Below are 56775 nucleotides of genomic sequence, written 5' to 3' on the forward strand. Positions count from 1 at the left end.
GATAAAGATGGCCATCGCCGACATGAAGGGCATGGCCGCCGGCAAGAAGATCGAGCTGCTCTACGCCGACCACCAGAACAAGGCCGATGTGGCCAGCGCCAAGGCGCGCGAATGGCTGGACACGCAAGGCCTGGACCTGCTGATAGGCGGCACCAACTCCGGCGCCAACCTGGCCATGGCCAAGGTCGCGGCCGAGAAGAAGCGGCCCTTCATCTCGATCGGCGCCGCCAGCGCCCGCCTGACCAACGAGGACTGCACGCCCTACACCGTGCACTACGCCTACGACACCGTGGCCCTGGCCAACGGCACCGGCAATGCGGTGGTCAAGAGCGGCGGCAAGAACTGGTACTTCCTGACCGCCGACTACGCCTTCGGCGCCTCGCTGCAGAGCGACACCACGGCGGTGGTGCAGAAGGCCGGCGGCAAGGTGGTGGGCAGCGTCAAGCATCCGCTGTCGGCCAGCGACTTCAGCTCCTTCCTGCTGCAGGCGCAGAGCTCGGGCGCCCAGATCCTGGGCCTGGCCAACGCCGGCGGCGACACGATCAACTCGATCAAGGCAGCCAACGAGTTCGGCATCACCAAGACCATGAAGCTGGCCGGCCTGCTGATGTTCATCAACGACGTGCATTCGCTGGGCCTCAAGGCCACTGAGGGCATGTACCTGACCGACGGCTGGTACTGGAACCAGAGCCCCGAGTCGCGCGCCTGGAGCCGCCGATTCTTCGAGAAGATGAAGCGCATGCCCTCGATGCTGCAGGCCGCCGACTACTCGGCCGTCACGCATTACCTCAAGGCCGTGGACGCGACCAAGACCGACGACGCCGACAAGGTGCTGGCCAAGATGAAGGCCACCAAGGTCAACGACTTCTTCGCCAAGAACGGCGAGATCGGCCCCGACGGCCGCCACCGCTACGACATGTATCTGATGCAGGTGAAGTCGTCCAAGGACTCGATCGAGCCCTGGGACTACTACAAGGTGGTCGAGAAGATCCCGGCCGCCGACGCGTACACCAAGCTGGCCGACAGCAAGTGCCCGATGGTCAAGAAGTGACTGAGCCCTCCCGAGCAGCGACATGAGTGAACTCTTCGGTATTCCGCTACCTGCCCTGCTCGGGCAGCTGCTGCTCGGCCTTGTGAACGGCTCGTTCTACGCGATGCTGTCACTGGGCCTGGCGGTGATCTTCGGCATGCTCAACATCATCAACTTCGCCCATGGGGCGCTGTACATGATGGGGGCCTTCCTGGCCTGGATGGGCATGGAGTACCTGGGCCTGTCCTACTGGGCCATGCTGGTGCTGGCGCCGCTGGTGGTCGGGGTGCTGGGCATCCTGATCGAGCGCCTGCTCTTGCAGTGGCTCTACAAGCTGGACCATATCTACGGCCTCTTGCTGACCTTCGGCATCACCCTGGTGATCGAGGGCGTGTTCCGCAGCTTCTACGGCGTCTCGGGCCAGCCCTATTCAGTGCCCGAGCAGCTGATGGGTGCCACCAACCTCGGCTTCATGATCCTGCCCAACTACCGGGCCTGGGTGGTGGTGGCTTCGCTGGTCGTCTGCTTCGCGGTCTGGGCGCTGATCGAGAAGACCTCGCTGGGTGCCAAGCTGCGCGCCGGCACCGAGAACCCGAAGCTGGTGCAGGCCTTCGGCATCAATGTGCCGCGCATGGTCACCCTGACCTATGCCGGCGGCGTGGCCCTGGCGGCCTTCGCCGGCGTGCTGGCCGCACCCATCCTGCAGGTCAGCGCGCTGATGGGCAGCAATCTGATCATCGTGGTGTTCGCCGTGGTCGTGATCGGCGGCATGGGCTCCATCCTGGGCTCCATCCTGACCGGCCTGGGCCTGGGCCTGATCGAGGGCCTGACCAAGGTCTTCTACCCCGAGGCCTCCAACACCGTGGTCTTCGTGGTCATGGCCCTGGTGCTGCTGCTGCGCCCCGCCGGCCTGTTCGGGAAAGAGAAATGAGCACCCAGAAGAGCAAGAACCCGCTGTCCGGCTATCTGCTGCTGTTCGCCGGCATCGCCCTGCTGCCGGTGCTGGGCGCCTATCCGATCTTCGTGATGAAGGTGCTGTGCTACGCCCTGTTCGCCTGCGCCTTCAACCTGCTGATCGGCTTCACCGGCCTGCTGAGCTTCGGCCACGCGGCCTTCCTGGGCACGGCCGGCTATGCGGCCGGCCACGCGCTCAAGGTCTGGGGCCTGCCGCCGCTGGCGGGACTGGGCTTCGGCGCACTCTGCGCCGCCGCCATGGGCGGATTGTTCGGCCTGCTGGCGATCAAGCGTTCGGGCATCTATTTTTCGATGATCACGCTGGCCCTGGCGCAGATGCTGTACTTCTTCTTCCTGCAGGCCTCGTTCACCGGCGGCGAGGACGGCCTGCAGTCGGTGCCGCGCGGCGCCATCCTGGGCCTGGACCTGGCGCAGGACCTGAACCTGTACTACGTGGTGGTGGCGGTCTTCATCGCCGCCTTCTGGCTGATCTACCGCACGGTCCACTCGCCCTTCGGCCAGGTGCTGACCTCGATCCGCGAGAATGAGGCCCGCGCGATCTCGCTGGGCTATGACGTGGACCGCTTCAAGCTGCTGGCCTTCGTGCTGTCGGCGGGTCTGGCCGGCCTGGCGGGTGCCACCAAGACCCTGGTGCTGGGCTTTGCCACGCTGACCGACGCGCTCTGGACCACCTCGGGTCTGGTCATCCTGATGACCCTGGTCGGCGGCATGGGCACCCTGGTCGGCCCCATGGTCGGCGCCCTGGTCATCATCGCGCTGGAGAACAAGATCGGCGACTTCGGCCAGGCCATCGCCAACCTGACCGGCATCGCCTGGTTCAACAGCCTGGGCGAATCGGTCAGCCTGGTCACCGGCCTGATCTTCATCGTCTGCGTGCTGGCCTTCAGGCGCGGCATCGTCGGCGAGGCCCTGGCGCTTTACGACAGGTTCGCCATCAAGAGGAGCTGACCATCATGGCTGACGCGCAGACTTCCGGTTCCAACGCCCCGAGCACCGGCTGGAAGGAGCGCATCGGCCCCGACGAGGCGGCGCGCTATGCCGGCTATGTCGAGCTGTTCAAGGCCATCCAGGCCCGCAAGAACAAGCGCTACGGCCCGGGCCGGGCCCTGCACCGCAAGCAGCTGGCCGCGGCCCGTGGCGAGCTGCAGGTGATGGACGGCCTGCCGGACTTCGCCCGCCACGGCCTGTTCGCCCAGCCCGGCCGCTACGAGGCGGTCGTGCGCTTGTCCAACGGCGGCATGGACACGCAGCCTGACAAGCAGCCCGACATCCGCGGCCTGGCCCTCAAGGTGAAAGGCCTGCAAGGGCCCTCGGCGCTGGGCGAAGGCCTGCAGGCCGACAGCCAGAGCTTTCTGCTGATCAACCAGACCGCCTTCTCGTTCAAGAACAGCCAGGAGTTCGTCGGCCTGGTCGAGGCAGCATCAAAAGGCGGCGGCGCGGTGCTGGGCTTTCTCGTCAAGCAATACGGCTGGCTGGCCCTGCCGGGCAAGTTCAAGCTGCTGATACAGACGGCCACGCGGCCCTTCGGCGGCTTTGCCACCGAGCCCCTGAACACCGTGCTGCCGCTGGCCTGCGGGCCCTACGCGGTGCGGGTGCGCCTGGTGCCGGCGCCGGTCAACGGCAGTGCCAAGCCCGGCGCCAAGGCCGACTGGGGCGCCGACTTCATGGAACGCCTGGCCGAGCGCGAACTGAGCTGGGAGCTGCAGCTGCAGCCCTTCGTCAACGAGCAGCGCACGCCCATCGAGGACCCGGCCGTGGACTGGGACTCGCCCTACACCACCGTGGCCCTGCTGCGCCTGCCGCGCCAGGCACTCGATGCCCAGCTGGTCGAGCAGACCGAGAAGGGCGTGTTCGATCTCTGGAACGGCCTGGCCGCACACCGGCCGCTGGGCGAGATCCAGCGCGCCCGCAAGGCGGTGTACTACGCCAGCCAGCAGGAGCGTGGCGCCGGCTGAGTTTGTTCAGCCGGCCAGACCGACGTAGACCTCCTGCACGTCATCGTGCGCATCGATGGCGGCCAGGAAGGCTTCCACTTCCTCCAGCTCGGCGGCGCCCAGGGTCACCGGGTTCTTGGGCCGGTAGCCCAGCTTGGCCGAATCGACATTGAAGCCCTGGGCTGGCAGCGCGCGGCAGACCAGGTCCAGGTCGGCCGGGTCGGTGATGAAGAGTGCGCCTTCCTCGGTGGCCTCGAAGTCCTGCGCGCCAGCCTCGATGGCGGCCAGCTCGGCGTCGCTACCTGCCGCGGCCGGCGTGCCCTCGATCAGGCCCACATGGTCGAAGTCCCAGGACACCGAGCCGCTGGCGCCCAGCTGGCCCTTGCGGAACAGCACACGCATCTCGGAGACGGTGCGGTTCACGTTGTCGGTCAGGCATTCCACGATCACCGCCACGCGGTGCGGCGTGAAGCCTTCATAGGTCACGCGCTCGAAGTGCACCGCCTCGCCCAGCAGGCCGGCGCCCTTCTTGATGGCGCGCTCCAGCGTGTCGCGCGGCATCGAGGCCTTCTTGGCCTGTTCCACCACCATGCGCAGCCGGGCGTTCATGTCCGGGTCAGCGCCGTTGCGCGCCGCCTGCATGATTTCCTTGGACAGCTTGGTGAAGATGCGGCCCTTGGCATTGGCCGCGATGTCTTTGTGCTTGGCCTTCCACTGTGCGCCCATGAGTAACGACTCCATTGCTTCTTGATCGCGGCGGGTTATACACCCTGCCCGCCTCGGCGGGTCCGCCACGCCTCAGGCCGGGGCAATAATGCCCCGCAATGATGCTCTCGCTCCCACGCCTGTTCCGCGCGCTGCCCGCCCTGGCGTTGACCGCTGCGCTGCATGCCCCGGCGTGGGCCCAGCCGCCCGGCTGCACGGCGCCGCTGCGGGTCGGCATCTCGCCCTTGGGCGTGGCCTATTCGCGCCAGGGCGGCGAGGTCAAGGGCTACGACTTCGACCTGATCCGCGAGCTGTCGCGCCGCCTGGGCTGCACCTACGACCTGATCGAGATGAACCGGGTGCGCATCTTCCAGTCGCTGGAGCGCGGCGAGCTGATCGACCTGGCCACCTCGGCCTCGCGCACGCCCGAGCGCGACCAGCATGCGCTGTTCGTGCCCATGGCCCAGACCCGCGACTACCTGCTGGTGCACAAGCGCCTGGCCAAGCCCGACTTCGACCTGAACAGCTTCGTCGCCATGCCCGAGCTGAAGCTGGGCGTGCTGGCCGGCAGCAACTACAGCAGCTTCATCGTGGCGCGGATCGCGGTGCTGAACCGCCAGGGCCGCATAGAGACCACGACCCAGGCCGACAGCCTGATACCGCGCCTGGTCGCCGGCCGCTATGACGGCCTGGTCACGACGCCGGCCTATTTCGTCGCCGCGCTTCGCGAGCTGCCCGGTGCGGCCGACATCCGCGCCTTGCCGATCCCGGAGAGCGAGCCCTATCTGTCGGGCCTCTACCTGTCGCGCAAGACGCTGGACGAGCCCCGCCGCCAGCAGATCCGCGAGGCCCTGCAGTCCATCCACCAGGACGGCACGCTGCTGCGCATCCTGCGCAACTACTTCCCGGAGGCGATGGCGCGCGAGCGGGCGGGATTCAAGCCGGGCGGTTGACAGCGCGGGCGTCCGGAACATACTGGCCCGAGCCCCCTGAACCGCCGCGACCATGCCCTCGCCCTGGCTTCCCTGCCGCGCCACGTTCGCCGCGCTGTTGGCGGCCTGCGCCGGCCTGCTGCTGCCGGCTACCCTGTGGGCCGAGGTACGGGTGGTCAGCTCGGTCTACCCGCCCTTCCGCAACACGCCCACCACCGGTCTGACCAATGAGCTCTTCCTGGCCGCCTGCCAGGCCGCCGGGCTGACCGAAGTGAAGATAGAGATGCTGCCCTCCGAGCGCGCCCGGCGCAGCTTCGAGCAAGACAGGGACACGGTCTACATCGAGTCCGACTCCAACCTGCCCAGCCTGGAAGCGCTGGCGCCCGGCCAGATCCGCATGCTGAGGCAATGGCCCTTCCAGTCCTACGTCTACTACCGCAAGGCCGCGTTCGCGCCGGGCGGCCCCCAGGTCATCAAGGACCTGAACGACAAGCTGATGGGCTACTACCGGGCTGACCGGGCTGCACGCGACTACTTCGAGCGCCACGGCGCACGCTCGATCGCCATCGATCCGCATGACCGGGTCTATGCGATGCTGCTGCGTGGCCGGGTCGACTTCCTGTTGTCCGTGGAGGCCACTGCCGAGTTTGAGTTTGGACGCAGGAACCCGCGATGGCGCGAGCAGGTCGGCCTGTTCGGCCCGATCTACAAGGGCTACTCTGGCGCCATCTACCGCCAGGACAGCGCCGCCGCCAGCGCCTTCGTCGAGCGCTACCTGGACGGTTACAAGCGCATCATCGAAGACGGCACGCTGCGGCGCATCGCGGAGCGCTATTTCGGCAAGGGCGCCGTGCTGCCGCCGGGCCTGGCGCCCTGAGCCGCGGCGGCGACAATGCCGCCATGAGTTCCGCCGACGCCGCCGCGCCCCGCTCCCGCCTCGCCCTCTACCTCGACCTGATCCGCTGGGACCGCCCGGCCGGCTGGCTGCTGCTGCTGTGGCCCACGCTGGCGGCGCTGTGGATTGCGGCCGACGGCTGGCCGGGCAAGAAGCTGCTGGCGGTGTTCACGCTCGGCACCATCCTGATGCGCTCGGCCGGCTGCTGCGTCAACGACGTGGCCGACCGCGAGTTCGACAAGCATGTGAAGCGCACCGCCAACCGGCCGGTGACCAGCGGCGCGGTCTCGGTCAAGGAGGCGCTGCTGCTGGGCGCTGCCCTGGCGCTCGTTGCCTTCGGCCTGGTGCTGACGACGAACGCCACGACCATCCTGCTGTCGTTCGCGGCCCTGGCCGTCGCCATCGTCTATCCGTTCGCCAAGCGCGTGCTGGCCATGCCGCAGGCCGTCCTGGGCGTGGCCTTCTCCTTCGGCATTCCCATGGCCTTCTCGGCCGCCCAGGGCGGCACCAGCTTCAGCTGGGAGGCCCTGAGCGATGCCGTGCCGCTGGCTGCCTGGCTGCTGCTGCTGTCCAACCTGTTCTGGGTGCTGGCCTACGACACCGAGTACGCCATGGTGGACCGCGACGACGACATCCGCATAGGCATCAAGACCTCGGCCCTGACCCTGGGCCGCTTCGACGTGGCCGGCGTGATGGCCTTCTACGCCATCTTCCTGGTCAGCTGGACTTGGCTGGGCCTGCGCCTGGGCCTGGGCTGGCTGTTCCTGCTGGGCATGGCCGTGGCCGGCCTGCAGGTGCTATGGCACTTCCTGCTGATACGCGAGCGCAGCCGCGAGGGCTGCTTCAAGGCCTTCCGCCAGAACCACTGGCTGGGCTTCGCGGTGTTCGCCGGCACGGTGGCCGACCTGGCCTTTCGCTGAGGCTCAGGCCGCGCCGAGCGCCACCTCAGGGCTGGCGAGGCTCGACTCGCGGAGCTCGATGGCACCGGACTCCAGGCCCTGTTGCAAGGTCTCGGCGGTCACGCCGGCCAGCGGCTGGTTCACGGACCAGAGGCCCGACCAGCCATTGCGGCCCCGCTGCTTGACGCGGTACAGGGCCTGATCCGCCAGTTCGAGCACGGCCTGCCAGGGCGGCGCGCCGAACGAACCCGGACGCAGCGGATAGGCGGCCAGGCCGATCGAGCAGCTGACGGACAAGGGACCGGAGGCCAGTTCGAACGGCGTCTCGGCCATGGCCGCGCGGACCCGCTCGGCGAGCACATAGGCATGTTCCCGGTTGCTGCCGCGCGTCAGCAGCAGGAATTCCTCGCCGCCCCAACGGACCAGCTCGTCCTCCGACCGGACCAGGGCGCTCAGCCGCACCGCCGCCTGCTTGAGCACCTCGTCGCCGCTGGCATGGCCCAGGCTGTCGTTGATGCGCTTGAAGTGGTCGAGGTCGATCAGGAAGAAGTTCAGCTCGGTCGACGTCCGCTCCACCGCCGCCACATGCTTGGCAATGCGCTCCATGAAGTAGCGGCGGTTGTGCAGGCCGGTCAGGCTGTCGGTCAGGGCCAGCGATTCCAGCTGCCGGTTGACGTGGCCGAGCTGCGAGGCATGGCGCTTGAGCAGGCGTTGACGGAGCAGCAGGGCGGCGACGATCACGCTCACCAGCAAGGCGCCGCCCAGCGCGATGGACAGGACCAGGCGCTGGTTGGCCTTGGCGAGGCGGTTCTCGGCTTCCAGGCGGGCGATCTGGTCGGCGGCCTGGCGCTGGGAGACCTGAGCCACCTGATCGCCAGGATTGACTCCTGCCTCCATGGCCTTCATGGCCCGCTGCAAATGCTCGTAGGCCTGCTTGTACTTGCCGACGAAGGCGTACTCGTGCGCCACCTCATCGCTGCCGATCGGATCTTCGTTCGATGCCGCTTCGAGCAAGGCAAAGCCTTCCGCCTGACGGCCCAGCTTCACCAGGGCAAGACCCTTGTTGTGCATGGCCATGATTCGTGTGAGCTTGGGTGCTCCCGTCAGCTCGGCAAGTTCCAAGGCCTCTTGCGCACTCCTCAGTCCGGCGGCCGGCTGCCCGAGCCGAGTCTCCATGTCGCTGAGGTTGGCCAACGACAGCGCCAACCCGTTGCGATCTTCCATGCGGCGGGTGAGGTCCACCACCTTGCGAAAGGCCTTCAAGGATTCGGCCGAACGGACGGGAGGAAGAATGACGACCAGCTGACTCTCGGCGTCCACCTCGCTGCGCAGGTCCCCCACCGACTGGGCGGCGGTGGCAATTTCGCGCAGCGGTTGGACAACTCCTTCGCCTTGTCCGAACCTGAAAAGCGTAGAAACCAGGTTCAGGCGAGCCCGCAGCATTGCAAAGTCGGTCGGGGCCAGGCCGCCCACTTCGACGGCACCTCGGGCGTACCGGATTGCCAAGGTTTCGATACCCGCCTCTGCCGCGACTCCGGATGCAGCGATGAAAGCCCACACTTGATCGGCGCCGTCGCCGCTGGACTCAGCCATCGCCACGGCCTTCAATGCCTCGTCCATTGCTTCCGGAAGCTTGCGTTGCCCACGCAGGGCATTGGCCTTGCCGACATGCAGCAAGGCCTGGGCATGGAGCCCCGAACTCGCCGAGAGCAGTTGCTCTGCCTGCTGAACGTGCTGCCGCACTCCTTCGTAGTACTCAGGCCAAAACGCGTCGCGCACCAGGTTGAGCCTGAGATGCACAAGGCCTTCCAAGTTCTTGTCCCGCGCCGCCTGCGCACGCTGTATCACCTCCAGCCCATATCGCGCCGCGCTCTCGCTCTTGCCCGCCCGGACCAGCTGGATGAACCGCGCCTCGAAATCCGCGACGGATTCGAGCGCCGGGCCGGCGGCCCGAATCGAGGAAGCACAAAGGGACAGCGCGACGAAGGCGAGGCCTGCTTGACGGACACAAGGCATACGACTGGGCTCCCTGCAACGGTCCGGTACGGCCGGACTCATGGGAGCGCAGTATCAGCGAGCCACCCGACCCCGAAAGGCGTCAGGGGCGGAGGGCGCCCGCAAGCACCCTCCGCCCCGTCATCCGCCCCGCCTGTGAAGGCCCGGTCCGCATGGAGTGGAGAGATCGTGAAGGACATGCGGTCCGGGCCTGCCCGGGCCCGGCGTTCGTCGCTGCCGGGTCAGGCGGTTTCCCTGAGCAAACTTCAGTGCTGGGTCCAGCAGCCTTCCTCCTGTTCGCCATGGGCGAACGGGTCGTGCAGGCCCTGTTGCATCGCCTGCGGACGGCCGCCCTGGGCGCGGGCCGCGCTCAGCGGGTCCAGTGCCTTGGCGGTCTGGTCGGCCAGCTCGTCCCAGTGGGCCTTGGTCACGGCATCGCCGGCGGCGCGGGCCTTGTCGGCGAACTGCTTGTTCAGCGACTTGACCTCGGCGCGGATGGCGGCGCGGCCATCGTCGTAGCTGGAGCCGTCGGACAGCTTGGCCGTCAGCACGTCCACATAGCTGCGCTGCAGATTGCGGCGCTGGCCATTCGGCGTGACGCCGGTCTTCAGTTCGCTCAGCACGCCGGCGCGCAGATCGGCCAGCAGCTGCTCGACACGGTAGGCCTTGTCGCCGTAGGCCTGCTCCTGCGTGTGCATGCGGCTCAGGCGGTCGCCGGAGAGCAGCGAACCGAGCAGGCCGCGCTGGGCCGAGACCACCAGGCCCGGGCCGACGCCAACCGGCAGGCGCTCCAGCACCTTGGGCTCCAGGATCCACTGCGGATAGCCGGCGAACAGCTGCTCGCTCAGGAAGGCCACGGCGCGCGCCTGCTGGGCCTTGCTGGCCGGCGTGCTGACCGCGCCCGCCTGGCTGCCGGTCTTGACGCGATGGTCGTAGCCGCCGACCAGGGCCGCCACATGGCCCAGCTCGCGGGTCCACTGGCCCCAGACACCCTTGTACAGGTCGCTGAGGTCGCGGTCGGTCTCGCCGGCGCGGATCGCCATCTTGGGCAGGTTCTTGACGATGCGCTGCAGGTTCTTGGTGCCGAGCTGCGTGGCGCTGACGGCATCGGCATCACCCACCGCCTCCATCACCGTGCCGTAGTCGCCGTTCTGCGGTGCCTGGAAACGCAGCCAGGGCGTGTCGTCCTGGACGCGGGCCCAGGCATCAAGCGTCGGCTTCTCGGCCGCGGGCGTCTTGGCCGAAGGGATGGGCGCATAGCCCCACTTGGTGGCGAAGACGTCGTAGGGGCCGATCTTGGGGATCAGCAGTGCGGGATCGATCTTGTCCTCGGGCTGCACCAGGTAGTTCATGCGGCTGTAGTCCATGATGGACGAGACATGGCCCATCTCCTTCAGCCACTTGGCGTCGCGCAGCTTCTCGAACGGGTACTGCGAGCTGGCCTTCTGGTTGTGCTGGAAGCCGAGCGAATGGCCCACCTCGTGAGTCACCACCATGGCCACCAGGTCGCCCATCAGATCGTCCGGCAGCGGCAGCGATTGCGCACGCACATCCACCGCACCGGCCTGCATGATGTACCACTCACGCAGGATCTTCTGGATGTTGTGATACATGACGATGTTCGCGTTCAGGATCTCGCCGCTGCGCGGGTCGCTGAGGTGCGGACCATAGGCATTAGGAATGCTTGACGGCACCCAGCGGATGATGCTGTAGCGCACGTCTTCCGGATCGAACTCGGGATCCTCTTCCTTGGTCGGGAAGGGGCGGGCCTGCACCGCGTTCTTGAAGCCGGCGGCCTCGAAGGCGACGTTCCAGGCCTCGATGCCCCTCTTGACGTAGGAAACCATCGCGGTCGGCGTGGACTTGTCGATGTACCAGACGATGGGCTTGACCGGTTCGCTCAGTGCCGCGTTCGGGTCCTTCTTCTCCAGGCGCCAGCGCGTGATCAGGCGCTCGCGCTCTATGGTGTGGCGGTCATGGCCGTAGTCGGTGCGCCCCACGTAGAAATAGCCGACGCGGTCGTCCATCAGGCGCGGCATCATGGCCTTCTCGGGCAGCTCCACGAGGTTGTAGGCGATGTTGAAGGTGGCCGAACGGGCCGGCCAGCCGGCCGGTGCCGGCTGCGGGCCGAACGGGCCGTTGAGCATCTGCGGCGCCGAGTAGGTGTGGACCGCATCGATGCGAACGCTGCCGGCGAAGGCCCGCGCGTTGTCCACGTAGCTGCGCTGGGCGTCCAGGCCCGTGCCCTTGACCATGCGACGGGCGCTGAAGTCGCCGACCTCGGCCTGGAACAGACGGCTGACCTCGATCACCGGCGAGCCATCGGCCGCGAAGGCCTCGACGTTGAAGCTGGCGAGGATGGCGTCGCGCTGCGAGTTCTGGACGGCCTCGGCATTGGGGCGGGCGCTGTCCATCGCGAACGCATGGTCCACCGCCTGGAAGTAGACCTTGTTGCCCTTCTGGAAGAAGCGCACCACCTCCTGGTTCAGCGCCTTGCCCACGTGATCCACGTCGGAGGGCACCGAGGTGGCGTTGGCCACCATCAGCAGCTGCTTGCCCAGCAGTGCCTTGGGAATCTCGAAGTAGAGCTTGGTCTTGACCTGGTGGACCGTGACCAGGCCCTTCTGGCTCTTGGCATCCTTGGTGATGACCTTGTCGAAGGCCTTGGGCTCGACCTCGGGCGTGGCGGCCGGCGCGCCGCCCGGACGGGCGGCCGAGGCCGCGCCTTCGGCCGGGGCCGGCGGGGTTTCCTGGGCGAAGGCGGCGCCCAGAGCCAGCGAGAGCAGCGCGGCCAGCGGCAGGCGGCGGAAATGTGTGGACTTCATGGTGTTCGTGTCTGTCTTGAGGAAGAGAGAGAGAAAGAGGGGGAGGGAGCGGGCTGCCGACGGCTCAGAAGCGGCGGCGCAGCGTGAACGTGTAGCGCATCATTCGCGGGTCGACCGAGCCGTTGACCGTGCCCGTGGGACTCAGCGGCGGCGCCAGGTCGGTGGCGTTGATCAGGCCCAGCGAGATGCGGGTGTCCTGCATCAGTCGCCCGATCAGGCTGTCCTTGTCATGCCAGCGGCCCGTGCCGTAGTCGTACCAGACGTTGGTGTTCCAGGTCGTGGTGCCCGGGTACATCACCGGGTTGGCCGAGATGCTCACCGGGAAGCCGGCCTGTTGGATGCCCGTCAGGCTGACGCCGGCGCCGCGATAGGCCCAGGCCATGCTCACCACGGCGCGCCGCGGCTGCAGCCGGGCATCGGTGCTGGTGCTGGGCGCGGCGCCCGGCGTGACGATGGCCTGCAGCTTGTCGGTGCGCGTCATGCGGCCGTTCAGCGAGAACTCGCCATAGGCCGTGTTGCGCACGAAGCGGACCGAGTAGTCGTAGCCCGAGGCCTGGTACAGGGCAATGTTGCGCGAGGTCGAGTCGACGGCCGTGATCTTGCCGGCCGTGTAGCCGGCAGCGGCGTCTGCCGGCGTCAGATCTGCCCGGGTGAAGGCCTCGGGGAAGTACAGCAGCAGGTCCTGGCGGCTCGGCGTGCTGATGCGGTCCAGGATCTTGGAGCGCCAGCGGTCGACCGAGAACGACAGCCCCTTGGTGGCTTCGAACGGCGACTCGATCTGCAGGCCGAGGTTGTGGTGCACCGACTGCTCGGGCTTGAGGTTGGGGTTGCCGCCCAGCGTGAAGGGCAGGATGCCGGTGACCTGCTCGTTCTTGCGGTAGGTGTCGACGAAGGACGAGGAGCCCGTGGCCGGCACGGTCTGGTTGCTGACGAAACGCGGCCGCGTGATGTCGATCAGGTAGGGCACGCGGAAGGCCTCGTTGCGCGTGGCCCGCAGCGACATCCAAGACACCGGCTTGTACTGCCCGCCGAGCGTCTTCTTGCTGGCCGCTCCGAAGTCGTTGTAGCTGTCGCGCCGGATCGCGCCGGTGACCGACAGGCTGTGCACCAGCGGAATCCTCAGGCTGGACTTGGGGCTGAGCAGCGGCACCGACGCCTCGAGGTAGCGGGCATCGGTGATCCGGTCCTGCTTGGGCTCGGCAGCCTGCGTGGTATCGACGCCGGTGGTGTCGGTGATGTTCGTGAACTTGACCGAATCGACGCGGCGCTCCACGCCCACGGCCATGTTGATGGGGCCTGCTTCCAGCTGCCAGGCCGGACCGTCGAAGCTCAGGCTGTAGGTGCGGTTGATCGGCTGGTCGTAGCGCTCGTCCTTGAAATACGCCGACTCCAGCACGCCCGGCGCGTTCGGTGCCGAGCCTTCCTTGCCTATCAGCGAGTAGCTGTCATGCAGCAGCACCGGCGGCGTGCTGCCGGCAATCAACGCCGTCATGCGTGGCGAATAGAACTGGAACACGCCTTCTGGCAGCGAGGGGTTGCTGCGCGCATCGCTGAGGTTGAGGCGGTAGCGCCAGTCCCTGGGCAGGTCGCCGCGCAGGCCGATCGAGGTCGAACGCTGCTCGAAGGTGTAGTGGCGCTCCGGCGTGCCGAGCTCCCACATGTACTTGTAGACGCGGATAGGCACACCGAACGGATTGCCCTGGTAGCCGGCCGGCAGTGTGTAGCCGCTCAGAGCCACCGGATCGCCCGGCGCCGCCGACTCGTTCTTGGACCACATGAAGTCCGCATAGGCCTGGGCCCAGGGCGTGAACTCGTACTCGGCATGCAGCACAGCCGCCTGGCGCTTGTACTCGTTGAGCGCATTCAGGTAGTTGCCGGCGTCGTAGCGGGCCGTGCCGGTGGCGGCGGCGTAGTCGGCAATGGTGGCCGTCTTGCCGTTGGCGCCGGTCGGGATGAAGGCCGTGGTCCGGCTGCCGAGGCCCGGCAGCGTGCCGCTGACAGCCTGCACATGGCCGCCCAGGTACAGGTTGCTGGCCGTGCCGTCGGAGCCACCCAGCCAGCGGCGGTCGTCGGTGGCCAGCCACTCCCGGTCGCGCAGGGCCAGGGCGTTCTGGGTCTCGACCGAGACCGAGCCGCGGGCCGAGAACTTCTCATGGCGGTAGGCATGCGACAGGCTGACGCGGTTGTTGGCCGCGTCGGTCACCAGGGTGTTGTCCAGCGCGTACTCGAACTCGGTGCCACGGTAGCGCTTGCGCGTGATGATGTTGATCACACCGCCCACGGCATCGGCGCCGTAGATCGCGCTGCCGCCGCCGAGCAGCACTTCCACGCGCTCGATGGCCGACATCGGGATGCCGGTGGCCTCGTAGGCCTCGGCCACGCTGCGCGAGCCGGTGCGCGGCAGGCGCAGGCCGTCGATCAGGATCAGCGCATTGCCCTGGCCCAGCCCGCGCAGGTTGAACAGCAATCGGCCGTCCGGCGCGCTGCGCGAACTGTTGCCGTCGAAGCTGGCAGACGCGCCGACCGACAGTTGCGGGATCAGGTTGCGCAGCTCGGCCAGCGTGGTGACGCCGGAGCGCTCGATGTCCTGGCGGGTCAGCACCTCGACCTGGTTGATGCCCTGCTCGCCGACGATGGAGCGCAGGTGCGAGCCGGTGATCTCCACCGGCGCGATCACCTCGACCTTGCGCACCACGAATTCGCCGCTGGCCACCACCTGGCCGAGCGTCAGCCGGGTGTTGCGCAGCAGCTCCTGCATGGCCTGCATGAAGCTGAAGTCACCGCTGATCCGGTTGGTGCGGATGCCGTGCAGCTCCTCGCTCTTGAACTTGACCACCACGCCGGCCAGCTCGGCCACCTGGCGCACCGTCTCCACCGCATCGCCGGCGGCGAGATCGAATTTATGAACGCGCACCGCCGCCGCGCTGTTGGCGGCGGTGCTGGTTTTTGGGACGGGATCGGCCTCCGGTTCGGTGGCTTCGCCGACGGCATTGGCGCCGCCCTGCGGGGCCGAGGCGCGAGGTGCCGGTGCTGCCGCCTGGCGCAGCGTGGCCGCATTCGGGCCGGTCTCGACGATCTGCAGGCCGCTGCCCTCCAGCATGCGCGTCAGCGCCTCGCGGGGACTCATCACGCCGCTGACCTGCTTGGTGCTGATGCCCTTGAGCAGGTCGGGCGCATACAGCAGCTGGAAGCTGTGCTGCTTGACCAGGGTCTGCAGCGCCTGCGCGGCCGGCTGGGCGGGAATGTCGATGGACTGGGGCTTGGCGGCTTCGCCGGGGGTCTGGGCCGACAGCTGGGCATGGACCGCCAACAGGGCGGCCAGGGCCAGGGGCCGACAGGCGAATCGGGGGCGTCTCTGCACGAGGGACTCCTGTGAGGATTTTTAAAGGCTTAACGACGTCCGGACAGACCGATACGACGCTTCAGCCGACCTCATCCCCCACAGGGATAAACCCTGAGCACAGCGAAAGCGGACCGCAATCCGCCTTGTGTTCTTCAGCCGCGGCCGACCAGCCAGCGGCCCTCTTCCTGCCTCACCTTCAGACCGAAGCCCTGCTCCAGGCTGCGCAGGAACACGCTGATCTCGCGCGTGGCGAAGGCGCCGGAGATGCGCATCTCCTGCAGCGAGGCGTCGGTCAGCTGGATGGGCTGCTCGCTGTAGCGGTTGACCTCTTCCAGGGCCGCGGCCAGCGTGGTGTTGTCGAACACGATGCGGCCCTGCTGCCAGGCCAGCTTGCGCTCCAGCTCATGCGCACTGGCGACCGAGAGCAGGGTCTGCTCGGCCTGGTCGATGGCGACCTGGCCCACGCCCAGGCGCACCGGCTGGCTGCCCTCGTCCTTGCGCAGTTCGACGACACCCTCGTAGACCGTGACCTCGACGCTGCCGTCGGCATGGCGCTGGACCAGGAAGCGCGTGCCCACGGCCCGCACGGTCACATGGCCGGCCTGGACCTCGAACGGGCGCTTGGCGTCCTTGGCCACGTCGAACAGGCCGACGCCGCGCTCCAGCCTGACGCGGCGATGGGCCGATTCGTAGGCCACCTGCAGCTGCGAGGCGGCATTGAGTTCGGTGCGCGAGCCGTCGGGCAGCAGCACCAGATGCTGCTGGCCCACGGCCGTGCGGTGGCTGGCGGCGTAGGCCGCCTCGTCTTTGCCGATAAGGATCCAGGGCTTGACCAGTACCAGGGCCAGCAGCAGGCCGGCAAAGGCCGCACCGCCCCAGGCCCAGCGCGGTACGCGTCGGCCGGCGGCCGTGGTCTTGGCCGCGGCCGGGAAGCGGGCACGGCTGGCCGCCGCCCAGATCAGCGCATGCTCGTCGAGCAGGCGCTTGTGGTCGGCATCCTCGGCCAGCCAGTCCTTCAACTGCTGGCGCTCGGCATTGCTCAGGTCGCCGGCATCGATGCGCGCAATCCAGCGGCGGGCCTCGTCGGCCGCCCCGCTGCTCCCTGCACGCTCAAAGTCCAGCACATTGGTTTGCATCAGCTTCGTACTTCCTTGCCGCCTGCCTGCTTCAGACCTCGGTCATGCTCGGCCATGGCTTCCTGGCAGAGCTGCAGCGCCCGGGTGATGTGGCGCTCGACCGTCTTGGTCGAGATCTCCAGTCGCTCGGCGATTTCCGCGTGGGACAGATTGTCGATCTTGCGCAGCCGGAACACCTCCAGGCACTTGGGCGCCATGCGCTCCATCGCCGCCTCGATGGCCGCGATGCGCTGGCGCTGCTGTATCAGGGCCTCGACGCTGGGCCCCGTATCTTCAACGCGCAAGTCGTCCCAATCCCCCACTGCATCGGTGGCCCGCGAGGTGCGCTTGCGCAATTCGCTCAGCGCCAGGTTGCGCGCCACCGTGTACAGCAGGGCCTCGCTGACCGGGGTCTGCTCGCCCAGCTCGGCCGCGTAGACGCGCAGAAAGGCCTCCTGCGACACCTCGGCCGCATCGTCCGCATTGCCGAGCAGGCGCTGGACGTAACGTTCCAGCGCCTTGCGGCGAGCGCGGTAGATGTCGAGCAGGCTCATGGGGCGGCGACTATAGGTCAAGCCCGGCGCAGCGCGCCAGCCCTCAGAGCAGCCGCGTCTTCTTCAGGTAGGTCTCGACCTCGCGGTAGGTGCCGTCGTCGCCTGCGTACTTGACCACGTTGCGCACGGTGCGCAGCCAGTCCAACGTCGAGGGCTGCAGCTGTGCGAGGGCCGCATCGAAGTCGCTCATGGCCAGGCCGCGGTCCTCGTCGCCGTCCAGCGCATCGGCCAGGGCCGATTCCTTGGCCAGCTCGATCAGGCCGTCGATGTCGGCGCCGGAGCAATGCTCGCTGCGGGCGGCCAGGGCGGCGAAGTCCAGGCCCTGGCTGGGCACGCCCAGCAGCTTGGCCTCGAACATGCCGCGGCGGGCGTCGGCATCGGGCGGCGGCACGAAGATCTGGCGCGAGAAGCGGCCCGGCCGCTTCATTGCATCGTCCACGTCCCAGGGCATGTTGGTGGCGGCCAGCATCAGCACGCCCTTGTTCTCGCGGCCGAAGCCGTCGAGCTGGGCCAGGAACTCGTTGACCACGGTGCGGGCCGAGGCGGCGCCGGCCTTGGAGCGGGCATAGGCCAGCGCATCCAGCTCGTCGAAGAACAGCACGCAGGGCTGCTGGCTGCGCGCCTTCTCGAACAGCGCGGCCAGGTTGCGCTCGCTCTCGCCCTGCCACATCGACAGCACATCGGACACGCCCGCCGAGATGAACTCGGCCTTGCATTCATTGGCCAGGGCCCGCGCCAGCAGGGTCTTGCCGCAGCCCGGCGGGCCGTACAGCAGCAGGCCGCCGCCGCTGTTCATGCGAAAGCGGTCGAACAGGCCCGGCTTCAGATAGGGCTCGATGATCTTGAGCCGCAGCGTCTTCTTCAGCGCTTCCATGCCGACGATGCTGGTGAAGCGCACCTTGTCGGCCGGCGCCGCGGTCACCAGCGACTGGACCTTGGGTGCCGGTGCCGCACCGACCAGCTGCAGGCGGCCATTGCCGCTGGCCACGGCCTGGGGCGCGGGCGGCGGGGCCTCGGCCTCCTCAAGCAGGGCGCGGGCCGCGGCATCGTCGGGCTGCTGCTGCAGGAGCAGGCGGGCCTGGCGCGCCGCATCGTCGCTGCGGCCATTGCGGAGCAGCGCCTGCGCATAGTCGCGGCGCAGCGCGGCATTGAAGGGCTCCAGCAACAGGCGTTGCTCGAGCGGGTTCAGCGACTCATCCATGTCATGGCTCATTCCGGGCTCACAGGTCTTGGTGCTTCTTGTCCGGGGCTCAGTCGGCGGGCACGCGCATCACGCGCTTCAGCAGCGGCGGCCAGATCCAGCTGTAGAGCACATAGACCACCAGGGCCACGAAGAAGTAGCCGGACTGGGCCGGCAGGAAATGCTCGCCCAGGCGCAGGCCGATCACGGCCAGCAGCCACAGCCCCACCGAGGCCTTCAGGCCCCAGCGTTGCAGCGGCCACAGCGGCCACATGCTCCAGTGCGTGGCCATGCGCGTCTGGGCGACCAGGCGCAGCAGATTGGCATCTTGCGGATAGGCCCGCAGCAGTTCGCGTGCCAGCTGGTGGGCGGCGCGCAGCCGGCCCTGTTCCAGCAGCGACTGCAGTACCAGGCGCAAGGTGTGCTCGTCCTGCGGATCGGCCACGATCAGCTGGACCATGGCTTCGCTGTCGCTGCCACCCTTGCCATCGGCCAGGTCGCACAGGGCACGGGCGCGCAGCGCGGTCGGGTCCTGAGGATCGCGGCGCAGCGCCACCTCGGCCAGCTGGCCGGCCTTTTCGAAATGCAGAGCCCGCAGCATCAGCCGCGAATACAGGGCCCAGTAGCCGGCCCAGTGCGGCTGCTCGCGCAGGAGCTGGATGATCAGCAGCTCGGCCTCGGCCAGCTCGCCTTCGTCGGCCGCCACCAGATGCAGCAGCAGGCGGGCGTCGGCGCTGTCGGGGTCATCGGCCAGCAGCTGCTGCAGCGTGCTGCGGGCCGAGTCGTTGTCGTCGCTCAGGTAATCGGCGCGGGCCACGGCCAGCAGCAGGCCGGCATGGCGCGGCTGGTCGCGCAGGGCGGCACCGGCCAGGCGACGCGCCTCGGCATAGCGGCGTCGCTCGATCAGCTGCTCGGCCCGCCAGGCCAGCTCGTCGGCATCGGGCGGCTCGGCGCCCTGGTAGGGCAGGGTGTCCATGGAATCGTTCATTGCTGAGGCGCCTGAAGGAAGGCCAGCAGCAGCTGGGTCAGCAGATAACCGGCCACGATGGCCACCAGGCCCGGCCAGGTGCCGTTGGGCCGCGGCAGGCCGGCCAGGTCGCAGGCGCGCTGCTCGCGCCGGTGCAGCCACACGGCACCGCCGCACAGCAGCAGCGACAGAGCCCGCACCAGCACACCGGGCGGCAACGGCAGGTCCGTCATCCAGCGGCACAGCTCGTTGCCGCAGGCGCCGTACAGCTGCTGCATCACGACCAGCCAGGCCAGCACGGCCGCGGCGGCCGGCGCCAGATCGACCTTGAGCCGGTTCAGCCGGTAGCTGTTGGCCAGGGACAGGCCCACCAGGGCGGGCACACCGCCGAAGAAGGCGGTCAGGAACAGCGCCTGCAGGCTGAACAGCGAGCGCCGTCTGCCGATCTCGGTCAGGCTGGGCCGCAGCAGGGCCTCGATGTCTGGCTCTCGACTCATGGTTCTCGCGTTGCTTGCTCGTTCTGGAGAATTCTGCGCGGCCTCCCTGGCTCTGCAGCGGCCGCGATTATTGCCGCTGGCGCCGGCGCCCTCAGCCCAGTTCCCGATGCAGCCAGGCCCGGGCCAGCGTCCAGTCCCGCTTGACCGTGGCCGGCGAGATGCCGAGCGCCTCGGCGATCTCCTCGTTTTCCAGTCCGCCGAAGAAGCGCAGCTCGACGACCTTGGCGGCACGGGCATCGACCTGCTCGAAGGCCAGCAAGGCCTCATGGACGGCGACCAGGTCGCGATCCGGCGGCAGGGCCAGCCGATCCAGGCTGGATAGCGTCAGCGGCACCAGCTCGGCCGCCCGCTTGTCGGCCCGGCGGGCCAGCTCATGGTTGACCAGGATGCGCCGCATCATCACGGCCGCCACGGCCATGAAGTGCCCGCGGTTGCGCCATTGCGTGCGCGTCTGCTCAGCCAGCCGGAACCAGGCCTCGTGCGACAGCGCCGTAGCCGACAAGGTATGCCCTGCCTCCTCGCGCCGCATCTGCGAACGGGCCAAGCGGCGCAGCTCGTCGTAAAGCAGGCTGAACAGCTGGTTGCCCACTTCGGCCGATCCGGCCTGCTGGGCATTCAGCCACTGCGTGATTTCGGCGAATTCAGGCGTGCTCATGCCGGGTCCGATGCTGCGCCTGTCGACGCATGAGCCTTTTGCGGCGCGCAGGCTGCGTAAGCAAACAGGAGCTCCTGTCGGGCTCGTCCATCCACGGAGATCGTCGCCATGCTGACCAAGTGCCCTGCCCCTCTGCCATTGACTCGTCTTGTCATCCTAATCGGTGCCGCCGCCCTGACCGCCTGCGGCGGTGGTGACCCGGAACCGGCCCCGACTCCAGCGCCAGCACCAGCACCAGCACCAGCACCAGCACCAGCACCTGCTCCTGCTCCTGCTCCTGCTCCTGCTCCTGCTCCTGCTCCTGCACCAGCACCAGCACCGGCACCTGCACCTGCACCTGCACCTGCACCTGCACCTGCACCTGCACCTGCACCGGCACCTGCACCGGCGAGCTATTCCAGCTACCTGGAGTTTGCAACCGCCGCCCCGACCACCCGGGCAGCCGCGCCGAGCGGCGCGCTGGCCTGGCTGGCTGGCAGTTTCTACGGTCGCAGCTCTAGCGGCCCCTGCTCGATCTTCATCAACGCCAACGGCAACGTGACAGCCACCCTGAACGGCAGTACACAAAGCGCCGCCCTGGACGGTGATGCCAATGACACCTGGTTCCAGCTGCCAGCCAACGCGATGAGCTTCGGGGTGAATGTCGCCGGCGCCGGGCAAGGCATCGCCCTGACCGGCTATGCAGGCCGCCTCGCCTTGGTGGAGGTGGTCGGCGTGCTCGACAAATGCGCCATCGCTTTCAAGTCGGATACGACGCTAGACATGACGCCGAGCAGCGTGCCACCGGTGCCGATCAAGTCGAGCGGCCTGTCAGCGGCCGACCTGCCCGCCTGGTTGCTGCGCCAGCATGTCGGTCACCTGGCGGGAACGCTGCTGGCACCACAAAGCCAGAGCGCCGCCTGCACGCTGGACGTGGCGGCGGACGGCAGCGTCACGCTGAGCGCCGCCGGAAGAAGCCTTGAGGCCAAGATCAGTGGCGGTCTGACCAGCGCCACGGGTGGCGACCGTGACAGCAGCGCGGCCTCGCGCCAGTCGGCCTATGCCGCCCTGACCGGTGCACGCGACTGGGTCTGGACGATCACCGGCCAAAGCCCGGCGGGCAGCGACACGGTCCAGATCGATGTGGAGCTCGCCTACACCGCCGCCCGCGCCCAGGTCAGCTACGCGATCGCGCAGGTCAAGCCAAGCGCCGGCGGCGCGGCCTCCCGCATCGAAGCCTGCTACTTCAACAACTGAACCGGCGGCAAGCCTGGGCTTGCCAGCATGTGAGGGCTCGCAGGCTGACCGACACTGAAGCGATGACTGAACCCCTGGACTGGAGCGCTGTCCGTCAGCTGTTCGACGCGGCGCTGGCCCTTCCGGCGAACGAACGCGAGGCCCATGTACGGGCCAGCGGCCGATCGCCGGCCGAACAGGCGGAAGCCCTGTCCCTGCTGGCACACAGCAGCGGCGGTGGCAACGACGACCCGGCCTTCATGGTCCAGCCCGCGGCCGCCATGACCGCAGGCCGGGTGGGCGAGCGGCTGGGGGCCTGGCAACTGGTGCGGCCACTGGGCGCCGGCGGCATGGGCGAGGTCTGGCTGGCACGCCGTGCTGACGGGGCCTATGAAGGCGAGGCGGCCGTCAAGCTCCTGCGTCGCGGCATGGACTCGGTCGCCGTGCTGCAGCGCTTTGCGCGCGAACGCCAGGCGCTGGCGCGACTGGACCATCCCCATATCGCCCGCCTGTTCGATGCCGGCCTGAGTGCCGAAGGCCTGCCCTATTTCGTGATGGAACGCGTAGACGGCCGACCCATCGACCAGGCCTGCGCCGAGCTGGCGCTGGAAGAGCGGCTGCGCCTGTTCCTGCAGCTGGCCGATGCGGTCTCGCATGCGCACCGTCACCTGCTCGTCCATCGCGACCTCAAGCCCGGCAACGTGCTCGTCACCGAAGCCAGGCAGGTCAAGCTGCTCGACTTCGGCATTGCCAAGGCACTGGACCCGCTGGACGATGCCCAGGCCGCCGAACAGACGCAGGCCGGCCAGCGGCCGTTCACCCCCAGCCATGCCAGCCCGGAGCAGGTGCGCGGCGATCCGGTCTCGACGGCCACCGACCTGTATTCGCTGGGCGTGCTGCTGTACCAGCTGCTGACCGGGCAGCGTCCCTATGGCCGAGGCGCCGGCAGCCCGGCCGAACTGGCCCGGGCCGTGCTCGAGGAATCGCCGACGCGTCCCTCGAGCCTGGATGCCGCCGCGGGCACGGATCCCGACCGCTGGTGGGCAACACGTCGCCGTCTGCAGGGCGACCTGGACAACATCCTGCTCAAGACGCTGGAGAAAGCCCCGGCCAGGCGCTATGCCAGCGTGGACCTTCTGGCCGAGGACTTGCGCGCGTTTCTGGAAGGCCGGCCGGTCAGCGCACATGCGCCGAGCCATCGCTATCTGCTCGAAAAGTTCGTGCGCCGGCACCGCATTCCCGTCGCCCTGGCTTCGCTAGCCCTGCTGTCGCTGCTGGGTGGCCTGGGCGTCAGCGCCTGGCAGACCCGGCAGGCGCAGCTGGCCCGCGACGAAGCGCGCGGCCAGCTGATGGCGGTCAAGCACATCATCAGCGAGCTGGTGTTTCGCTATGGCGACACCACCACCACCCTGCCGGGCGGCCCCAAGGCCCAGGAAGCCATGTTGCGCCAGACCCTGGAACAGCTCGAAGGCCTGACGAGGCAGAGTCCGACCGATGAAGACCTGCAGCTGCTGGTCGCCTCCACCCTGGGTCGCATCGCCGAATTGCAGGGCAACCAGACCCTCGCTTCACCCGAGCGCGCCAGCGAAGCTCAGGCCACCGTCCAGCGCGCCTTGTCGATGGCCGAACCGCTTTGGGCAAAGCATGCGCAGGACTGGCGATTCGCGCTCTGGCATGTGCGCACGCTGGCGATCCATGCCCAGCTGCAACAGCTGCAGGGTGATCCCGCGGCCGGCGTCAGTTCCCTGCGCCAGGCGCTCGCACGCACAGGCGAAGTGCTCGACCGCGAGTCCCAGCCCGTGGCGCGGGCCCATCTGCTCGCGGCACGAGCCAACGCCACCTTGCTGCTGGCCCGGCTGCATGACCAGGTGAACGTCGCCAGCCTGAACAAGCCCCAGGAGGCGCTGGACTACTACCGCAAGGCCGAGGCCGACCTTCGCGCCATGCTGGAGGACCAGCGGCTGCTGACCGAGATCGAACGCACCGCCGTGCCGGGCGATCCGGCCACCGACGTCTATCTTCGACACCAGATCGGCACCGTGCTGGGCGGTCGCGCGCTGGTCTTCCTGCGCCAGGAGGATCTGCCCGCCATGCGCAAGGAGGCGGAGGCGGCCCTGGCCTTGCGGCGTGCCAACGTGGCGCGCGAGCCGCGCAATGCCACCTGGCGCGACGGCCTGATGGTGGAGGCCAACACGCTGGCCGTGGCGCTGATTCGGCTGGGCGACGCCGAGGCCGCGCTCGAGGCCGCACAGCTCAGCTGGGACACCGCCGCCAGCCTGGCCAGGGACGAAGGTCCAGCCAGCAAGTGGGCCGGTGCAGCACCGCTGCTGGCCCCGCAGTATGGCCGGGCACTGGCGCTGAACGGGCGGCATGCACAGGCCCTTGCGGTGCTGGAGCGCGGCATCGACTTCTGGGCCGGCGTGCTGGCCAAGGGCGCCAATCCGAATGCCCAGCGGCGCAAGGCCTGGCTGGAAATCCACAAGGCTCGCTCACTGCAGGCTCTGGGTCAGGCCGAGGCAGCACAGCGCCTGACACGTCAGGCCTTGGCGGCCCTGCAGCCACTGCAACAGCATCCGGCGCAGGGCCGCGATTCGCTGCTGGCCAGCGCCGAGGGGCATTGGCTCATGGCCGGACTGCGTCCGAGCGAGGCCGCCTCACATCGACTCCAAGCCCGCAAGGCGTTGGAAGCTGCTGCGGCGATCCGGCCCCTGGGGCTGGACCATCAGAAGCTGCTGAGCGCGCTGGGCTCGGTCTCGAACGGATAGCGCACCCCGACCTGGGCGCGGATGCGGTCCATCCAGCGCAGCAGGGCCCGGGTCTCGGCCTGCGGCATGCGCGGGCTTTCCTGGCGGCCGGCGCGGATGCAGGCCATGGCTTCCTCGATCTCGTACTCGAAGCCGTTGACGCGGAACGGCGCCTCGACCCGCTCGGCCGCCTGTCCATGGACGCGCAACTCCAGCGCCGTGGCCTGCCAGAAGTCGCGCGGCAAGCAGATCTGGCCGCGCGTGCCCTGGATGACGAGCGCGTTGTCCGACACCGCATCGAAGCTGCAGACGAACTGCGAAGCGAGGCCCAGGTCCTCGAACACCAGGCTGGCGGCGATCTGGGCATCGACGCCGGTCGGCGCGAGCCGGCCCAGGGTCTCGATGCGGTCAGGTTCGGGGCATTGGCCGAAAGCCTGCTCCAACACGAAGCGCGTGGCGGCCAGGTTGTAGATGCCTATGTCCAGCAGGGCGCCGCCGGCCAGCTCGGGCGCGAAGCAGCGGTTCTCCGGCGAATAGGGCGCCGGAAAGCAGAAGCTGGACTGGAGGCCACGCAGCTCGCCAATGGCGCCTTCGGCCAGCCATTGCGCCAGCTGCTGGTAGGCCGGCAGGAAGCGGGTCCACATCGCTTCCATCAGGAAGACGCCGCGTTCGCTCGCCAGCTGCAGCAAGGGCTCGGCCGCGGCCAGGCTGGGCACCAGCGGCTTCTCGCACAGCACCGGCTTGCCGGCCAGCAGGCAGGCGCGGATCGCGTCGCCATGCAGGGCATGCGGCGTGGCGATGTAGACCGCATCGACACCGGGGTCGGACAGCAGCTGGTCCAGCGAAGCGGTCACGCCACCGCCCCAGCGTTCGGCAAACGCCGCGGCCTTGCCCGTGTCGCGCGCCTGGCTCAGGTGCAGCCGGGCGCCGGCAATGCCGCCCAAGGCCTCGGCGAAGCGGTTGGCGATGCGGCCCGGGCCTACCAGGCCCCAGCCGAAGCGTGGCGCCTCGGCCATCACAGCTTGCGGGCGTCGCGGAAGTCGTCCATCTTCTCCGGCAGGCGGTAGCGCGTGTCCATGCCGAAGGGCTGGATGAACTTGCGCGCCTGGCCGCCGGCCTGCAGCTTGAAGCCGCAGACCATCTCGCCCAGGCAGGCATGCAGCATGCCGTCGTTGTAGTCGGACTTGAGCACGGCCACGCGCGAGACCTTGCCGTCGGCCTCGACCTGGATGCCGAACTTGATCTGCTTGTTGCCCTTGGCGATGTCGCTCTCGCGCTGCATGGCGCGCTGGTAGCAGCGGGCCACGGTGCGCTGGGCGCTGTTCATCTGCTCGACATAGCTGTTCCACAGCTCGCGGGTCAGCTCCTTGCCGTCTTCAGCGGTCGAGGCGAACTGGCCGGACTCGTCGTTGTTGGCATAGCAGGCCTCGGCGGCCTGGGCCAGCGGCGCAGCGGCGACCAGGCTGGCGGCGGTCAGCAGGCCCACCAGGCGGGACAGGGTTTGGCGCATGGAATCGGACTCCTTGTGATTGGGCGCGGCCGCATTGTGACCTTAAGATCGCCGCCATGGCTGAACACCCTCTCGCCGCCGAGCTGCGCCGCCATGTCCGCACCGTGCCGGACTGGCCGGTGCCCGGCGTGCAGTTCCGCGACATCACGCCACTGCTGGCCGACGGCACCGCCTTGCGCCAGCTGATCGAAGCGCTGGCCCAGCGCTACGAGTCGCAAAAGCCGGATGCCATCGTCGGCCTGGAGGCCCGCGGCTTCATCATCGGCTCGGCCCTGGCCTGCCGCCTGGGCTGCGGCTTCGTGCCCATCCGCAAGAAGGGCAAGCTGCCCTTCGAGTGCATAGAAGAGAGCTATGTGCTGGAGTACGGCAGCGCCACGGTGGAAGCCCATGTCGATGCACTCAAGCCGGGCCAGCGCGTGGTGCTGGTCGACGACCTCATAGCCAGCGGCGGCACCATGACGGCCGGCGCCCGCCTGGTGCAGCGGCTGGGCGCCGAGCTGCTGGAATGCGCGGCCGTGATCGACCTGCCCCAGCTGCGCGGCTCGCAGCAGCTGCGCGAGGCCGGTCATGCGGTCTTCTCCCTGCTCGAGTTCCAGCTCAGCGATGCTTAGGCGGCGTCGCCTAGCCAGCCTGGCCCTGCTGCCCCTGCTGGGCTGCGAACCGAGCAGCGAAAACCGGGCCGGGCGGCAGATCGATGCCGAATGGCACCGCCGCGCCGCGCTGGAAGGCCATGTCGCGCCCTGGTTCGCCCATGCGCCGCGACCCGACGGCAGCTTCCACGTCAATTTCGGCCGCGACTGGACCGCCAAGACCGGCCAGAACATCGAGGTCACGCACCACGCCCGGCTGGTCTATGCGATGACCGCCGGCTACGAGCTGAGCCAGGACCGTCGCTACCTGGAGGCGGCCTACCGCGGTGCCGATTACCTGCTGAACCGCTTCGCCGACAAGGTGCAGGGCGGCTTCTTCCATGTGCTGTCGCCCGCGGGCAAGGTCGTGGCCGACTTCAAGCGCTGCTACGGCCATGCCTTCGTGCTGTTCGCACTGGCCGAGCTGTTCCGCGTGAGCCAGGAGCCGCGCTTCAAGGAGGCGGCGCTGCTGGCGCTGCAGCACATAGAGACCGGCCTGGCCGATCCGCTGGGCGGCTACCGGGCCCACACGGCGCGCAACTTCGTGCCCGGCGGCCGTGACTCGCGCAGCCAGAACCCGCTGATGCACATGTTCGAGGCCCAGCTGGCCCTGCTGGAAGCCACCGGCGATCCGGCGGCGCGGGCGGCGGCGCGGCGCCTGGGCGACTTCGTGGTCAACCAGCTGCTGCAGGGCCTGCCCGACGGCACGGCCCAGATTCCCGAGTGGTACGACGCCTTCTGGAAGCCGCTGACGACCAAGGAGGCCGGCGCCTACACCGACATAGGCCACCAGTTCGAATGGAGCCACCTGCTGGTGCGCAGCACGGCCCTGGACGTCTCGCAGGTGCACGCGCCCATCGCCGACCGGCTGCTGGACTACGCGCTCAAGCAGGGCTACGACGAGATCGACGGAGGCGCCATCAGCCAGGTCTATCCGGACCAGCCGGCCTGGAAGAGCAAGGGCTGGTGGCAGCAGGCCGAATGCCTGCGCGCCCTGATCGTCCATGCCACGACCAGCGGCCGCAAGGAACTCTGGCGCCGCTACGACCAGACCCTGGGCCTGATCCGCGACGAGCTGGTCGACCCCCAGCAGGGCGGCTGGCTGCCCGGCGTCTGCAAGCGCAGCGGCTGCGAGGACGTGCAGCCCGACCCGTACCACATGCTGGGCATGCACCTCGCCGCGATCAAGGCGGCGGGACGCTGAGAAGGGCGATGGAGCTGGCGCGCTGAGGCTGCCGGCGGCACAGCCGCCCTGCCCTATTTGCCGATGCAAAAGCTGCTGAAGATCACGCCGAGCAATTCATCGGCCGTGAAGGCACCGGTGATCTCGCCCAGCGCGTCGTGGGCGAGGCGCAGCTCCTCGGCCAGCAGGTCCAGCGCCGGCGGCTTCTGGACAGAGACGGCGTGGGCCATGGCCAGATGCTCCTGCGTGCGGCGCAAGGCCTGCACATGGCGCTCGCGGGCGATGAACAGGCCCTCGGGCGTGGCATGCCAGCCGACCTGCTGCAGCAGGCGCCGGCGCAGCTCATCCAGGCCCGCACCGGTCTTGGCCGAGAGCAGGACTGCATCGGGGGCCGGGTCTTGCCCATGCTCGACATCGGCTTTGTTGAAGACCTGCAGGATGCGGCCGGGATCAACGCCCGCCAAGCGCTCGGCAATCAGCTTGTCTTCGGCTTCGTAATCAGCCTGGCCCAGGCGGCCTAGGTCATGCAGGAACAGCACCACGTCGGCCTCGGTGATCGCCTCCCAGCTGCGCGCCACGCCAATGCGTTCGACCTCGTCTTCGGTCTCGCGTAGGCCGGCGGTGTCGCTGACGTGCAGAGGCACACCTTCGATCTGAATCGTCTGGCTGACCTTGTCGCGCGTGGTGCCAGGGATGGGCGTGACGATGGCCAGTTCGGCGCCAGCCAGGGCATTGAGCAGCGAGCTCTTGCCTACGTTGGGCTGGCCCGCCAGCACGACCTTGATGCCTTCGCGCAGCAGCGCGCCTTGCTGCGTTTGGTCCAGCACCTTGTCCAGCTGGGCCGAGAGTCGGGCGAGGCGGCCCAGGGCATCGGCCTGCTCGAGGAAGTCGATCTCTTCTTCCGGAAAGTCCAGCGTGGCCTCGACCAGCATGCGCAGATTGATCAGCGCATCGCGCAACTGCCCGACCTCGTCCGACAAGGCACCCGAGAGCGCCCGGCTGGCGCTGCGCGCGGCAGCCTCGGTGCTGGCGTCGATCAGGTCGGCCACGGCCTCGGCCTGGGCCAGGTCCAGCTTGCCGTTCAGGAAGGCACGCTGGGTGAATTCGCCCGGCTCGGCCAGGCGCATGCGCAGGTCGGTACCGACCTCCATGCACCGGGCCAGCAGCAGCTGCAGCACGACCGGGCCGCCATGCGCCTGCAGCTCAAGCACATGCTCGCCGGTGTAGGAATGCGGGGCCGGGAACAGCAGGGCCAGGCCGTGGTCTATCGCATCGCCGTTGGCGGCGCGGAACGGCAGGTACGTAGCTTCGCGGGGCTTGAGCGCCCTGCCGCAGATCGCTTCGACGACTGGGGTCAGGTCTTGCGGTGACGAGACCCGCACGATGCCGACGGCCCCGCGCCCGGGAGCGGTGGCAATGGCAGCAATGGGGTCTTGGTGGCGGGACAGCATGGGCCCATTGTCGCGCCCCGTATCCGTGTGGGGGCCGAGCCGAGCGCAGGGCCGCCCCAAGCCGGCTCCGCCCCCTCGGGGGGCAGCCTCGGTACACCGAGGCGTGGGGGCCTGATGATGTATGGCGCGGGGGTGGCCGGGTCCTCGCTCTCGTGAGCTCTGACCTCGCACCATTGTTTCCATCCGGTGGTGGAGTCACCGTCTGAAAATCGCGCCCCGCATGTGAGCAATTAGAGGCGCTGACCCCTCAAAGAAAAAGCCCCCAGTCGCGGGGGCGACCAGGGGCTTCGTGGCTTATTGCCGCCCAGCGGGCACGGAGGCTTATTTGTTCGAGACGCCCAGCTGCTTGTTGATCATCCACTGTTGGGCAATCGACAGGATGTTGTTCACCAGCCAGTACAGCACCAGGCCGGACGGGAAGAAGAAGAACATGATGCCGAAGGCCAGGGGCATGATCCACATCATGCGTTGCTGCATGGGATCCGGTGCCTTGGGGTTCAGTGCCACCTGCAGCACGCTGGTCAGCGTCATCAGGATGGGCAGGGGGCCGATGGGCGCGCCGAACAGATGGCCGAACAGGCTGTCAGGCTGCGACAGGTCGGTGATCCAAAGGATCCAGGGCGCGCCGCGCATCTCGACGCTGGACAGCAGCACCCAGTACAGGGCCAGGAAGAACGGCATCTGCAGGAAGATGGGCAGGCAGCCACCGATGGGGTTGACCTTCTCTTCCTTGTAGATGCGCATCATCTCCTGCTGCATCTGCTGCGGGTTGTCCTTCAGGCGCTCGCGCAGCTCCTGGATGCGCGGGCCCACGGCCTTCATCTTGGCCATGCTGCGGTAGGCGCTGGCGTTCAGCCAGTAGAAGGCGATCTTCAGCAGCACCACCAGCACGACGATGGCCCAGCCCCAGTTGCCCAGCAGCTTGTGCAGCTGGTCCAGCAGCCAGAACAGCGGCTGCGACAGCGGCTTGAAGATGCCGTAGTCCTTGACCAGCTGCAGGCCCGGCGCCAGGTCGGCCAGCTTGTTCTCTTCCTGCGGGCCGACGTAGAGCAGGTCTTCGGTCGTCGCGGTGGCTCCCGGCGCCAGCTGGGCCAGCGGGAACACCATGCCGACGGCGTATTGCTTGCCCACCGCTTCGGGCTGCTTACGCACGAAGAAGCCGCGGTCGCCGGCCGTGTTGCGCAGCCAGGCGCTGGTGAAGTAATGCTGGACCATGGCGATCCAGCCGTCGGTGGCACGCTGTTCGTACTCGGCCTTGCCCTTCTCGATCGCCTCGAACTCGACCTTCTGGAACTTGGCCTTCTCGGTATAGACCGCCGGGCCGGTGAACGAGGTCGGCGCCATCGACGACAGCTTGGACTCGACATGGCCGTCGCGCACCAGCTGCAAGTACAGCTGCGGCTGCACCGCGGCCCCCGACGCGTTGATCACCTCATGCTTGACGACCGCAGCGTATTCGCCGCGCTTGAAGGTGTAGGTCTTGACCAGCTTCAGGCCACCGGTCTCCGGCGACTCGAAACGCACGCTCAGGGCGTTGGCACCGTCCTTGAGCTCGCGCTCGCCGGGGGTCACGCTCATCAGCGTCAGATGCGAGGGAGCGCCGGGCACGCCGGTCAGGCCGGACTCGGCCTTGTAGACATGCAGGGCGCTGTTGTCGAGCACCACCACATGGCCGCTCGGGTCATGCGGATCGGCATGCTTGAGCAGCTCCACGCGCACCAGGCTGCCGCCCAGGGTGTCGAGCGTGGCCTTGACCAGGTCGGTCGTAATGACGAGCTTTTCGCTGTTGACCGGAGCGGGCGCCGAAGCGGCTGCGGCCGGTGCAGCGGCGACGGAAACACCCGATGCGGCGGCGGTTGCCGCGGGCACGGCGGCGGCACTGCTGCCAGCGGCGGCCGGCTGCTTGGCGGCCGGCACAGGGCTGAACATCGACGGATGCCCGTTGTGCTTTTGCCATCCGTCCCACAGCAGGACGAGCGACATGGTGAACACCACCCACAGCACGGTGCGGCGAATATCAGTCATGAGGAGGCTTCTGGATTGGTGGAAGTGCGGGATTCGGGCCGACTCAGGTGCCGGCTGAACAGCTTGGGGACCTGCTCCGGGACGGGATCATGCCCGCCCTGGCACCAGGGGTTGCAACGCAGGATTCGATATGCGGTCAGGCCGCTGCCACTCAAGGCGCCATGGCGCTGCAAGGCCTCTATCGAATAGACCGAGCAGGTCGGCTCAAAGCGGCAGGAGGCGCCCAGCCAGGGGCTCAGGAACAGGCGATAGCCACGGACCAGGGCGATCAGCAGGCGCTGCGGCAGGGCGAGGAGTGAGCGCAACATCGCATCGGCTCCGGCTCAGGCGTTGACGGCCGGACGCTTGGCCGCCAGCTTGCCGACCAGCTGCATCAATTCGGCACGCGCGGCGGCTCGCAGGACGTCGGATGCGGAGCTGAGGAATTGCTTGCGGTCGAAAGGCGCACGCAGCCGCACCACCCAGAGTCCGGGCGGCAGGCTGTCGGATCCGGACTCGAACACGGCCCGTATCTGTCGCTTGAAGAGGTTGCGCGTGACCGCGCGGCGGGCCAGGCGCTTGGGCACTACGGTGCCCAGCCAGCGGCCTTGAACCGGCCGGTCTTCCACAAGCTTGTGGGAAGCCGGTGCATCGCCTGTTGATAAGTCCGCTGGCGCTGTGGATAAGCGCCGTTGCGGCAGACTCGGCTCCGCCACCACATGGTGGACAGCGAAGTGGCTGCTGCGAGCGCGGCTGGGCGTGCCCAGCACGCGCTCAAAGTCGGCCGATCGCACGATGCGGCCGATCATTCTGGGTCCAGCCCCTGGGCTTAGACAGCCAGGCGCTTGCGGCCCTTGGCGCGGCGAGCAGCGATGACGGCACGGCCGCCACGGGTCTTCATGCGGACCAGGAAACCGTGGGTGCGGGCGCGGCGGGTCTTGGAACCTTGGTAAGTACGCTTCATTTCTAACCTCTTGCTGGGCCTTCAGCCCTGGGGAACGTCCGGCGGGACGCGCGGTGGATGAGGGACGCTCTGCTGCCGGTGCGGCGCCGCGACACGAGCCCATGGGATCCATCGGCTTCGTCGCAGGCAGCACATATCCATCCGGCGTCCTGGAAAACCCGCGATTACACCAAAGTTTGATGGGCCGGTCAATGCAAGGGTTCACCCAGCTGGGGATTTCAAGGACTTGACCCTCGAAAAAATTCTGTGGATAACCCGGTCTCCGCCGGCCCCGCATCCGTACAATCCGGCCGCTCAAGAACAAGTTTTCCACAATGAGCCTCAACCTCTGGCAGCGCGGCTGTGAACGACTCGCCGCGGAGCTGCCCGAACAGCAGTTCAACACCTGGATCCGGCCGCTGCCGGAGGCCGAGGTGCAGGACGCGGCGGGCGAGGACGGCATCGTCGTCTCGCTGCGCGTGCCCAACCGCTTCAAGCTGGACTGGATCCGCAACCAGTACGCCGGCCGCATCGAATCCATCCTGACCGAACTGGCCGGCAAGCCGGCCCGACTTGAACTCGCCCTGGCACCGCGCAGCGATGCTGCCGTGGCCCGGCCCGCCCTGCCCGCCAACCAGCCGGTCGCCGTGGGCCAGGTCTTGCACAACGGCCTCAAGCCCGTGCCCATGGCCAAGGAAGTGAGCCCGCCGCCAGCGGCCGCCGATGCTGCGCCGCCCGCGCCCAGCGCCACTCGCCATCGGATCAACCCCGCCCTTACCTTCGACACCCTCGTGCCGGGCCGTGCCAACCAGATGGCCCGCACGGCCGCCCTGCATGTGGCTGGCGCTCCGGGCCAGATGTACAACCCGCTGTTCATCTACGGCGGCGTGGGCCTGGGCAAGACGCACCTGATCCACGCGGTCGGCAATGCCCTGCTCAAGGACAAGCCCGACGCCCGCGTGCTCTACCTGCATGCCGAGCAGTTCATCTCGGACGTGGTCAAGAATTACCAGCGCAAGACCTTCGACGAGCTCAAGGCCAAGTACCACTCGCTGGACCTGCTGCTGATCGACGATGTGCAGTTCTTCGCCGGCAAGGACCGTACGCAGGAGGAGTTCTTCAACGCCTTCGAGGCCCTGCTGGCCAAGCGCGCCCACATCATCATGACCTCGGACACCTACCCCAAGGGTCTGGTGGACATCGACGAGCGCCTGACCAGCCGTTTCGACGCCGGCCTGACGGTAGCGATCGAGCCGCCCGAGCTGGAGATGCGGGTCGCCATCCTGATCAAGAAAGCCGAGGCCGAGGGCGCCCCCATGCCCGAGGACGTGGCCTTCTTCATCGCCAAGAACGTGCGCGCCAATGTGCGCGAGCTTGAGGGCGCGCTGCGCAAGGTGCTGGCCTACAGCCGCTTCTCGCACAAGGAGATCAACATCCAGCTGGCGCGCGAGGCGCTCAAGGACCTGCTCTCCATCCAGAACCGGCAGATCTCGGTCGAGAACATCCAGAAGACGGTGGCCGACTTCTACAAGATCAAGATCGCCGACATGTACTCCAAGAAGCGCCCGGCCTCCATCGCCCGGCCGCGCCAGATCGCCATGTACCTGGCCAAGGAGCTGACCCAGAAAAGCCTGCCCGAGATCGGCGAGCTGTTCGGCGGCCGCGACCACACGACCGTGCTGCACGCCGTGCGCAAGATCGGCGGCGAGCGCCAGAAGAACACCGAGCTGAACCAGCAGCTGCACGTGCTGGAGCAGACGCTCAAGGGGTAATCCCCCCCGGGAACACCCCGATTCCTGGGCGACAATGCGCGCTGCTTCGCGCGCGCGTCTGATTCCGGATTTCCGAGGAGGAAGTCTCCCCAGGCGCCGCCCCTCCAGAACGAGCGTACGAACGAGAAAGAGGACGACGTCATGATCGTGTTGAAAGCCGCCCAGGACCAGGTGCTCGGCGCCCTGCAGGCCGTGTCCGGCATTGTCGAACGCCGCCACACCCTGCCGGTCCTGGCCAACGTGCTGATACGCAAGACCGGCTCGCAGATCGAGCTGACCACCAGCGACCTGGAGATCCAGGTCCGCACCACGGCCGAACTGGGCGGCGACGGCGGCAACTTCTCGACCACGGTCGGTGCCCGCAAGCTGATCGACATCCTGCGCTCGATGCCGGCCGACCAGGTGGTCTCGCTGACCAGCAACCAGAACAAGCTGACCCTGCAGGGCGGCAAGAGCCGCTTCACGCTGCAGACCCTGCCGGCCGACGACTTCCCTCTGGTGCAGGAAGCCGCCGATTTCGGCCCCGCGTTCAGCGTGCCGCAGAAGACCCTCAAGGGCCTGATCAACCAGGTCCATTTCTCGATGGCGGTGCACGACATCCGCTACTACCTGAACGGCATCCTCTTCGTCGCCGAAGGCAAGAGCCTGACCCTGGTCGCCACCGACGGCCACCGCCTGGCCCTGGCCCAGGCCACGCTGGAAACCGACATCCCCAAGCAGGAAGTCATCCTGCCGCGCAAGACCGTGCTGGAGCTGATGCGCCTGCTCAAGGACGGCGGCAAGGACGGCTCGGACGACCAGCCGATCGAGATGCGCTTTGCCGGCAACCAGGCCAAGTTCTCGTTCAGCGGCATGGAGTTCGTGACCAAGCTGGTCGAGGGCAAGTTCCCCGACTACAACCGTGTCATCCCCAAGAACCACAAGTTCCGCGTCACGCTGGGCCGCCAGACCCTGCTGGCCAGCCTGCAGCGCGCCGCCATCCTGACCAGCGAGAAGTTCAAGGCAGTGCGCCTGAGTTTCGAGCCGGGCCTGCTGGCCATCGCCTCCAGCAATGCCGAGCAGGAAGAGGCCAAGGAAGAGATCGAGATCGACTACGGCGGCGACTCCATCGAGACCGGCTTCAACGTGACCTACCTGATGGACGTGCTCCAGAACATGGGCCAGGACATGGTCAACATCGATCTGAACGACAGCGCGTCGAGCGCCCTGATCACGATCCCGGAACAAACGGGGTTCAAGTACGTGGTCATGCCGATGCGGATTTGACGCGCCAGGCCGTCGACAAAGGAATGCAGCGGGCTTAGGCCCGCTTCAGTGTTTTGAAGGGCCGGCAAGACCTGGCCCCGCAGTGAGAGAGAAGAGTCCCCGATGAGCGAGAACACCCCCCCGCAACAGCCCACCGACGGCGGTGATTACGGCGCCAGCTCGATCCAGATCCTGGAAGGCCTGGAGGCGGTGCGCAAGCGCCCCGGCATGTACATCGGCGACACGTCCGACGGCACCGGCCTGCACCACCTGGTGTTCGAAGTGGTGGACAACTCCATCGACGAGGCCCTGGCCGGCCACTGCGACGACATCATCGTCACCATCCACACCGACAACTCGATCTCCGTCATCGACAACGGCCGCGGCATCCCCACCGGCGTCAAGATGGACGACAAGCACGAGCCCAAGCGCTCGGCCGCCGAGATCGCGCTGACCGAGCTGCATGCCGGCGGCAAGTTCAATCAGAACAGCTACAAGGTCTCGGGCGGCCTGCATGGCGTGGGCGTCAGCTGCGTGAACGGCCTGTCCAAGTGGCTGCGCCTGACCGTGCGCCGCGACGGCAAGGTGCATCAGATCGAGTTCAAGCAAGGCGTGCCGCAGGACCGCAAGATCGAGGTGGTGGACGGCTTCGAGACCAGCCCGATGAGGATCATCGGCGACACCGACAAGCGCGGCACCGAGGTCCACTTCCTGCCGGACACCGAGATCTTCCAGCAGAACAACGACTTCCACTACGACATCCTGGCCAAGCGCCTGCGCGAGCTCTCGTTCCTGAACAACGGCGTCAAGATCCGACTGGTCGATGAGCGCAACAACAAGGAAGACAATTTCGCCTACGCCGGCGGCGTGCAGGGCTTTGTCGAGTTCATCAACAAGGGCAAGAACGTCCTGCACCCGAAAATCTTCCACGCCCAGGGCGACAAGCTCTCGGAGCAGGGCACGAATGTCGGCGTCGAAGTGGCGATGCAGTGGAACGACGGCTTCAACGAGAACGTCCTCTGCTTCACCAACAACATTCCGCAGCGCGACGGCGGCACCCACCTGACCGGCCTGCGCGCGGCGATGACCCGCGTCATCAACAAGTACATCGAGGACAACGAGCTGGCCAAGAAGGCCAAGGTCGAGGTCGCCGGCGACGACATGCGCGAAGGCCTGGCCTGCGTGGTCTCGGTCAAGGTTCCCGAGCCCAAGTTCAGCTCGCAGACCAAGGACAAGCTGGTGTCCAGCGAAGTGCGCGCGCCGGTGGAAGACATCGTCAGCCGCCTGCTGACCGACTACCTGCTCGAGAACCCGCTGGATGCCAAGACCATCTGCGGCAAGATCCTCGACGCCGCCCGTGCCCGCGAGGCCGCGCGCAAAGCCCGCGAGATGACCCGCCGCAAGGGCGTGCTGGACGGCCTGGGCCTGCCCGGCAAGCTGGCCGACTGCCAGGAAAAGGATCCCGCCCTGTGCGAGATCTACATCGTGGAGGGCGACTCCGCAGGTGGCTCGGCCAAGCAGGGCCGCGACCGCAAGTTCCAGGCCATCCTGCCGCTGCGCGGCAAGATCCTGAACGTCGAGAAGGCGCGCTACGAGAAGCTGCTGACCAGCAACGAAATCATCACGCTGATCACTGCCCTGGGCACCGGCATTGGCCGCGGCGCCGGCAGCGACGACTTCAACCCGGACAAGCTCCGCTACCACCGCATCATCATCATGACCGACGCGGACGTGGACGGCGCCCACATCCGCACCCTGCTGCTGACCTTCTTCTACCGCCAGATGCCGGAGCTGGTCGAGCGCGGCCACATCTACATCGCCCAGCCGCCGCTGTACAAGGTCAAGGTCGGCAAGCACGAGCAGTACCTGAAGGATGCGCATGACCTGGACGCCTTCCTGCTCAAGGTCGCGCTGCAGGACGCGCATCTGCACACCGGCATCGGTGATTCGGTGCTGAGCGGCGAGGCCTTCGAGACCCTGGCTCGCAAGTACGTGCTAGCCGAGAACGTGATCGAACGCCTGTCCAACTGGATGGACTTCGAGGCGCTGCGCACGCTGGCAGGTGGCCTGGCGATCAACCTCGACACCAAGGAAGCCGCCGAGGAATCGGCCCGCTCCATGGAAGCCGCCCTGCACGAGGCCGAGGTCGCGGCCGAGTACGACGCCCGCACCGACAAGCTGCTGCTGCGCATCAGCCGCCGCCACCATGGCAATGTGCGCTCGAGCATCATCAATGCCGACTTCGTCCACGGCGCCGACTACGAAGTGCTGGCCGACGCCGGCCGCACCTTCAAGGGCCTGCTGGGCGCCGATGCCATCGTCAAGAAGGGCGAAGGCGAGAAGGCCAAGGAAAGCAAGGTCTCGGACTTCCGCGCCGCCATGGGCTGGCTGATGCAGCAGGCCGAAAACTCGGTCGGCCGCCAGCGCTACAAGGGCCTGGGCGAGATGAACCCCGAGCAGCTGTGGGAGACCACGATGGACCCGACCGTGCGCCGCCTCTTGCGCGTGCAGATCGAAGACGCCATCGAGGCCGACCGCGTGTTCACCATGCTGATGGGCGACGAGGTGGAGCCGCGCCGCGACTTCATCGAGACCAATGCGCTGCGGGCGGGCAATATCGACGTTTGACGTCCTCGAGCCCGCAAGGGCGGCGGCCTTGTCACAAGCCACCCGCCCCCTCCGTCTAGGGCTTCATGGACACCTCCACCCAGCTCTTCATCCGCCTGCGGCCTCGCCTGCAGGGCATCGCCTACCGCATGCTCGGCTCGCGGGCCGAAGCGGAGGAGCTGGTGCAGGACGTCTGGCTGCGCTGGCATGAGGCCGACACCGAGGGCCTGGACAACGCCGAAGCCTGGCTGGTGACGGTGACCACGCGGCTGGCCATTGACCGGCTGCGCAGCGCCAAGGCCCAGCGGGCCCATTACGTGGGCTTCTGGCTGCCCGAGCCCTGGCTGGATCTGAATGAACTGCAGGCATCACCCGCCGACTCGCCCGAGCAGCTGCTGGAGCGAGCCGACGACATCTCGGTCGCCTTCCTGGCGCTGCTGGAGCGGCTGGGGCCCGAGGCCCGGGCGGCCTTTCTGCTGCGCGAGGTCTTCGATGCCGACTACGCCGAAGTGGCCCAGACCCTGGGCAAGAGCGAGGCCGCCTGCCGCCAGATCGTCTCGCGGGCCAAGGCCCAGCTGAAGGACCAATCGCGGCCGCGCCACGCGGTCTCACCAGACACGCACTACCGGCTGCTTGCCGGCTTCGCCGAGGCCGCACGCAAGGGCGACTTCGCCGCGCTGCAGTCGCTGCTGGCCGAAGACGCCGAGCTGATCAGCGACGGCGGCGGCATCGTGCCCAGCTTCGGCAAGGTGCTGGCCGGCGCGGCGCGCATTGCCCAGCTGTACTTCGCCGTCTCGCGCCGCAGCGAGCGCGGCGAGGCGGTTCAGCAGCTGGAGCTGGTCCGCATGAACGGCGAATGGGGCCTGTTGCGCTTCATCGATGGCCGCCTTGAATCGGCCCAGAGCCTGCAGACCGATGGCCAGCACATCACCCGCATCCACACGCAGCGCAACCCCGAAAAGCTGGGCCGCATTGCCGGGGCCTGGGCGGCAGCTGTCACAAAGCGGAACCCTGGTGCGTCTTGATGATTGAGAACCGCAAAGTCTCAAGTCCCCGCTCTCAATCAATCAGTCAGTCCTTCAAAGAGTTTCTCCATGTCGCAGCAACAACGCCTCAACTACGCCCAGCTCGCGCCCGAGCTGTTCAAGAAATACCTGGACTTCAGCCAGGCCATCAAGAAGAGCTCGCTCGAAACCTCGCTGCAGGACCTGGTGACGCTGCGCGCCTCGCAGCTCAACGGCTGCGCTTTCTGCGTGGACATGCACGTCAAGGAAGCGACTATCCACGGCGAGCGGGCCCTGCGCCTGCACCACGTGACGATTTGGCTCGAGTCGCCGCTGTTCTCGCCGCGCGAGCGTGCTGCGCTGGCCTGGACCGAGCTGCTGACCCAGCTGCCGCCACAGGGCGTGGCCGAAGCCGACTACCAGGCCGTGCGCGAGCACTTCAGCGAGGCCGAGCTGTCCGAGCTGAGCTTCGCCATCGTCGGCATCAACGGCTGGAACCGCCTGGCCATTGGCTTTGCCGCCGTGCCGGGTTCCATGGACCAGGCCTATGGCCTGGGCAAGGCCGGCCTGGTCTAGGAGTGCCCATGCCCGCCGGGCGCCTTGAAGCGGTGCCCGCAGGCCGGGCAGTCCAGCTCCGCCACCGCATCGTGGCTGGCACTGGATTCGATGATGGCCGCGGTAACGATGGCGGTCGGCAGGGCGAACACGCCAATGCCGAAGACCGAGATCAGGGCGGCGAACAGCTTGCCCACGGGCGTCACCGGCGCCATGTCGCCGTAGCCTATCGTGGTAAAGGTTTCGACGGCCCACCAGAAGGTGGCCGGGATGCTGGTGAACACCGTCGGCTGATGGGCCTTCTCGACCTGGTACAGCAGGGCCGAGGCGGCATACACGCAGACGAACATCAGCGCTACCGAGACGATCAGCATCTGGCGGCGTTTGCGCAGCGAGACGCCCAGACGCTCCAGCGCGGCCTCGAACTCGTAGAGCTGCAGCACCTTGAGCAGGCGCACGATGCGGAACACCCGCAGGAAGCGCAGGTCCAGCGCGATCCAGTAGGTCAGCACGACCACCAGGTCGAGGATGGCCAGCGGTTGCAGCGCATAGCGCAGGCGGCCCAAGACCGGATGGCTGAGCTTTCGTTGCTCCACGCACACCCAGAGCCGGGCCAGGTACTCGATCGCGAACAGGGCCGTGCTGATCGCCTCCAGCCACCAGAATTCCTGCTTCCACTGCGCATGAATGGACGGCACCGTCTCCAGCGCCACCGACACCAGGTTGGCCAGGATCAGGCCGACCAGCAAGTAGTTCGCATAGCGCGCCAGCCGGTTGCCGGGCTCGGGCTTGTGCAGCACCGCGAACAGCACGGCACGCAGATGCTTCACGCCCCGGCGCTGCGGGGCGACCATTTCGTTGTTCATAGGCAGGACCTCAAAGCCTGGGCGGAGTCTACAAACCGGCGCCGCCGCCATAGTCGCTACCATCGGTGCAAAGTTTGCTGATGCATCAACACCTGACCCCCAAGGCAATCGTCCGAAGTTGCCCGGTCACAGGGAGTCGTCCTTGTCCTTGAGCTTGAACCGGCGCCAGAGCCTCGCAGCAACCGCCGCCCTGTGTGGAAGTTTGCGCAGCCCTGCGCAACCGGCGCCGGTGCTGCGCCACATGGAGCTGCTGCCGCAAGACGACTTTGGCCGCTATGTGGTCGAACTGATGGGCCTGGCCCTGCAGCGCAGCGGCCTGCCGCACCGGCTGGAGCCGGTGCCCAGCTTCCAGATCAGCCAGGGCCGCGTGGAGCTGGAGATGAGCCAGGCCCGCTCGCGCCTGGACCTGGTCTGGAGCATGACCAGCCGCGCCCGCGAGCAGGCCATCCTGCCGCTGCGAGTGCCGCTGGACCGCGGCCTGCTGGGCTGGCGCGTGGCCCTGGTCCGGCGAGCGGACCTGGCCCAATGGCAGAAGGCGCCCCTGCTCACCGAGCTGGCCCAGCGCCGCGGCGGCCAGGGCCTGCACTGGCCGGACCTGGAGATCCTGCGCGCCAACGGCCTCAGCGTCGACACCGCCATCGACGCGCCCCATCTGCTGGAAATGCTCAGCAAGCGCCGCATCGACTATTTCCCGCGGTCGGTGCTGGAGGTGCAGGGCGAACTCAAGACCTATGCCCAGCTGGACCTCGCCGTCGCGCCCGGCTTCGTCTTGCGCTATCCGACAGCCAGCTACGCCTTCCTGCGGCCCCAGCTGAGCGAGTTGCTGCCACCACTGTCCCAGGCGCTGGAGGCGCTGATCAAGGACGGCAGCCTGGACCGCTTGTTCCGCCGCCATTTCCAGCCTCGGCTTGCCGCGCTGGAGCTGGGCCGGCGCCGCGTGATCGAGCTGAAGAACCCGCTGCTGCCGCCGCAGACTCCGCTGCAGCGCAGCGAATTCTGGTGGCAGGCGGGCAGCCCGCCTCCCTGATCGAGCCCCGTGCGCTTTGCGGCCGTTAGAGGTCCGTGCCGAGATTGGGGCTCATGACGGCGTCAGCACCCATGCAACAATTTGTCCGCCCCGCGCCGTGACCCGGCGCGCTTTCTTCGCTTCCTCCTCACCGGATTCGCGACCGTTGCAGATGTCTTGCTCCCGACGCGAGATTCGCCGCTCCTCCCCAACCGCTGCGCCGCCGCCGGCCGCCTGAGCGCGATGTCACGCCTGCGCACACTGAGCCTCGCCTGCAGTCTGCTGTTGCTTTCGCATGCAGCGCTAGGTGCGCGGCCCAGCGAGACCCTGGAAGTCCAGTTCCGCAGCGTGCCCGTGCCCCAAAACACGGTGCCCATGCTGGCGCAGGACCAGGCCGGCTTCATCTGGGTCGCCACCAGCACCGGCCTGACCCGCTATGACGGCTACCGGCTGAGGCCCATCGAGCAGGCCGGCGAGACCCGCACCCAGCGCAACCTGGGCTGGGTCCGCGCGCTGGCACCCACGCTCGACGGCCGCATGTGGATAGGCACGGAGTTCATGGGACTGATGGCCTACGACCCGGAGCAGGACCGGGTCGAGCGCTTCGGCGGCCTCAAGGGGGCGGCCGGCCCGCATTCGCCAATACGCGCTCTGGCCGACGACGGCAAGGGCTCGGTCTGGGTCGGCACCATGGGCCAGGGTCTGGTGCGTTACCGCCAGGCCGAGCGCCGCTTCGAAGCCCAGGACTTGCGCTGGCAGGACGAGGCCGAAGCCCGTGTGCTGGCGCTGCGCGTGGCACGCGACGGCACGGTCTGGGTCGGCCATTGGCGCGGGCTGTCGCGCCTGGAGGGCAAGAGCTGGCGGCCGGTGGCCGGTTTCGCGGGCGACGCCACGGTCCAGGCGCTGGCCGAGGCCAGTGACGGCCGCCTCTGGCTGGGCACGCTGGACGGCCGCCTGGGCGTGGTCGAGCAGAACCACGTGCGCTGGGTCCAGGACCTGAAGACGCCGATCCAGGCCCTCGCCGAGGCCGACGAAGGCCGGCTGTGGGTCGGCAGCAAGACCGGCCTGCTGTGGGTCGACATGGCCAGCGGCCACATCGAGCTGCGCCTGCAGCACGACCCGCGGCACCGCACCGGCCTGGCCGGCAACGACATCAGCGCCCTGCTGCGCGACCGCAGCGGCGCGCTCTGGGTCAGCGGCTATGGCCTGGGCCTGCAGCGTCATCAGCAGCATCCGGCCCTGGCCGTGCGCGGCCCTGACGAGGACTTGAACAGCCCGTTGACCGAGATCGACGTGCGCGCCCTGCTGACCTTGAAGAACGGCGAAGTGCTGGCGCCGACCCAAAAGGGGGCCGTCGTGCGCCTGGACGGCCGGCCCGGCGCCGAGCTGGCGCTGCTGGGCGTCTGGCCGCGCGAGCGCAACAGCGTGGTCGAGTCGCTGGCCCAGGCGCCCGACGGCAGCCTCTGGATGGCATCGGCCGGCCTGCTGGAACACCGCACGGCCGAGGGTCGCCTGCTGCGCAGCTGGCCGCTCGACGGCGGCCGTGCGCAGCGCCTGCTGCTGCGCGCCAGCGGCGAGATCTGGCTGGGCATGCAGGAAGGCCTGTACCGCCTGGCCGGCCCCGAGGCCAAGGCGCTGGAGCGGGTGCATCCGGCCAGTGGTGCTCCGCTGCATGGCGGCATCTACGCCTTGATAGAGGAGCCGTCGAGCGGCCGGCTCTGGGTCGGCGGCCAGCAAGGCCTGTTCCGCGAACGCGACGGCCCGCTGGAGCCGGTGCAACAGGCGCCCGGCGACACGCTGGGCAGCCCGGTCGTGATGGCCCTGCTGCTGGCGCGCGATGGCACGCTTTGGGTCGACACGCCGGCCGCCGGTCTGCACCGGCTGATCGGTTGGGACCTGGGCGGCCGCGCCCGCTTCGAGCGCATCGGCGAACGGCACGGCACAGAAGGCGTGTTCGGCGGCAACCTGCATGAGGATGCACAGGGCCGCATCTGGAGCCAGCTCAACGTCTACGACCCCAAGGCCGACCGGCTGGACAGCTTCGGCCCGGCCGAGGGCGCCGACTTCGGCACCTTCTGGTTCTTCGCCAGCACCCGGCTGCCCGATGGCGCCCTGGTGTTCGGCGGCAGCCGCGGCCTCCTGCGCATCCGGCCCGAGCTCTACTCGCTGAACACGGGCACCGTGCCCCTGGTGATCAGCGCGCTGCGGGCCGATGGTCAGCCCTTCCACCCTGAGAGCCTGCAGAACGGCGTGCTGCTGCCGGCCGGCACCCGCACGCTGGGCATCGAGTTCGCCGGGCTGGACTATGCCGACCCCGGTCGGCTGCGCTACCAGTACCGGCTGCGCGGCCTGGATACGCACTGGACCCAGGCCGACGGCAGCTCGCGCAGCCCGAGCTTCGGTCCGCTCAAGCCGGGCGACTATGTGCTGCAAGTGCGGGCCGCGCCGCAAGCCTCCACCGGCCGCGTGGCCGAGCTGGAGCTGCCGGTGAAGCTGCTGCCGCTGTGGTGGCAGACGCTCTGGGCCCAGCTGGCCGGCGCCCTGCTGTTCATCTTCGGCATTGCCGGCTGGATACGCTGGCGCACCCGGCAGCTGCGCAGGCGCGAATCCGAGCTGCAGGCCCTGGTCGACGCCCGCACGGCCGAACTGCGCGAGGCCAGCCTGACCGACACCCTGACCAGCCTGCGCAACCGCCGCTACCTGGAGTTGCGCCTGCCCGACGACCTGCGCCTGTGCCTGCGCCGCCACGAAAGCCCGGTCCCACCGGGGCCGGACAGCGATCTGGTGCTGATGCTGCTGGATTTGGACCACTTCAAGCGCATCAACGACCTGTACGGCCATTCGGCCGGCGACGCGGTGCTGGTGCAACTGGCCGAGCGGCTGCGCGAGGTCTTCCGCGATACCGACTCGCTGGTGCGCTGGGGCGGCGAGGAGGTGCTGGTGCTGGTGCGCGAGACCCATCGCGAGGACGCGCCCGATCTGGCCGCCCGTGCCTGCGCCATCGTGCGCGAGCAGCCTTTCGACCTGGGCAGCGGCCATCAGCTGACCGTCACCGCCTCGATAGGCTTTGCCGCCTTCCCGCTGGACCGCCACCAGCCGCGCGCCTGGGACTGGTCGGCCTGCCTGGCGCTGGCCGACTCGGCCCTCTATGCCGCCAAGGCCCGCGGCCGCGACGGCTATGTGGGCGCCACCGACGCCCAGGGGCTGACACCCTTCCATGCGCCACGCGACCTGGAAGATTGGCGCCAGGCCGAGGGGCTGAGCGTGCATTTCAGCACCCGGCCCTGAGACGGCATGGCCCCGCATATGCGGGAGGCGCAGGTAGGACTACAAGCCCCTCACAAGCGAGGCCGAGCGGCCGGCCCCACAATGCGGGCTCCGAACCGTTTCAGCCTCCGTCACGCATGCGAACGACCGCCCGCTCCTCCGCCTCCCTGCGCCCCACCCTGCTCGCCGCCGGCCTCGCGCTGGCGCTGCTGAACGCCTGCCCGGCCCTGGCCGCATCGGCTGGCGCCGCAACGGTCAGCTGGCAGGCGGCCGGCGCCGATGCCGACATCGACAAGGCCTTTGCCCAGGCCCGCACCGAGAAGAAGCCGGTGCTGCTGTACTGGGGCGCCAAGTGGTGCCCGCCCTGCAACCAGCTCAAGGCCACGCTGTTCAACCGGGCCGACTTCATCGAGCAGTCGCGCGCCTTCGTGGCGGTCCACATCGACGGCGACCTGCCCGGCGCGCAGAAGCTGGGAAGCCGCTTCAAGGTACGCGGCTACCCCACCATGATCCTGTTCAGCGCCGACGGCAACGAACTGACCCGCCTGCCCGGAGAGGCCGATGCAGCCCAGGTGATGAAGGTGCTGCAGCTGGGCCTGGCCGGTGGCCGCCCGGTCAAGACCGTGCTGGCCGAGGCCCGCGCCGGCAAGAAAATCGCCGCCAACGACTGGAAGCTGCTGGGCTTCTACTCCTGGGAAACCGACGAGCAGCAGCTGGTGCCGCAGGCCGAGCGTCCCGCCCTGCTGGCCCAACTGGCGGTCAACAGCCAGGGCACGGCCGATGCCGAGACCACCACCCGCCTGTGGCTCAAGGCCCTGGCCGCCAGCGATGAAGGCAAGGGCCTCAAGCCCGATGCCGCGCTGCGCGAGCGCGTGGCCAGGCTGCTGGCCAATGCCGGCGAAAGCCGTGCCCAGGCCGACGTGCTGAACTACGGTGCCGAGGACATAGTCAAGACGCTGAGCCCCGAGGCCGGCGCCGAGCGCAGCAAGCTGCTGGCCAGCTACGACACCGCGCTGAAGCGCCTGGAGCAGGACGCCACGCTGTCGCGCATGGACCGGCTGCAGGCCCTGACGGCCCGCATCAAGCTGGCCCGCCTGGACCAGGCCAAGACCGAGATCCATCCCAAGATGCCGGCGCCGCTGCAGAAGGAAGCCCAGACGCTGGCCGAGCGCAACGACCGCGAGATCACCGACGGTTACGAACGCCAGGCCGTGATCACCGAGACTGCCTACATGCTGGGCCAGGCCGGCCTGTGGAAGGACAGCGATGCCCTGCTCAAGTCCAGCCTGGGCAAGAGCCATTCGCCTTACTACCTGATGAGCCAGCTGGGCGGCAACGCCAAGAAGCAGGGCCGTGCCGACGAGGCGCTGCGCTGGTACGAGGAGGCCTTCAACAAGAGCGAAGGTCCGGCCACGCGCCTGCAATGGGGCTCGAACTATTTCGCCGCCCTGGTCGAGCTGGCACCCAACGACGCCGCCCGCATCGAGAAGGCCGCCTCGCAGCTGTTCAAGGAGGCCGGCGAGGACAAGGGCTCCTTCCACGAACGCAGCGCCCGCTCGCTGAAGAAGGTCGCCACCTCGCTGTCCAGCTGGAATTCGCTGGGCCAGTACGACGCGGTGCTGGCGCGGCTCAAAGGTCAGCTGGACAGCGTCTGCGCCAAGGTCGAGGCGGCCGACCGTGCCACCTGCACGGGTCTGCTGAAACCGGCCAAGGGCTGAGGGCCGCCATGCCGCGCTATGCCTTCGAGGATTTCCCGGTCGGTTGCGAAATCGACTGCGGCAGCCGCGTGGTCGATCGCGACGAGGTCCTGAGCTTCGCTGCCGCCTACGACCCGCAACCGCTGCACCTGGACGAGCAAGCGGCCCAGGCCTCGGTGCTGGGCGGCCTGTCGGCGAGCGGCTGGCATACCTGCGCCATGGTGATGCGCCTGATGTGCGACGCCTACCTGCTGGACTCCACCAGCCAGGGCTCGCCCGGCATAGACAACCTGCGCTGGCTCAAGCCGGTGCGGCCCGGCGACACGCTGTCGGTCCGCATGGTGGTGCAGGAAGCCCGCGTCAGCCAGAGCCGGCCGGCCATTGGCCTGGTGCGCTCGCAATGGCAGGTGCGCAACCATCACGGCGAGCTGGTGCTGACCATGGAAGGCTGGGGCATGTTCGGCCGCCGCGAGGCCGGCAACGACCGCTGAGCCCGGCGATCCCGCCATTCGCCGCCCATGGCCGCCATCGGCCGCAATTTGCCGTTCCGGCCTGCTGGCGCCTCTCCATAATCCGCCCCGTTCGAAACCCAAGAGGAGAACGGAGCGATGTCACAGCCATCCCCGAACAGAGACCGGGTCCGCCGCGCGCTGGCAGCCGGCACCCTGCTGGCGCTGTCGGCCTGGGCCCAGGCCGCCGACAGCAAGCCCGCCGCCCCCACCCAGCCCTGCCGCCTGAGCGGCCTGCCCAGCGAACTGCAATGCGGCACGGTCAAGCGCCCGCTGGATCCGGCCAAACCCGACGGCGTCCAGATCGACGTGCACTTCGTCGTGCTGCCGGCCCTGGCCCGCAACAAGCTGCCCGACCCGGTGCTGTTCCTGGCCGGCGGCCCGGGCCAGAGCTCGATCAATGTGGCCTCCGGCGTGCTCTCGCGTCTCGGACGCCTGAACAACCGCCGCGACCTGGTCTTCGTCGACCAGCGCGGCACCGGCAAGTCGGCCCCGCTGGAATGCCCGGACCCCGGCCGCCGCCCGCTGGCTGAGCTGTCCGACCCGGCGCGCCAGCTCAAGGAACTGGAGCAATGCCGCGAGCAGCTGCAGAAGCTGCCTTACGGCGACCTGCGCTTCTTCACCACCACGATTGCCATGCAGGACGTGGACGCGGTGCGCCAGGCCCTGGGCACCGATCGCTGGAACGTGATCGGTGGCTCCTACGGCACCCGCGCCGCGCTGGAGTTGCAACGCCAGTTCCCGCAGACGATTCGCCGCCTGCTGATCGATGGCCTGGCGCCGCCGGACATGATCCTGCCGGCCTCGTTCTCCACCGACACCCAGGCGGCCAGCGACGCATTGTTCGAGGCCTGCGAGAAGGAAGCCGCCTGCCACAAGGCCTTCCCCAAGCTGCGCGAGCAATGGGCCGAGCTGCTGAAGAGCGTGCCGCGCATGGTCACGGCGGCCAACCCGGTGACCGGCCGGCCGGAGCGCTTCGAGCTGGCCCGCCGCACGCTGCTGAGCGCGATGCGCGGCCCGCTCTACAGCCCGGCCCAGGCCTCGGCCCTGCCGGCTGCCATAGCGGCCGCCGCGGAAGGCCGCTTCGAAGGCCTGATAGGCCTGAGCGCCGGCGGCACGCCGCGCAAGGGCATGGGCCTGGCTACCGGCATGCACTTCTCGGTGGTCTGCGCCGAGGACGTGCCGCGCCTGGCCGCCCGCACCGACAAGCCCGGCGCCGACTATGCCGACAGCGACGCCCAGTTCTACCTGAGCGGCTGCAAGAACTGGCCGCGCGGCGAGGTGCCCGAGGCCTTCTACAGCATCCCCAAGGCCCAGGCGCCGGTGCTCTTGATGAGCGGAGCCATCGACCCGGTGACTCCGCCGCGCCACGGCGAACGCGTGGCCAAGGCCCTGGGCGACAAGGCCCTGCACCTGGTCGTTCCCGCCACCGGCCACGGCGTGATGGGCCTGGCCTGCATGCGCGACGTGGTGTTCCGCTTCATCGATGCCAAGCAGGATGCCGAGGCGCTCAAGGTCGACACCAGTTGCGCCGCCAAGATGCCGCGCCCCACCTTCTTCCTGCCCATCCCCGACGCTGCCCGGGAGGCCAAGCCATGATCCATATCGACCAGGTCCACAAGACCTTCCAGACCCGGGCCGCCGGCTCGACCTTCAAGCGCGGTGCCAAGCAGGAAGTCAAGGCGGTGCAGGGCATCACGGTGAAGGCCATCGATGGCCGCATCACCGGCCTGCTGGGCCCCAACGGCGCCGGCAAGACCACCACGCTGCGCATGCTGGGCGGGCTGTTCAAGCCCGACGCCGGCAGCATCCAGGTCGACGGCCTGCAGGTCGGCCAGCAGGCGCTGGCCCGCATGGGCATCCTCAGCGACGCCCATGGCCTGTACCCGCGGCTCAGCGCCCGCGAGAACATCGTCTACTTCGGCCGCCTGCAGGGCATGAGCCGCGAGGCCGCCGAGCAGCGCGCCGAGCTGCTGGCCGACATGCTGGACCTGAAGAAGCTGATCGACCGCCGCACCGACGGCTTCAGCCAGGGCGAGCGCATGAAGACCTCGCTGGCCCGCGCCCTGGTGCACGACCCGGCCAACATCGTGCTGGACGAGCCCACCAACGGCCTCGACGTGCTGGCCACGCGCTCGCTGCGCGAGTCGCTGCGCTTCCTGCGCTCGCCCGAGGGCGGCAGCAAGTGCATCGTGTTCTCGACCCACATCATGCAAGAGGTCGAGCAGCTGTGTGACCACGTGATCATCGTCGCCGGCGGCCGCAGCGTGGCCGAGGGCACGGTGCCCGAACTGCTGGCCCAGGCCGGCGAAAACCGCTTCGAGGACGCCTTCGTCAAGCTGGCCTTCACAGCCGGCCAGAAGCAGGGAGAACAAGCATGAGCCGCAAGACCCACGACCTCACGAGCGCCGCCTGGGTGGTGTTCCTGAAGGAGCTCACCGACGGCCTGCGCGACCGCCGCACCCTGGCCCGCCTGCTGATCCCGGCCGTGCTGATGGGACCGCTGATGCTGACCGTGCTCTCGGGCCTGATCGCCTCGTTCGAGGAACGGGCCACGCAGCGCGAGATCCTGGTCCAGGGCATGGAGCATGCACCCACGCTGCGCAACTTCCTGGAGCGCCAGACCTACACCATCAAGGCCCCGCCCGAGGACTTCGAGAAGCAGCTGCGCGAAAGCAAGCTGTCCCAGCCGGTGCTGGTCGTGCCCAAGGAGTTCGAGGAGCAACTGCTCAACGGCGAGCAGCCGGTGGTCGAGATCGTCAGCGATTCGGCCAACCAGCGGGCCAGCGTGGGCGTGCGCAACATTGAGCGCATGGTGCGCGGCTTCAGCTCGGAACGGGCCTCGCTTCAGCTGGCCTTGCGCGGCGTGCCCGTCGATCAGCTGACCCCGGTGCGCAGCGAAGAGCGCGACCTGGCCAATCCCCAGGCCCGCGTCGCCAGCCTGACCGGCATGGTGCCCATGTTCATCATCATGGCCGTGCTGTACGGTGCGCTGACCGCAGCGCTGGACAGCACCGCCGGCGAGCGCGAACGCGGTTCGCTGGAGCCGCTGATGATGAACCCGGTGTCGCCGATGTCGACCGTGCTGGGCAAGTGGGGTGCCGTGGCGCTGCTGGGCATGGCCGTGGCCCTGCTCTCTGACCTCAGCTTCATCCCGGCGCAGCTGATGCTGCAGAGTGACAACCTGCAGGCCATGTTCAGCTTCGGCGCCCGCGAGGTCGTGGCCTTCCTGCTGCTGCAGCTGCCGCTCGCTGCCAGCATGGGCGCCCTGCTGATGGCCATCGCCATCCGCTCCAAGACCTTCAAGGAGGCGCAGGCCAGCAGCACCCTGGTCATCATGGTGGTCAGCATGGCGCCCATGGTCACGCTGTTCAACCCCGGTGCCCAGGCTCCCTGGCATCTGTGGGTTCCGGGCCTGGCCCAGAACACGCTGATGACGCAGCTGATCAAGGGCGAGATCCCGACGCTTTGGCAGCTGGCCCAGCCGGTGATCGTGGGCCTCGCGCTGACCGCAGTCTGCCTGTGGGATGTGGCCCGCTCGATGCGAACGGCCGTGGCTCGCTGAGCCTGTCTGGCTCAGCTCAGGCCGGCACCTGCAAGGGCCGGCCTGTTTTTTTTTCGCCTTCACAGGCCTCGAGCATCTGCTGCACCTGGTCCTGCCAGGGCAGGCCGTGGACCAGCCCGTTGAGCTGCAGGGCCGACTCCATCGGGGCGAGCACCTCGCCCTCCTCGTTCAGCAGCTGCAGGTTGGTGACCAGGGACATCGGGTCGGCCAGGGCCACCACGCCGGGCGGCTGACTGACCCAGTCCCAGGCCACGCCGGCGGCCGCTTCGCCGCTGCGGCACAGCCACAGCGTCTGGCCCAGCGAAGGCCGGCGGCCACCGCCCGCCACCAGCACTTGTGTGCTTAGGTGCGCAAACCGCAGCGCGGACAGCGCACGGGCTGCACACAAAATCCGTGGCCATGCATACACAATCCAGGCAGGGTTCGTCGACATCGGGCTCGATGGGCTGGGGGCACCGGTGGTGCCGTGGCCGCCAGTGTGCGGCGATGGCAACCGGCTGCCAGCTGTAAACCTTGTCAGGGGGCGCGCAAGCGACGCCAGCGGGGTCCTGGTCATGCAGTCAATGCTTCAGGGACGCTTCCAGGCCGTGCTCGAAGCCAAGAGCAGGGACGAGTTCGGCGCCGAGGTCGAGCGCTTCACCCGCTCGCTGGACTTCCAGACCTTCTCGGCCATGACCGTGGTCGACCATGCGCTGGGCAAGCCCGAGTTCATCGTCATCGACAACTGCCCGACCGGGTTTTCCGAGGCCATGCACAACCCGCAGCTGGGCGTGCTGGACCCGGTGATGCAGCACTGCAAGCGCCACAGCGTGCCCATAGTCTGGGACCAGCAGACCTATGTGGGCGGTGGTAGCGGCGACCTCTGGGATGCGCAAGCCAGCTTCGGCTACCGCACCGGCATCTGCCTGGCCCTGCACCTGCCCGAGGGCCGGCATTTCCTGCTGGGCGTGGACCGCGACCAGGCCTTGCCCAGCGACCCGGCCGAGGTCACCCGCATGGTGGCCGATCTGCAGCTGTTCGCAGTCCATGCGCTGGACACGGCGCTGCGGGTGCTGCTGCCGGCCGAGCAGCAGCTGGAGCGCCCGCACCTGACCCCGCGCGAACTGGAAGTGCTGCGCTGGACCATGGATGGCAAGACCGCCTGGGAAGTCGGCACCATCCTCGGCATCAGCGAGCGCACGGCCGTGCTGCACCTGACCAATGCCGGTCAGAAGCTGGGTTGCAACAACAAGCATCAGACGGTGCTCAAGGCCCTGCGGCTGGGCCTGATCCGCTGAACAAGCTGTAAGAGTTGACAGTTATGGCCGGGCAGGCCAGCTGCTGCAATGAGGTCGTGCTTTCCAAACCACCTCAGGAGTACCGGCCATGGACAAGTTCACCGCCCCCGAAGCCCTGCCCCAACTCGACGAACCGGTCGAGATCGACCCTGAGCTGCTGACCCTGGTCAGCGGCGGTGACGGCGAAGGCGGAACGGGCGGGTCCGGTGGCTCCGGCGGTGGCGACGGTGGCGATGCCCCCAAGGGCACCTGGTAAGACTCTAGACATGACCCAATAAACATCGCTGTCATCACGCCGACCGCAAGGTCAGCGAAGCCATGCTATTCAGAACCGAGGCGCTGTCCGCACTAGACCATCAATGGCTGGGCAGCGCGCAGGTTCCGCAGTTTCTGCACCTCAGAGCGCTGACCGCCTTGGCCGTCGGCGCTGTTTTTTTGGTCGGCACCTTTCTGAGCCTGGGCGAGTACACGCGCAAGGCCCGGGTCGGCGGCCACCTGGTGCCGCTAGGCGGCGTGCAGCCGCTCAGTTCGCCGCAGGCAGCCCTGGTGCTGCAGCGCCTGGTCGAGGAGGGCCAGAGCGTCAAGGCCGGCGATCCGCTGTTCGTGCTGAGCCTGGACAGCGCCAGCGAAGGCAGCGGCGAAGGCGTGGCCCGCAGCCTGGCCGAACGCCAGCGCTCGCTGGCCGACACCGCCCAGCAGCAGCGCCTGCTCGCCCAGCGCCAGCGCGAGGACGTGGAGCTGCGCGCCCTGGCCCTGCAGCGCGAGATCGAGCAGCTGCGCCAGGCCGAGAAGCTGCAGGCCGAGCGCCTTGCCCTGGCCCGGCAGACCCTGGCCCGCCATGAAGCCCTGGAAAAAGAGCAGTTCGTCGCTGCCGCCCAGGTCCAGAACAAGCGCGAGGAGGTGCTCGGCCTGCAGGTCCAGCAGCAGGATTTGCAGCGCCAGCGAGAAGGCCTGCAACGGGAGCTGCTGAGCCTGCAGGCCCGAGGCCGAGAACTGCCGCTGGAAGCGGCCAGCCGCCAGGGCCAGCTGGAACGCCAGCGGGCCGAACTGCAGGCCCTGGGCCTGGAAACCGCGGCCCGGCGCCGCCTGGTGCTGCGCGCGCCGGCTGACGGCGTGCTCAGCACGGTGCAGGCCGAGCCCGGCCAGCCGGTGGCCGCGGGCGCGAGGCTGGCTACTGTCCTGCCCGGCCAGGCCATGATGCTGGCCCACCTCTACGCGCCGTCCAGCGCCATCGGTTTTGTCCATCCGCAGCAGCAGGTGCAGCTGCGCTACCAGGCCTTTCCGTACCAGAAGTTCGGCCACCAGCAGGGCCGCGTGCTGCAGGTGGCCCGCACGCCCCTATCAAGCCAGGAGCTGAGCCAGTTGTCATTGCCGGCCGGCGCGGGCGTCGCCAATGAACCGCTGTATCGGGTCACCGTGGCCCTGGATCGCCAGTCCGTGCAAGCCTTTGGCAAGGAGCAAGCACTCACCGCAGGAATGCAGCTCGATGCCGACGTACTGCTCGAGAAGCGCAAGCTGATCGAGTGGATCTTCGAACCCTTGCTGGCTTTGGGTCGCCGTGTCTGAAGCGCTGCTCTCCCAATTGCAGTGGGGCAAGCGCCGCCGCCTGCCGCTGCTGCTGCAGACCGAGGCGGCCGAATGCGGCCTGGCCTGTCTGGCCATGGTGGCCGGCGCCCATGGGCACCATGTGGGCCTGGCCGAGCTGCGGGCCCGCTTCGCGATCTCGCTGAAAGGCTGCACCGCCGCCGACCTGGTCCGCATGGCCGATGGCCTGGGCCTGGCCTGCCGCGCCCTGCGCGCCGAGCCGGCCCATCTGGCGCGGCTGCAACTGCCCTGCATCCTGCATTGGGACTTCAAGCATTTCGTGGTGCTGGCCGAGGTCCAGGGCGACCAGGCCGTGCTGCACGACCCGGCCCACGGCCGACGCACGATGGCGATAAGCGAGCTGTCACGCCACTTCACGGGCGTGGCTCTGGAGTTGCGTCCGGGTGCCGATTTCCAGACCAAGGCCGCGGCGCCCGCCCCTTCGCTGCGCCAGTTGCTGGGCCGGGTCCAGGGCCTGCACCGCGCGTTGGGCCAGGCCCTGCTGCTGGCCGTGCTGCTGGAGCTCTTGACCCTGCTCTCGCCCTTCCTCCTGCAGTGGACGGTCGATGGCGTGCTGGTCGGTGCCGACCATGACCTGCTCTACACGCTGGGGGCCGGCTTCGCCTTGCTGGTGCTGCTGCAGGTGGCCGTCGGCACGCTGCGGTCCTGGGCCGTGCTCGCGCTCTCGGCCAGCCTCAATCTGCAGTGGCTCAGCAATGTGTTCGCCCATCTGCTGCGCCTGCCGCAGGCCTGGTTCGACAAGCGCTCGCTCGGCGAAATCTGGTCGCGCTTCGGCAGCGTGCAGCAGATTCAGCGCACCCTGACCACCCGCTTCGTCGAGGCGGTGCTGGACGGCCTGATGGTGCTGCTGACCCTGGCCATGATGTGGCTCTACAGCCCGCGGCTGAGCGGTCTGGCCCTGCTGGCCGTGGCCGGCTATGGCTTGCTGCGCTGGGCCTTTTACCGGCCGCTGCGCGAGGCCACCGAGGAGGCGCTGATCCACGAAGCCAGGCAGAACGGCTTCTTCGTCGAATCGATGCGCGGCGCGGCGGCCATCAAGCTCCTGAACGCCGAGCCGGCCCGCAGCGCCCGTTTCTCCAACCTGGTGGTCGAGCAGATGAACGCCTCGCTGGCGACCCGCCGGCTGGAGCTGTGGATGGGCGTCTCGCACAAGCTGCTGTTCGGCCTGGAACGGGTGGCCATCGTCTGCCTAGGCGCCTGGCTGGTGCTGGAGCGCGAGCTGTCGGTCGGCATGCTGTTCGCCTTCCTGGCCTACAAGGAGCAGTTCAGCCTGCGCCTGGCCGGCCTGATCGACAAGGGCGTGGAGCTGGCCATGCTCAAGCTGCAGGGCCAGCGCCTGGCCGACATCGTGCTGAGCGCGCCCGAAGCCAAGGGCGGCGCCCTGCCCCTGCCCGAAGGCGCCACGCTGGAGCTGCGGGAGGTCACATTCCGCTATGCCGACGGCGAGCCCGAGGTGATCAAGGGCTGCAGCTTCACGGTCGCGCCGGGCGAGTCGGTGGCGCTGACCGGGCCCTCGGGCTGCGGCAAGACCACGCTGATGAAGCTGATGCTCGGCATGCACGAACCGCAGTCGGGCCAGGTGCTGATCAACGGCACGCCACTGGCCAAGCTCGGTTTGCAGAGCTGGCGCTCGGCCGTCGGTGCGGTGCTTCAGGACGACCAGCTGTTCGCCGGCAGCATTGCCGACAACATCAGCTTCTTCGAGCCCGGTGCCGACCCGGCTTGGGTCCGCGAATGTGCCCGCCTGGCCTGCGTTGCCGAGGAAATCGAGGCCTTGCCCATGGGCTACCAGAGCCTGGTCAGCGACATGGGGTCCAGCCTCTCGGGCGGCCAGCGCCAGCGCATCCTGCTCGCCCGGGCGCTCTACAAGAAGCCGCAGTTCCTGTTGCTGGACGAGGCCACCAGCGCCCTGGACGTGGACCGCGAACGCCAGCTCAATGCTTCGCTGCGCCAGCTGCCGCTGACCAAGATCGTTATCGCCCACCGGCCCGAGACGATTGCTTCGGCGCAGCGGGTGATCGCGCTGCAGGGTGGCCGAGTCGCACAGGATCTGAGGAATCTGGCTCAGGCCTGAGCGCAGGCTCAGGGTGCGGTCTGGTCCTCCATCCAACCGAGCCATCGCATCGCCTGCTCGCGGTTCTCGCCGCACATGATTTCGCTGGGCTGCAGCGAGCCGCAGACCGCCGGCCGCTCCGGATGGCCGAAGATCTTGCAGCGGTCCTGCTCGTCGAGCTGGATGCAGCGCACGCCGGCCGGCTTGCCATCCGGCATGCCCGGAATCGGCGAGCTGATCGAAGGCGCGATGCAGCAGGCGGCGCAGTGGGAACGGCATTCCATGGGCCTGGATTGTCTATGCCCTTGCGAGGCCGCCGGCGTGGTGAACTGCCGTGACTTGTCCACAGGCGATCCGTAGAATCGCGGGTTTGCCCGAACCCCCAGCCAGCCCATGCTTTATCCCAAGGAATTCGATGTCATCGTCGTCGGTGGTGGCCACGCCGGCACCGAGGCCGCGCTGGCCGCGGCGCGGATGGGCGCCAGCACCCTGCTGCTGACCCACAACATCGAGACCCTGGGCCAGATGAGCTGCAACCCGTCGATAGGCGGCATAGGCAAGGGCCACCTGGTCAAGGAAGTGGACGCGCTGGGCGGTGCCATGGCCGCGGCCACCGACGAGTCGGGCATCCAGTTCCGCATCCTCAACGGCTCCAAAGGCCCGGCCGTGCGAGCCACCCGCGCCCAGGCCGACCGGGTGCTCTACAAGGCCGCGATCCGCCATCGGCTTGAGAACCAACCGAACCTGATGCTGTTCCAGCAGGCGGTGGACGACCTGATGGTCGAGGGCGACCGTGTGGTCGGTGCCGTCACCCAGAGCGGCCTGCGCTTCCGCGCCCGCGCCGTGGTGCTGACCGCCGGCACCTTCCTGGATGGCCGCATCCACATCGGCCTGGAGAACTTCAGCGCCGGCCGCGCCGGCGACCCGCCGGCGGTCTCGCTGTCCGGCCGGCTCAAGGAGCTGAAGCTGCCCCAGGGCCGGCTCAAGACCGGCACGCCGCCGCGCATCGATGGCCGCACGATCGACTTCTCGCGCTGCGAGGAGCAGCCCGGCGACCTGGACCCGATCCCGGTGTTCAGCTTCATGGGCTCGGCCGCCCAGCATCCCAAGCAGCTGCCCTGCTGGATCACGCACACCAACGAACGCACCCACGAGATCATCCGCTCAGGCTTTGACCGCAGCCCGATGTTCACCGGCGTGATCGAGGGCGTGGGCCCGCGCTACTGCCCGTCCATAGAAGACAAGATCAACCGCTTCGCCGACAAGGACAGCCACCAGATCTTCCTGGAGCCCGAGGGTCTGACGACCCACGAGTTCTACCCGAACGGCATCTCCACCTCCCTGCCCTTCGACATCCAGCTGGCGGCCGTCCGTTCCATCCCCGGCCTGGAAAACGCCCACATCCTGCGGCCCGGCTACGCCATCGAGTACGACTACTTCGACCCGCGCGAGCTGAAGAGCACATTTGAGACCCGGGCCATCAACGGCCTGTTTTTCGCCGGCCAGATCAACGGCACGACCGGCTACGAGGAGGCGGCCGCCCAGGGCCTGTTCGCCGGCCTGAATG

Annotated in this window: 49 protein-coding genes (2 of these 49 cut by a window edge); 28 read left to right on the forward strand and 21 right to left on the reverse strand. The window is 68.3% G+C overall.

What is annotated here, in order from left to right; translation table 11 throughout:
* The 4 genes in view from QT382_RS20295 to QT382_RS20310 are tightly spaced (at most 22 nt apart) and all read left to right on the forward strand, a layout consistent with a single transcriptional unit that may run on beyond the window.
* Window positions 1-1051, forward strand: the 3' portion of a protein-coding gene (locus tag QT382_RS20295) for an ABC transporter substrate-binding protein (RefSeq protein WP_289255943.1). It extends 161 nt beyond the left edge of the window; only the last 1051 of its 1212 coding nucleotides appear in the window; its start codon lies off the left edge, out of view; it ends in the stop codon at window positions 1049-1051.
* 22 nt (window positions 1052-1073) lie between these two features.
* Entirely contained in the window at window positions 1074-1961 is an 888-nt protein-coding gene (locus tag QT382_RS20300) for a branched-chain amino acid ABC transporter permease (RefSeq protein ID WP_289255944.1), read from the forward strand.
* The gene (locus tag QT382_RS20305) at window positions 1958-2953 is read left to right on the forward strand and encodes a branched-chain amino acid ABC transporter permease (RefSeq protein ID WP_289255945.1); all 996 of its coding nucleotides are present in this window, start codon (window positions 1958-1960) and stop codon (window positions 2951-2953) included. The genes QT382_RS20300 and QT382_RS20305 overlap by 4 nt, the downstream gene beginning before the upstream one ends.
* Window positions 2954-2958: 5 nt before the next feature.
* Window positions 2959-3960 (forward strand): catalase family protein, encoded by a 1002-nt coding sequence (locus QT382_RS20310; protein ID WP_289255946.1) that lies wholly within the window; start codon window positions 2959-2961, stop codon window positions 3958-3960.
* 6 nt (window positions 3961-3966) lie between these two features.
* Here the strand turns inward: QT382_RS20310 and QT382_RS20315 are convergent, their stop codons facing one another.
* Window positions 3967-4665: a YebC/PmpR family DNA-binding transcriptional regulator gene (locus tag QT382_RS20315; protein WP_289255947.1), complete on the reverse strand. Its 699-nt coding sequence runs from the start codon at window positions 4663-4665 to the stop codon at window positions 3967-3969.
* A 98-nt stretch (window positions 4666-4763) separates the two neighbouring features.
* On the opposite strand from QT382_RS20315, the gene QT382_RS20320 reads away from it, so the two are divergent.
* From QT382_RS20320 to ubiA, 3 genes are read left to right on the forward strand one after another with little or no spacing between them, the layout of a single operon-like run.
* The gene (locus QT382_RS20320) at window positions 4764-5597 is read left to right on the forward strand and encodes a substrate-binding periplasmic protein (protein WP_289255948.1); all 834 of its coding nucleotides are present in this window, start codon (window positions 4764-4766) and stop codon (window positions 5595-5597) included.
* Between the two features lie 52 nt (window positions 5598-5649).
* Window positions 5650-6453 carry a transporter substrate-binding domain-containing protein gene (locus tag QT382_RS20325; RefSeq protein WP_289255949.1) on the forward strand — a complete coding sequence of 268 codons (804 nt, stop codon included), beginning with the start codon at window positions 5650-5652 and terminating at the stop codon, window positions 6451-6453.
* A gap of 23 nt (window positions 6454-6476) precedes the next feature.
* Window positions 6477-7391: a 4-hydroxybenzoate octaprenyltransferase gene (ubiA, locus tag QT382_RS20330; RefSeq protein ID WP_289255950.1), complete on the forward strand. Its 915-nt coding sequence runs from the start codon at window positions 6477-6479 to the stop codon at window positions 7389-7391.
* 3 nt (window positions 7392-7394) lie between these two features.
* On the opposite strand, the gene QT382_RS20335 is transcribed toward ubiA, so the two are convergent.
* From QT382_RS20335 to QT382_RS20380, 10 genes are all read right to left on the reverse strand, one after another.
* The gene (locus QT382_RS20335; RefSeq protein WP_289255951.1) at window positions 7395-9428 is read right to left on the reverse strand and encodes a GGDEF domain-containing protein; all 2034 of its coding nucleotides are present in this window, start codon (window positions 9426-9428) and stop codon (window positions 7395-7397) included.
* Window positions 9429-9631: 203 nt separating this feature from the next.
* Entirely contained in the window at window positions 9632-12190 is a 2559-nt protein-coding gene (locus tag QT382_RS20340) for a zinc-dependent metalloprotease (RefSeq protein ID WP_289255952.1), read from the reverse strand.
* A 64-nt stretch (window positions 12191-12254) separates the two neighbouring features.
* Complete coding sequence (locus tag QT382_RS20345) at window positions 12255-15551, reverse strand: TonB-dependent receptor (protein WP_289255953.1); 3297 nt, start codon at window positions 15549-15551, stop codon at window positions 12255-12257.
* A 134-nt stretch (window positions 15552-15685) separates the two neighbouring features.
* On the reverse strand, window positions 15686-16669 hold the full coding sequence (locus QT382_RS20350) for a FecR family protein (protein WP_289255954.1): 984 nt from the start codon (window positions 16667-16669) through the stop codon (window positions 15686-15688).
* On the reverse strand, window positions 16669-17202 hold the full coding sequence (locus QT382_RS20355) for an RNA polymerase sigma factor (protein ID WP_289255955.1): 534 nt from the start codon (window positions 17200-17202) through the stop codon (window positions 16669-16671). The genes QT382_RS20350 and QT382_RS20355 overlap by 1 nt, the downstream gene beginning before the upstream one ends.
* Before the next feature lie 43 nt (window positions 17203-17245).
* Window positions 17246-18415 (reverse strand): ATP-binding protein, encoded by a 1170-nt coding sequence (locus QT382_RS20360; protein WP_289255956.1) that lies wholly within the window; start codon window positions 18413-18415, stop codon window positions 17246-17248.
* A gap of 37 nt (window positions 18416-18452) precedes the next feature.
* Window positions 18453-19370 (reverse strand): tetratricopeptide repeat protein, encoded by a 918-nt coding sequence (locus tag QT382_RS20365; protein ID WP_289255957.1) that lies wholly within the window; start codon window positions 19368-19370, stop codon window positions 18453-18455.
* Window positions 19367-19846 (reverse strand): hypothetical protein, encoded by a 480-nt coding sequence (locus QT382_RS20370; RefSeq protein WP_289255958.1) that lies wholly within the window; start codon window positions 19844-19846, stop codon window positions 19367-19369. The genes QT382_RS20365 and QT382_RS20370 overlap by 4 nt, the downstream gene beginning before the upstream one ends.
* Window positions 19847-19937: 91 nt before the next feature.
* Window positions 19938-20501 (reverse strand): ECF-type sigma factor, encoded by a 564-nt coding sequence (locus tag QT382_RS20375; RefSeq protein WP_289255959.1) that lies wholly within the window; start codon window positions 20499-20501, stop codon window positions 19938-19940.
* Window positions 20502-20652: 151 nt separating this feature from the next.
* Entirely contained in the window at window positions 20653-20919 is a 267-nt protein-coding gene (locus QT382_RS20380) for a hypothetical protein (RefSeq protein WP_289255960.1), read from the reverse strand.
* Window positions 20920-21038: 119 nt separating this feature from the next.
* Between QT382_RS20380 and QT382_RS20385 the strand changes: the two genes are divergently transcribed.
* Window positions 21039-21737: a hypothetical protein gene (locus QT382_RS20385; RefSeq protein WP_289255961.1), complete on the forward strand. Its 699-nt coding sequence runs from the start codon at window positions 21039-21041 to the stop codon at window positions 21735-21737.
* Window positions 21738-21799: 62 nt separating this feature from the next.
* Window positions 21800-24481, forward strand: a complete 2682-nt coding sequence (locus QT382_RS20390; protein WP_289255962.1) for a serine/threonine-protein kinase — start codon at window positions 21800-21802, stop codon at window positions 24479-24481.
* On the opposite strand, the gene QT382_RS20395 is transcribed toward QT382_RS20390, so the two are convergent.
* A complete protein-coding gene (locus QT382_RS20395) occupies window positions 24439-25476 on the reverse strand; it encodes a Gfo/Idh/MocA family protein (protein WP_289255963.1) in 1038 nt (345 codons plus the stop codon). The two genes, QT382_RS20390 and QT382_RS20395, sit on opposite strands and share 43 nt — an antisense overlap.
* Window positions 25476-25970 carry a hypothetical protein gene (locus QT382_RS20400; protein ID WP_289255964.1) on the reverse strand — a complete coding sequence of 165 codons (495 nt, stop codon included), beginning with the start codon at window positions 25968-25970 and terminating at the stop codon, window positions 25476-25478. The genes QT382_RS20395 and QT382_RS20400 overlap by 1 nt, the downstream gene beginning before the upstream one ends.
* A gap of 56 nt (window positions 25971-26026) precedes the next feature.
* On the opposite strand from QT382_RS20400, the gene QT382_RS20405 reads away from it, so the two are divergent.
* A complete protein-coding gene (locus QT382_RS20405; RefSeq protein ID WP_289255965.1) occupies window positions 26027-26581 on the forward strand; it encodes an adenine phosphoribosyltransferase in 555 nt (184 codons plus the stop codon).
* Entirely contained in the window at window positions 26574-27803 is a 1230-nt protein-coding gene (locus QT382_RS20410; RefSeq protein ID WP_289255966.1) for an AGE family epimerase/isomerase, read from the forward strand. Before QT382_RS20405 ends, QT382_RS20410 begins: the two co-directional genes overlap by 8 nt.
* A 53-nt stretch (window positions 27804-27856) precedes the next feature.
* Here the strand turns inward: QT382_RS20410 and mnmE are convergent, their stop codons facing one another.
* From mnmE to rpmH, 5 genes are all read right to left on the reverse strand, one after another.
* Window positions 27857-29233 (reverse strand): tRNA uridine-5-carboxymethylaminomethyl(34) synthesis GTPase MnmE, encoded by a 1377-nt coding sequence (gene mnmE, locus QT382_RS20415; RefSeq protein ID WP_289255967.1) that lies wholly within the window; start codon window positions 29231-29233, stop codon window positions 27857-27859.
* A gap of 321 nt (window positions 29234-29554) precedes the next feature.
* Window positions 29555-31258, reverse strand: a complete 1704-nt coding sequence (gene yidC, locus QT382_RS20420) for a membrane protein insertase YidC (RefSeq protein ID WP_289255968.1) — start codon at window positions 31256-31258, stop codon at window positions 29555-29557.
* Window positions 31255-31566, reverse strand: a complete 312-nt coding sequence (gene yidD / locus QT382_RS20425) for a membrane protein insertion efficiency factor YidD (RefSeq protein ID WP_502929930.1) — start codon at window positions 31564-31566, stop codon at window positions 31255-31257. The genes yidC and yidD overlap by 4 nt, the downstream gene beginning before the upstream one ends.
* Window positions 31567-31581: 15 nt before the next feature.
* A complete protein-coding gene (locus QT382_RS20430) occupies window positions 31582-32046 on the reverse strand; it encodes a ribonuclease P protein component (RefSeq protein WP_289255969.1) in 465 nt (154 codons plus the stop codon).
* A gap of 20 nt (window positions 32047-32066) precedes the next feature.
* Complete coding sequence (rpmH, locus tag QT382_RS20435) at window positions 32067-32201, reverse strand: 50S ribosomal protein L34 (protein WP_058937081.1); 135 nt, start codon at window positions 32199-32201, stop codon at window positions 32067-32069.
* A gap of 314 nt (window positions 32202-32515) precedes the next feature.
* Here rpmH and dnaA point away from each other — a divergent pair, with 314 nt between their 5' ends.
* The 5 genes from dnaA (at window position 32516) to QT382_RS20460 (ending at window position 39384) form a co-directional block, all read left to right on the forward strand.
* The gene (dnaA, locus tag QT382_RS20440) at window positions 32516-33952 is read left to right on the forward strand and encodes a chromosomal replication initiator protein DnaA (protein ID WP_289255970.1); all 1437 of its coding nucleotides are present in this window, start codon (window positions 32516-32518) and stop codon (window positions 33950-33952) included.
* Window positions 33953-34093: 141 nt separating this feature from the next.
* Window positions 34094-35218 carry a DNA polymerase III subunit beta gene (gene dnaN, locus QT382_RS20445; RefSeq protein ID WP_289255971.1) on the forward strand — a complete coding sequence of 375 codons (1125 nt, stop codon included), beginning with the start codon at window positions 34094-34096 and terminating at the stop codon, window positions 35216-35218.
* A gap of 102 nt (window positions 35219-35320) precedes the next feature.
* Window positions 35321-37825, forward strand: coding sequence for a DNA topoisomerase (ATP-hydrolyzing) subunit B (gene gyrB, locus QT382_RS20450; protein WP_289255972.1), 2505 nt, complete (start codon window positions 35321-35323; stop codon window positions 37823-37825).
* 65 nt (window positions 37826-37890) lie between these two features.
* The gene (locus tag QT382_RS20455) at window positions 37891-38829 is read left to right on the forward strand and encodes an RNA polymerase sigma-70 factor (protein WP_289255973.1); all 939 of its coding nucleotides are present in this window, start codon (window positions 37891-37893) and stop codon (window positions 38827-38829) included.
* A gap of 69 nt (window positions 38830-38898) precedes the next feature.
* The gene (locus QT382_RS20460) at window positions 38899-39384 is read left to right on the forward strand and encodes a carboxymuconolactone decarboxylase family protein (protein ID WP_289255974.1); all 486 of its coding nucleotides are present in this window, start codon (window positions 38899-38901) and stop codon (window positions 39382-39384) included.
* Here the strand turns inward: QT382_RS20460 and QT382_RS20465 are convergent.
* Window positions 39381-40229, reverse strand: a complete 849-nt coding sequence (locus tag QT382_RS20465; protein ID WP_289255975.1) for an ion transporter — start codon at window positions 40227-40229, stop codon at window positions 39381-39383. The genes QT382_RS20460 and QT382_RS20465 overlap by 4 nt on opposite strands.
* Before the next feature lie 142 nt (window positions 40230-40371).
* On the opposite strand from QT382_RS20465, the gene QT382_RS20470 reads away from it, so the two are divergent.
* The 7 genes from QT382_RS20470 (at window position 40372) to QT382_RS20500 (ending at window position 50273) form a co-directional block, all read left to right on the forward strand.
* On the forward strand, window positions 40372-41256 hold the full coding sequence (locus tag QT382_RS20470) for a substrate-binding periplasmic protein (RefSeq protein ID WP_289255976.1): 885 nt from the start codon (window positions 40372-40374) through the stop codon (window positions 41254-41256).
* Window positions 41257-41478: 222 nt separating this feature from the next.
* Complete coding sequence (locus QT382_RS20475; protein ID WP_289255977.1) at window positions 41479-44523, forward strand: ligand-binding sensor domain-containing diguanylate cyclase; 3045 nt, start codon at window positions 41479-41481, stop codon at window positions 44521-44523.
* Between the two features lie 116 nt (window positions 44524-44639).
* Window positions 44640-46220, forward strand: coding sequence for a thioredoxin family protein (locus tag QT382_RS20480; RefSeq protein ID WP_289255978.1), 1581 nt, complete (start codon window positions 44640-44642; stop codon window positions 46218-46220).
* An 8-nt stretch (window positions 46221-46228) separates the two neighbouring features.
* Window positions 46229-46690, forward strand: a complete 462-nt coding sequence (locus QT382_RS20485; RefSeq protein WP_289255979.1) for a MaoC family dehydratase — start codon at window positions 46229-46231, stop codon at window positions 46688-46690.
* A 117-nt stretch (window positions 46691-46807) separates the two neighbouring features.
* Complete coding sequence (locus tag QT382_RS20490; RefSeq protein ID WP_289255980.1) at window positions 46808-48307, forward strand: alpha/beta hydrolase; 1500 nt, start codon at window positions 46808-46810, stop codon at window positions 48305-48307.
* Complete coding sequence (locus tag QT382_RS20495) at window positions 48304-49089, forward strand: ABC transporter ATP-binding protein (RefSeq protein ID WP_289255981.1); 786 nt, start codon at window positions 48304-48306, stop codon at window positions 49087-49089. The genes QT382_RS20490 and QT382_RS20495 overlap by 4 nt, the downstream gene beginning before the upstream one ends.
* On the forward strand, window positions 49086-50273 hold the full coding sequence (locus QT382_RS20500) for an ABC transporter permease (protein ID WP_289255982.1): 1188 nt from the start codon (window positions 49086-49088) through the stop codon (window positions 50271-50273). Before QT382_RS20495 ends, QT382_RS20500 begins: the two co-directional genes overlap by 4 nt.
* Before the next feature lie 16 nt (window positions 50274-50289).
* Here the strand turns inward: QT382_RS20500 and QT382_RS21135 are convergent, their stop codons facing one another.
* Window positions 50290-50829: a DUF4902 domain-containing protein gene (locus tag QT382_RS21135; protein ID WP_502929931.1), complete on the reverse strand. Its 540-nt coding sequence runs from the start codon at window positions 50827-50829 to the stop codon at window positions 50290-50292.
* On the opposite strand from QT382_RS21135, the gene QT382_RS20510 reads away from it, so the two are divergent.
* The 4 genes from QT382_RS20510 to QT382_RS20525 all read left to right on the forward strand — a co-directional run bounded on the left by QT382_RS20510 (window position 50828) and on the right by QT382_RS20525 (window position 55229).
* The gene (locus QT382_RS20510) at window positions 50828-51550 is read left to right on the forward strand and encodes a helix-turn-helix transcriptional regulator (protein ID WP_289255984.1); all 723 of its coding nucleotides are present in this window, start codon (window positions 50828-50830) and stop codon (window positions 51548-51550) included. The genes QT382_RS21135 and QT382_RS20510 overlap by 2 nt on opposite strands.
* Window positions 51551-51638: 88 nt before the next feature.
* Window positions 51639-51806 (forward strand): hypothetical protein, encoded by a 168-nt coding sequence (locus QT382_RS20515; RefSeq protein ID WP_289255985.1) that lies wholly within the window; start codon window positions 51639-51641, stop codon window positions 51804-51806.
* Window positions 51807-51868: 62 nt separating this feature from the next.
* The gene (locus tag QT382_RS20520; protein ID WP_289255986.1) at window positions 51869-53116 is read left to right on the forward strand and encodes an HlyD family secretion protein; all 1248 of its coding nucleotides are present in this window, start codon (window positions 51869-51871) and stop codon (window positions 53114-53116) included.
* Window positions 53109-55229 carry a peptidase domain-containing ABC transporter gene (locus QT382_RS20525; protein ID WP_289255987.1) on the forward strand — a complete coding sequence of 707 codons (2121 nt, stop codon included), beginning with the start codon at window positions 53109-53111 and terminating at the stop codon, window positions 55227-55229. Before QT382_RS20520 ends, QT382_RS20525 begins: the two co-directional genes overlap by 8 nt.
* 8 nt (window positions 55230-55237) lie before the next feature.
* Here QT382_RS20525 and QT382_RS20530 read toward each other — a convergent pair whose 3' ends face one another.
* Window positions 55238-55492: a YkgJ family cysteine cluster protein gene (locus QT382_RS20530; protein WP_289255988.1), complete on the reverse strand. Its 255-nt coding sequence runs from the start codon at window positions 55490-55492 to the stop codon at window positions 55238-55240.
* A 109-nt stretch (window positions 55493-55601) separates the two neighbouring features.
* On the opposite strand from QT382_RS20530, the gene mnmG reads away from it, so the two are divergent.
* Window positions 55602-56775, forward strand: partial view of a tRNA uridine-5-carboxymethylaminomethyl(34) synthesis enzyme MnmG gene (mnmG, locus tag QT382_RS20535; RefSeq protein WP_289255989.1) — the 5' portion only. The gene runs 806 nt beyond the window's last position; the window shows 1174 of its 1980 coding nt (coding positions 1-1174); its start codon is at window positions 55602-55604; its stop codon lies off the right edge, out of view.

Origin of the sequence: Pelomonas sp. SE-A7, assembly GCF_030345705.1 — a bacterium.
Lineage (GTDB): Bacteria > Pseudomonadota > Gammaproteobacteria > Burkholderiales > Burkholderiaceae_C > JAUASW01.

Excerpts from the sequence above, each read along its gene's own strand:
- QT382_RS20300 (WP_289255944.1), top strand. The coding sequence starts at position 1,074 with ATGAGTGAACTCTTCGGTATTCCGCTACCTGCCCTGCTCGGGCAGCTG.
- QT382_RS20390 (WP_289255962.1), top strand. The coding sequence starts at position 21,800 with ATGACTGAACCCCTGGACTGGAGCGCTGTCCGTCAGCTGTTCGACGCG.
- QT382_RS20365 (WP_289255957.1), bottom strand. The coding sequence starts at position 19,370 with ATGAACGATTCCATGGACACCCTGCCCTACCAGGGCGCCGAGCCGCCC.
- QT382_RS20465 (WP_289255975.1), bottom strand. The coding sequence starts at position 40,229 with ATGAACAACGAAATGGTCGCCCCGCAGCGCCGGGGCGTGAAGCATCTG.
- mnmE (WP_289255967.1), bottom strand. The coding sequence starts at position 29,233 with ATGCTGTCCCGCCACCAAGACCCCATTGCTGCCATTGCCACCGCTCCC.
- QT382_RS20495 (WP_289255981.1), top strand. The coding sequence starts at position 48,304 with ATGATCCATATCGACCAGGTCCACAAGACCTTCCAGACCCGGGCCGCC.
- QT382_RS20410 (WP_289255966.1), top strand. The coding sequence starts at position 26,574 with ATGCTTAGGCGGCGTCGCCTAGCCAGCCTGGCCCTGCTGCCCCTGCTG.
- QT382_RS20515 (WP_289255985.1), top strand. The coding sequence starts at position 51,639 with ATGGACAAGTTCACCGCCCCCGAAGCCCTGCCCCAACTCGACGAACCG.
- QT382_RS20315 (WP_289255947.1), bottom strand. The coding sequence starts at position 4,665 with ATGGGCGCACAGTGGAAGGCCAAGCACAAAGACATCGCGGCCAATGCC.
- QT382_RS20400 (WP_289255964.1), bottom strand. The coding sequence starts at position 25,970 with ATGCGCCAAACCCTGTCCCGCCTGGTGGGCCTGCTGACCGCCGCCAGC.
- QT382_RS20520 (WP_289255986.1), top strand. The coding sequence starts at position 51,869 with ATGCTATTCAGAACCGAGGCGCTGTCCGCACTAGACCATCAATGGCTG.
- QT382_RS20455 (WP_289255973.1), top strand. The coding sequence starts at position 37,891 with ATGGACACCTCCACCCAGCTCTTCATCCGCCTGCGGCCTCGCCTGCAG.
- QT382_RS20480 (WP_289255978.1), top strand. The coding sequence starts at position 44,640 with ATGCGAACGACCGCCCGCTCCTCCGCCTCCCTGCGCCCCACCCTGCTC.
- dnaN (WP_289255971.1), top strand. The coding sequence starts at position 34,094 with ATGATCGTGTTGAAAGCCGCCCAGGACCAGGTGCTCGGCGCCCTGCAG.
- yidC (WP_289255968.1), bottom strand. The coding sequence starts at position 31,258 with ATGACTGATATTCGCCGCACCGTGCTGTGGGTGGTGTTCACCATGTCG.
- QT382_RS20510 (WP_289255984.1), top strand. The coding sequence starts at position 50,828 with ATGCAGTCAATGCTTCAGGGACGCTTCCAGGCCGTGCTCGAAGCCAAG.
- QT382_RS20350 (WP_289255954.1), bottom strand. The coding sequence starts at position 16,669 with ATGCAAACCAATGTGCTGGACTTTGAGCGTGCAGGGAGCAGCGGGGCG.
- QT382_RS20485 (WP_289255979.1), top strand. The coding sequence starts at position 46,229 with ATGCCGCGCTATGCCTTCGAGGATTTCCCGGTCGGTTGCGAAATCGAC.
- QT382_RS20360 (WP_289255956.1), bottom strand. The coding sequence starts at position 18,415 with ATGAGCCATGACATGGATGAGTCGCTGAACCCGCTCGAGCAACGCCTG.
- QT382_RS20310 (WP_289255946.1), top strand. The coding sequence starts at position 2,959 with ATGGCTGACGCGCAGACTTCCGGTTCCAACGCCCCGAGCACCGGCTGG.
- gyrB (WP_289255972.1), top strand. The coding sequence starts at position 35,321 with ATGAGCGAGAACACCCCCCCGCAACAGCCCACCGACGGCGGTGATTAC.
- dnaA (WP_289255970.1), top strand. The coding sequence starts at position 32,516 with ATGAGCCTCAACCTCTGGCAGCGCGGCTGTGAACGACTCGCCGCGGAG.
- QT382_RS20335 (WP_289255951.1), bottom strand. The coding sequence starts at position 9,428 with ATGAGTCCGGCCGTACCGGACCGTTGCAGGGAGCCCAGTCGTATGCCT.
- QT382_RS20355 (WP_289255955.1), bottom strand. The coding sequence starts at position 17,202 with ATGAGCCTGCTCGACATCTACCGCGCTCGCCGCAAGGCGCTGGAACGT.
- QT382_RS20320 (WP_289255948.1), top strand. The coding sequence starts at position 4,764 with ATGATGCTCTCGCTCCCACGCCTGTTCCGCGCGCTGCCCGCCCTGGCG.
- rpmH (WP_058937081.1), bottom strand. The coding sequence starts at position 32,201 with ATGAAGCGTACTTACCAAGGTTCCAAGACCCGCCGCGCCCGCACCCAC.
- QT382_RS20500 (WP_289255982.1), top strand. The coding sequence starts at position 49,086 with ATGAGCCGCAAGACCCACGACCTCACGAGCGCCGCCTGGGTGGTGTTC.
- QT382_RS20375 (WP_289255959.1), bottom strand. The coding sequence starts at position 20,501 with ATGAGCACGCCTGAATTCGCCGAAATCACGCAGTGGCTGAATGCCCAG.
- QT382_RS20305 (WP_289255945.1), top strand. The coding sequence starts at position 1,958 with ATGAGCACCCAGAAGAGCAAGAACCCGCTGTCCGGCTATCTGCTGCTG.
- yidD (WP_502929930.1), bottom strand. The coding sequence starts at position 31,566 with ATGTTGCGCTCACTCCTCGCCCTGCCGCAGCGCCTGCTGATCGCCCTG.
- QT382_RS21135 (WP_502929931.1), bottom strand. The coding sequence starts at position 50,829 with ATGACCAGGACCCCGCTGGCGTCGCTTGCGCGCCCCCTGACAAGGTTT.
- QT382_RS20395 (WP_289255963.1), bottom strand. The coding sequence starts at position 25,476 with ATGGCCGAGGCGCCACGCTTCGGCTGGGGCCTGGTAGGCCCGGGCCGC.
- QT382_RS20340 (WP_289255952.1), bottom strand. The coding sequence starts at position 12,190 with ATGAAGTCCACACATTTCCGCCGCCTGCCGCTGGCCGCGCTGCTCTCG.
- QT382_RS20370 (WP_289255958.1), bottom strand. The coding sequence starts at position 19,846 with ATGAGTCGAGAGCCAGACATCGAGGCCCTGCTGCGGCCCAGCCTGACC.
- ubiA (WP_289255950.1), top strand. The coding sequence starts at position 6,477 with ATGAGTTCCGCCGACGCCGCCGCGCCCCGCTCCCGCCTCGCCCTCTAC.
- QT382_RS20460 (WP_289255974.1), top strand. The coding sequence starts at position 38,899 with ATGTCGCAGCAACAACGCCTCAACTACGCCCAGCTCGCGCCCGAGCTG.
- QT382_RS20530 (WP_289255988.1), bottom strand. The coding sequence starts at position 55,492 with ATGGAATGCCGTTCCCACTGCGCCGCCTGCTGCATCGCGCCTTCGATC.
- QT382_RS20325 (WP_289255949.1), top strand. The coding sequence starts at position 5,650 with ATGCCCTCGCCCTGGCTTCCCTGCCGCGCCACGTTCGCCGCGCTGTTG.
- QT382_RS20430 (WP_289255969.1), bottom strand. The coding sequence starts at position 32,046 with ATGATCGGCCGCATCGTGCGATCGGCCGACTTTGAGCGCGTGCTGGGC.
- QT382_RS20490 (WP_289255980.1), top strand. The coding sequence starts at position 46,808 with ATGTCACAGCCATCCCCGAACAGAGACCGGGTCCGCCGCGCGCTGGCA.
- QT382_RS20475 (WP_289255977.1), top strand. The coding sequence starts at position 41,479 with ATGTCACGCCTGCGCACACTGAGCCTCGCCTGCAGTCTGCTGTTGCTT.
- QT382_RS20405 (WP_289255965.1), top strand. The coding sequence starts at position 26,027 with ATGGCTGAACACCCTCTCGCCGCCGAGCTGCGCCGCCATGTCCGCACC.